Source organism: Glycomyces terrestris (genome assembly GCF_003933745.1).
GTDB classification, from domain to species: Bacteria; Actinomycetota; Actinomycetes; order Mycobacteriales; family Micromonosporaceae; genus Glycomyces; species Glycomyces terrestris.
The window spans coordinates 569,405-625,736 of record NZ_RSEB01000003.1; the positions used below are offsets into that span (position 1 = coordinate 569,405).

Annotated in this window: 48 protein-coding genes, 3 tRNA genes and 1 pseudogene (2 of these 52 cut by a window edge); 24 read left to right on the plus strand and 28 right to left on the minus strand. The window is 71.9% G+C overall.

The genetic code is table 11. The features are described 5' to 3' along the window. The 3 genes in view from EIW28_RS12615 to EIW28_RS12625 are tightly spaced (each overlapping or abutting the next) and all read right to left on the minus strand, a layout consistent with a single transcriptional unit that may run on beyond the window. Positions 1-203: the start of an FtsK/SpoIIIE domain-containing protein gene (locus EIW28_RS12615; RefSeq protein ID WP_125248050.1), read on the minus strand. The gene continues 4,816 nt to the left of window position 1, outside the view; the window shows 203 of its 5,019 coding nt (coding positions 1-203); its start codon is at positions 201-203; its stop codon lies off the left edge, out of view. Further along, positions 200-1,654 carry a hypothetical protein gene (locus EIW28_RS12620; RefSeq protein ID WP_125248051.1) on the minus strand — a complete coding sequence of 485 codons (1,455 nt, stop codon included), beginning with the start codon at positions 1,652-1,654 and terminating at the stop codon, positions 200-202. Before EIW28_RS12620 ends, EIW28_RS12615 begins: the two co-directional genes overlap by 4 nt. After that, positions 1,651-3,480, minus strand: a complete 1,830-nt coding sequence (locus EIW28_RS12625; protein ID WP_125248052.1) for a hypothetical protein — start codon at positions 3,478-3,480, stop codon at positions 1,651-1,653. The genes EIW28_RS12620 and EIW28_RS12625 overlap by 4 nt, the downstream gene beginning before the upstream one ends. A gap of 523 nt (positions 3,481-4,003) precedes the next feature. On the opposite strand from EIW28_RS12625, the gene EIW28_RS12630 reads away from it, so the two are divergent. The 3 genes from EIW28_RS12630 (at position 4,004) to EIW28_RS24225 (ending at position 5,884) form a co-directional block, all read left to right on the plus strand. Continuing rightward, on the plus strand, positions 4,004-5,059 hold the full coding sequence (locus tag EIW28_RS12630; RefSeq protein ID WP_125248053.1) for a DNA cytosine methyltransferase: 1,056 nt from the start codon (positions 4,004-4,006) through the stop codon (positions 5,057-5,059). Between the two features lie 42 nt (positions 5,060-5,101). Then, positions 5,102-5,647 carry a very short patch repair endonuclease gene (locus EIW28_RS12635; RefSeq protein ID WP_125248054.1) on the plus strand — a complete coding sequence of 182 codons (546 nt, stop codon included), beginning with the start codon at positions 5,102-5,104 and terminating at the stop codon, positions 5,645-5,647. A gap of 93 nt (positions 5,648-5,740) precedes the next feature. Further along, positions 5,741-5,884: a hypothetical protein gene (locus EIW28_RS24225; RefSeq protein ID WP_158630391.1), complete on the plus strand. Its 144-nt coding sequence runs from the start codon at positions 5,741-5,743 to the stop codon at positions 5,882-5,884. Positions 5,885-6,186: 302 nt separating this feature from the next. Here EIW28_RS24225 and EIW28_RS12640 read toward each other — a convergent pair. Then, a tRNA-Pro gene (locus EIW28_RS12640) sits at positions 6,187-6,263 on the minus strand. A gap of 125 nt (positions 6,264-6,388) precedes the next feature. Next, positions 6,389-7,285 carry a metallophosphoesterase gene (locus EIW28_RS12645; RefSeq protein WP_125248055.1) on the minus strand — a complete coding sequence of 299 codons (897 nt, stop codon included), beginning with the start codon at positions 7,283-7,285 and terminating at the stop codon, positions 6,389-6,391. A gap of 25 nt (positions 7,286-7,310) precedes the next feature. Here EIW28_RS12645 and EIW28_RS12650 point away from each other — a divergent pair, with 25 nt between their 5' ends. The 5 genes from EIW28_RS12650 to EIW28_RS12670 all read left to right on the plus strand — a co-directional run bounded on the left by EIW28_RS12650 (position 7,311) and on the right by EIW28_RS12670 (position 14,317). Next, positions 7,311-7,766, plus strand: a complete 456-nt coding sequence (locus EIW28_RS12650) for a GatB/YqeY domain-containing protein (RefSeq protein ID WP_125248056.1) — start codon at positions 7,311-7,313, stop codon at positions 7,764-7,766. Positions 7,767-7,891: 125 nt separating this feature from the next. Beyond that, positions 7,892-9,589 carry a peptide chain release factor 3 gene (locus EIW28_RS12655; protein ID WP_125248057.1) on the plus strand — a complete coding sequence of 566 codons (1,698 nt, stop codon included), beginning with the start codon at positions 7,892-7,894 and terminating at the stop codon, positions 9,587-9,589. Beyond that, a complete protein-coding gene (gene rsmA, locus EIW28_RS12660; protein WP_125248058.1) occupies positions 9,589-10,446 on the plus strand; it encodes a 16S rRNA (adenine(1518)-N(6)/adenine(1519)-N(6))-dimethyltransferase RsmA in 858 nt (285 codons plus the stop codon). The genes EIW28_RS12655 and rsmA overlap by 1 nt, the downstream gene beginning before the upstream one ends. Before the next feature lie 10 nt (positions 10,447-10,456). Then, a complete protein-coding gene (locus tag EIW28_RS12665) occupies positions 10,457-11,389 on the plus strand; it encodes a 4-(cytidine 5'-diphospho)-2-C-methyl-D-erythritol kinase (RefSeq protein ID WP_125248059.1) in 933 nt (310 codons plus the stop codon). Between the two features lie 153 nt (positions 11,390-11,542). Further along, the gene (locus tag EIW28_RS12670; RefSeq protein WP_125248060.1) at positions 11,543-14,317 is read left to right on the plus strand and encodes an AfsR/SARP family transcriptional regulator; all 2,775 of its coding nucleotides are present in this window, start codon (positions 11,543-11,545) and stop codon (positions 14,315-14,317) included. Between the two features lie 111 nt (positions 14,318-14,428). Here EIW28_RS12670 and EIW28_RS12675 read toward each other — a convergent pair whose 3' ends face one another. The 8 genes from EIW28_RS12675 to EIW28_RS12710 all read right to left on the minus strand — a co-directional run bounded on the left by EIW28_RS12675 (position 14,429) and on the right by EIW28_RS12710 (position 22,318). Then, a complete protein-coding gene (locus tag EIW28_RS12675) occupies positions 14,429-14,971 on the minus strand; it encodes a hypothetical protein (protein ID WP_125248061.1) in 543 nt (180 codons plus the stop codon). Positions 14,972-15,035: 64 nt separating this feature from the next. Then, positions 15,036-15,797, minus strand: a complete 762-nt coding sequence (locus EIW28_RS12680) for a type III pantothenate kinase (protein WP_125248062.1) — start codon at positions 15,795-15,797, stop codon at positions 15,036-15,038. A gap of 3 nt (positions 15,798-15,800) precedes the next feature. After that, positions 15,801-16,700, minus strand: coding sequence for a carboxylating nicotinate-nucleotide diphosphorylase (gene nadC, locus EIW28_RS12685; protein ID WP_125248063.1), 900 nt, complete (start codon positions 16,698-16,700; stop codon positions 15,801-15,803). Then, on the minus strand, positions 16,697-18,457 hold the full coding sequence (locus EIW28_RS12690; RefSeq protein WP_197717261.1) for an L-aspartate oxidase: 1,761 nt from the start codon (positions 18,455-18,457) through the stop codon (positions 16,697-16,699). Before EIW28_RS12690 ends, nadC begins: the two co-directional genes overlap by 4 nt. Before the next feature lie 225 nt (positions 18,458-18,682). Beyond that, positions 18,683-20,161, minus strand: coding sequence for a S10 family peptidase (locus EIW28_RS12695; RefSeq protein WP_125248064.1), 1,479 nt, complete (start codon positions 20,159-20,161; stop codon positions 18,683-18,685). Positions 20,162-20,172: 11 nt separating this feature from the next. After that, positions 20,173-20,595, minus strand: coding sequence for an aspartate 1-decarboxylase (panD, locus tag EIW28_RS12700; protein WP_125248065.1), 423 nt, complete (start codon positions 20,593-20,595; stop codon positions 20,173-20,175). Then, a complete protein-coding gene (gene panC / locus EIW28_RS12705; RefSeq protein WP_125248066.1) occupies positions 20,592-21,419 on the minus strand; it encodes a pantoate--beta-alanine ligase in 828 nt (275 codons plus the stop codon). The genes panD and panC overlap by 4 nt, the downstream gene beginning before the upstream one ends. Continuing rightward, the gene (locus EIW28_RS12710; RefSeq protein ID WP_125248067.1) at positions 21,416-22,318 is read right to left on the minus strand and encodes a Rossmann-like and DUF2520 domain-containing protein; all 903 of its coding nucleotides are present in this window, start codon (positions 22,316-22,318) and stop codon (positions 21,416-21,418) included. Before EIW28_RS12710 ends, panC begins: the two co-directional genes overlap by 4 nt. Positions 22,319-22,584: 266 nt before the next feature. Here EIW28_RS12710 and EIW28_RS12715 point away from each other — a divergent pair, with 266 nt between their 5' ends. Further along, the gene (locus EIW28_RS12715; RefSeq protein ID WP_125248068.1) at positions 22,585-23,511 is read left to right on the plus strand and encodes an SAM-dependent methyltransferase; all 927 of its coding nucleotides are present in this window, start codon (positions 22,585-22,587) and stop codon (positions 23,509-23,511) included. A 22-nt stretch (positions 23,512-23,533) separates the two neighbouring features. Here the strand turns inward: EIW28_RS12715 and EIW28_RS12720 are convergent, their stop codons facing one another. After that, positions 23,534-24,457 carry an AraC family transcriptional regulator gene (locus tag EIW28_RS12720; RefSeq protein WP_125248069.1) on the minus strand — a complete coding sequence of 308 codons (924 nt, stop codon included), beginning with the start codon at positions 24,455-24,457 and terminating at the stop codon, positions 23,534-23,536. Positions 24,458-24,578: 121 nt separating this feature from the next. Between EIW28_RS12720 and EIW28_RS12725 the strand changes: the two genes are divergently transcribed. Together EIW28_RS12725 and EIW28_RS12730 are read left to right on the plus strand one after the other, a co-directional pair. Then, positions 24,579-25,247: an NAD(P)H oxidoreductase gene (locus EIW28_RS12725; RefSeq protein WP_125248070.1), complete on the plus strand. Its 669-nt coding sequence runs from the start codon at positions 24,579-24,581 to the stop codon at positions 25,245-25,247. 32 nt (positions 25,248-25,279) lie between these two features. Continuing rightward, on the plus strand, positions 25,280-26,929 hold the full coding sequence (locus tag EIW28_RS12730; protein WP_125248071.1) for an ABC-F family ATP-binding cassette domain-containing protein: 1,650 nt from the start codon (positions 25,280-25,282) through the stop codon (positions 26,927-26,929). A 92-nt stretch (positions 26,930-27,021) separates the two neighbouring features. Here EIW28_RS12730 and EIW28_RS12735 read toward each other — a convergent pair whose 3' ends face one another. The 4 genes from EIW28_RS12735 to EIW28_RS12750 form a co-directional block, all read right to left on the minus strand. Further along, the gene (locus EIW28_RS12735; protein ID WP_125248072.1) at positions 27,022-27,210 is read right to left on the minus strand and encodes a ferredoxin; all 189 of its coding nucleotides are present in this window, start codon (positions 27,208-27,210) and stop codon (positions 27,022-27,024) included. A 121-nt stretch (positions 27,211-27,331) separates the two neighbouring features. After that, positions 27,332-28,534 carry a cytochrome P450 gene (locus EIW28_RS12740; RefSeq protein WP_125248073.1) on the minus strand — a complete coding sequence of 401 codons (1,203 nt, stop codon included), beginning with the start codon at positions 28,532-28,534 and terminating at the stop codon, positions 27,332-27,334. 133 nt (positions 28,535-28,667) lie between these two features. Next, on the minus strand, positions 28,668-29,495 hold the full coding sequence (locus tag EIW28_RS12745; protein ID WP_125248074.1) for an HAD family hydrolase: 828 nt from the start codon (positions 29,493-29,495) through the stop codon (positions 28,668-28,670). 62 nt (positions 29,496-29,557) lie between these two features. Next, the gene (locus EIW28_RS12750) at positions 29,558-30,400 is read right to left on the minus strand and encodes an HAD family hydrolase (RefSeq protein WP_125248075.1); all 843 of its coding nucleotides are present in this window, start codon (positions 30,398-30,400) and stop codon (positions 29,558-29,560) included. A gap of 129 nt (positions 30,401-30,529) precedes the next feature. On the opposite strand from EIW28_RS12750, the gene EIW28_RS12755 reads away from it, so the two are divergent. Next, complete coding sequence (locus EIW28_RS12755) at positions 30,530-30,895, plus strand: DUF488 domain-containing protein (RefSeq protein ID WP_125248076.1); 366 nt, start codon at positions 30,530-30,532, stop codon at positions 30,893-30,895. A gap of 339 nt (positions 30,896-31,234) precedes the next feature. Here the strand turns inward: EIW28_RS12755 and serS are convergent, their stop codons facing one another. Continuing rightward, positions 31,235-32,494: a serine--tRNA ligase gene (gene serS, locus EIW28_RS12760; RefSeq protein ID WP_125248077.1), complete on the minus strand. Its 1,260-nt coding sequence runs from the start codon at positions 32,492-32,494 to the stop codon at positions 31,235-31,237. Positions 32,495-32,559: 65 nt separating this feature from the next. On the opposite strand from serS, the gene EIW28_RS12765 reads away from it, so the two are divergent. The 5 genes from EIW28_RS12765 to EIW28_RS25395 all read left to right on the plus strand — a co-directional run bounded on the left by EIW28_RS12765 (position 32,560) and on the right by EIW28_RS25395 (position 36,219). After that, entirely contained in the window at positions 32,560-32,901 is a 342-nt protein-coding gene (locus EIW28_RS12765) for a metallopeptidase family protein (protein WP_125248352.1), read from the plus strand. Between the two features lie 246 nt (positions 32,902-33,147). Beyond that, the gene (locus EIW28_RS12770; RefSeq protein ID WP_125248078.1) at positions 33,148-33,531 is read left to right on the plus strand and encodes a TOBE domain-containing protein; all 384 of its coding nucleotides are present in this window, start codon (positions 33,148-33,150) and stop codon (positions 33,529-33,531) included. 21 nt (positions 33,532-33,552) lie between these two features. Beyond that, entirely contained in the window at positions 33,553-34,317 is a 765-nt protein-coding gene (gene modA, locus EIW28_RS12775; RefSeq protein WP_125248079.1) for a molybdate ABC transporter substrate-binding protein, read from the plus strand. Between the two features lie 28 nt (positions 34,318-34,345). Continuing rightward, on the plus strand, positions 34,346-35,149 hold the full coding sequence (locus tag EIW28_RS12780; protein ID WP_125248080.1) for an ABC transporter permease: 804 nt from the start codon (positions 34,346-34,348) through the stop codon (positions 35,147-35,149). Beyond that, positions 35,131-36,219: an ABC transporter ATP-binding protein gene (locus tag EIW28_RS25395; RefSeq protein ID WP_125248081.1), complete on the plus strand. Its 1,089-nt coding sequence runs from the start codon at positions 35,131-35,133 to the stop codon at positions 36,217-36,219. Before EIW28_RS12780 ends, EIW28_RS25395 begins: the two co-directional genes overlap by 19 nt. A 445-nt stretch (positions 36,220-36,664) precedes the next feature. Here the strand turns inward: EIW28_RS25395 and EIW28_RS12790 are convergent, their stop codons facing one another. From EIW28_RS12790 to pheA, 4 genes and pseudogenes are all read right to left on the minus strand, one after another. Next, a complete protein-coding gene (locus EIW28_RS12790) occupies positions 36,665-38,014 on the minus strand; it encodes an MFS transporter (RefSeq protein ID WP_125248082.1) in 1,350 nt (449 codons plus the stop codon). Between the two features lie 124 nt (positions 38,015-38,138). Beyond that, a complete protein-coding gene (locus tag EIW28_RS12795; protein ID WP_197717228.1) occupies positions 38,139-38,720 on the minus strand; it encodes a winged helix-turn-helix domain-containing protein in 582 nt (193 codons plus the stop codon). Between the two features lie 378 nt (positions 38,721-39,098). Beyond that, positions 39,099-39,683 (minus strand): annotated as a pseudogene (locus EIW28_RS12800) (GOLPH3/VPS74 family protein); the annotation flags it as partial. A 120-nt stretch (positions 39,684-39,803) separates the two neighbouring features. Then, positions 39,804-40,721: a prephenate dehydratase gene (gene pheA, locus EIW28_RS12805; protein ID WP_125248084.1), complete on the minus strand. Its 918-nt coding sequence runs from the start codon at positions 40,719-40,721 to the stop codon at positions 39,804-39,806. Positions 40,722-41,135: 414 nt separating this feature from the next. On the opposite strand from pheA, the gene EIW28_RS12810 reads away from it, so the two are divergent. Both EIW28_RS12810 and EIW28_RS12815 read left to right on the plus strand, forming a co-directional pair. After that, positions 41,136-41,208, plus strand: a tRNA-Glu gene (locus tag EIW28_RS12810). 88 nt (positions 41,209-41,296) lie between these two features. Next, a tRNA-Asp gene (locus tag EIW28_RS12815) sits at positions 41,297-41,371 on the plus strand. Between the two features lie 297 nt (positions 41,372-41,668). On the opposite strand, the gene EIW28_RS12820 is transcribed toward EIW28_RS12815, so the two are convergent. Continuing rightward, positions 41,669-42,010, minus strand: a complete 342-nt coding sequence (locus EIW28_RS12820; protein ID WP_125248085.1) for a hypothetical protein — start codon at positions 42,008-42,010, stop codon at positions 41,669-41,671. Between the two features lie 279 nt (positions 42,011-42,289). Between EIW28_RS12820 and EIW28_RS12825 the strand changes: the two genes are divergently transcribed. Together EIW28_RS12825 and EIW28_RS12830 are read left to right on the plus strand one after the other, a co-directional pair. Next, a complete protein-coding gene (locus EIW28_RS12825) occupies positions 42,290-44,338 on the plus strand; it encodes an RNA degradosome polyphosphate kinase (protein WP_125248086.1) in 2,049 nt (682 codons plus the stop codon). Beyond that, complete coding sequence (locus EIW28_RS12830) at positions 44,338-45,216, plus strand: NUDIX hydrolase (RefSeq protein ID WP_125248087.1); 879 nt, start codon at positions 44,338-44,340, stop codon at positions 45,214-45,216. The genes EIW28_RS12825 and EIW28_RS12830 overlap by 1 nt, the downstream gene beginning before the upstream one ends. 468 nt (positions 45,217-45,684) lie before the next feature. Here EIW28_RS12830 and EIW28_RS12835 read toward each other — a convergent pair whose 3' ends face one another. Beyond that, complete coding sequence (locus EIW28_RS12835; protein WP_125248088.1) at positions 45,685-48,753, minus strand: glycoside hydrolase family 3 protein; 3,069 nt, start codon at positions 48,751-48,753, stop codon at positions 45,685-45,687. A gap of 265 nt (positions 48,754-49,018) precedes the next feature. Between EIW28_RS12835 and EIW28_RS12840 the strand changes: the two genes are divergently transcribed. Together EIW28_RS12840 and EIW28_RS12845 are read left to right on the plus strand one after the other, a co-directional pair. Next, positions 49,019-51,487, plus strand: a complete 2,469-nt coding sequence (locus EIW28_RS12840) for an Hsp70 family protein (RefSeq protein WP_125248089.1) — start codon at positions 49,019-49,021, stop codon at positions 51,485-51,487. After that, complete coding sequence (locus tag EIW28_RS12845) at positions 51,484-51,993, plus strand: SRPBCC domain-containing protein (protein ID WP_197717229.1); 510 nt, start codon at positions 51,484-51,486, stop codon at positions 51,991-51,993. Before EIW28_RS12840 ends, EIW28_RS12845 begins: the two co-directional genes overlap by 4 nt. Before the next feature lie 111 nt (positions 51,994-52,104). Here EIW28_RS12845 and EIW28_RS12850 read toward each other — a convergent pair whose 3' ends face one another. The 3 genes from EIW28_RS12850 to EIW28_RS12860 all read right to left on the minus strand — a co-directional run bounded on the left by EIW28_RS12850 (position 52,105) and on the right by EIW28_RS12860 (position 55,019). Next, entirely contained in the window at positions 52,105-53,100 is a 996-nt protein-coding gene (locus EIW28_RS12850; RefSeq protein ID WP_158630392.1) for a chaplin family protein, read from the minus strand. A 309-nt stretch (positions 53,101-53,409) separates the two neighbouring features. Further along, complete coding sequence (locus EIW28_RS12855) at positions 53,410-53,832, minus strand: hypothetical protein (RefSeq protein WP_125248091.1); 423 nt, start codon at positions 53,830-53,832, stop codon at positions 53,410-53,412. Positions 53,833-54,266: 434 nt separating this feature from the next. Beyond that, on the minus strand, positions 54,267-55,019 hold the full coding sequence (locus EIW28_RS12860) for a DedA family protein (protein WP_197717230.1): 753 nt from the start codon (positions 55,017-55,019) through the stop codon (positions 54,267-54,269). 216 nt (positions 55,020-55,235) lie between these two features. Between EIW28_RS12860 and EIW28_RS12865 the strand changes: the two genes are divergently transcribed. Continuing rightward, positions 55,236-56,332, plus strand: partial view of a flagellar basal body-associated FliL family protein gene (locus tag EIW28_RS12865; RefSeq protein ID WP_125248092.1) — the 5' portion only. The gene runs 55 nt beyond the window's last position; 1,097 of the gene's 1,152 nt are visible here — the first part of the coding sequence; it begins with the start codon at positions 55,236-55,238; its stop codon lies off the right edge, out of view.

Sequence of the window (56,332 nt, forward strand, 5' to 3'; positions counted from 1 at the left end):
ATTGGCTCCGAGGTGCCAACCTTGACGACATAGCCGGGCAACTCCGCAAGCCTGTGTTCCATGTGACGAAGGGCTTCAGCCACGGTCGGCTGGTCGAATCCGCTGACGCGCAGGACGGCATGGGCCCCGCTGATAGCTTTGACTTTACGGAGTGCTTCGTCAGCGACGAAGCGGCCGAGCGCTCGGATGCTGCTGTCTGTCACCGGGGCTCCCCTCGAACCATGCTGGTGGCATCTGAATATTGAGTGAGCAGACCAATCGCGGCCAGCTTCTCCCGGAACGCCTTGCCGTTGTGGTCAAGGACCGACGAGTCAACTACTCGGGCCAACGGACTTACAGCCGCGACCTTGTTCTCCACAATCAGCCCGTACTTCTCACGGAGCAGCACGCAGAATTGGTCGAACTCCATCTCGGTCTCCTGCGAGACAGTGGCGGCAACCAAGCTCTCAAGCATCGGAGGCTTCATGGTGAAGTGCCGGCGCCCCGTAGTCGCGTTCAGTGCTCCCACCGCAGCGAGGGTCTCGGTGAAGAATAGTCGAGGGGATTCGGCCGCCTTGGTGCCTTCCTTGGCGAACTTCTCGTAGCGGCGCAGCCTTGCTTCGTTGCCTTCGGCTCGGATTGCGTCGATCATTTGCTGGGTCTGGAGACTGATGGCGTTGCCGATGTCGTTGCGAAAACTGGCAAGGGCCTTCTGCGACTCTCTGCGCAGAGTAGTCGGCTGGTTGCCGAAGTCCATCAGGATCGACTCAGCGTCCTCAGCCCCGAGCTTCCGACGCGCGAGTCGCAGCTGGTGGCGTGCCAGGCAGTAAGGCACCCAGTGCATGAGACTCTCGGTTCGTTTGGCCCTGGGTACCGTCGCCGTCCGAGCGACGATGTTCCGGACCCCTTCCCTCAGCAGTTCAGGCCAGGGGCTGAGATCGTCGTGCAGCTGGATCTCCGTGTCTGTGCTTTCCATGGGCACGTCGTCGTAGTCGAAGTCGTGCGCGCTAAGAGCCTTGGCAAGGTTGCCCAGTGGAGTATCGCTGTCCTGCACGAGGTCGTGCAGACCTTTCCTGGTCGCTTCCTTGCGTTCAAGGTCGGTGTCGGTGCGCAGTGCCTTGTAGGCCCAGATGCCGCCATCCCGGAAGAGGTAGCGCTCGATGCTCGGGGCCTTGATGCCAGCCGCGACCTTGGCCGCCTGCTTGCGCTTCTTGTCGGTGCTTCTGGATGAGGCATCGATCTTCAGGATAGGCCGTTCAACTGCGTCGTAGTGGATGAGCTCACCGATGAACGGATAGATGTGCACGCCGAACCAGCTGGGCTGCCCACGGCGCCCGGGAATCTCGACCAGCAGGGACGAGAACAGGGCGTGGAGAGTCTCCATCGTCTCAGGTGAATCCAGCTCGACGGCCTTGCCGAGTTCTTCATCCCCCTCGACGACAGGAGCTTTGGTCGCGATCCGTCGGACCAGGTCGTGCGAGGTTCGCTTGAAGGCGACCCTGGCTCCGTCGTCCAGGAGCTCTGCGAATCGCTCTGGGTCCGCTTGATGCGCCAGGTAGACGCCGCGGGCGATCGCGAGCATCTCGAGTGAGATGTAGAAGCCGCGACCCTGACGTTCGGTATTCACCCCGAAAAGCTTGAGGACCACCTCTGCCTTGGGACGGTCAACAATCATGCGCGCACCGACCTGATCCTGTCGCCTGTATCGATCGTGAGCTTCCTCATGACATCGCCTACGAGCACCTGAATATCGTTCTCCCTGCTCGAGGAATCTGTCAGCTCCGCCAAGGCCCCACTCAGGCCGCGGATCTCTGCCTCGTGCTGGACTTCGCTGCGTAGGCCTGCAGCCCACCGTGTCAGCAGCTCGAAGCGCAAAAGGTCCGCTTCCACCGAGACCGCGTCCTTGTCTGGCTCGACAGCCGGAATACGGATGTAGATCGCCCGGTTGAGCCACTCGACAGCGTCCTGCATCTCTGGAACGGCACCCGCGTTGCTTTCCCTCTGCCACTGGGTGACCTGGTCAACGACCTCAACACCCCTGCCGGACACTCGCCGGGAGATCACGGCCGCACGTGAGCGGTGGGTGAAGAAGGCGGGATCCAGGATGAAGAAGTCGGGGTTGCTTCCCGCCCGGTGGATGCCCTGGACGGCCTCGAGTCCCTTGAGGAAGCGGTCCCGCACCCTGGTATCTGCTGGGTCCCGGTTCATGTCCTGGGCAAGGATGAAATCGTCGCCGGCTTGCAGACCCATGCGAGCGAATCGGTCGGTCTTGTCCTCGCTGTTGAAGAAGTCAGCTCGTCGCAAGAACGTGTACAAGCTACGCAACTGTTCGGCCTGCTTCTGGGCGTCCCGATTCGTACGGACCTTCTGCAGATAGCTGTTGGCGTCCGCGGGAGGGAAGTCCCCGGCCGTGTCCGGGTCCAGTCGATCGTCGACCTGGCGGCGGGAGACCTTGCCCGGGTCCAGCTTTCGTAGGGCGAAAAAGGTGGGGACCCGATGACGATCTTGCTGGCCCAGCTGGTCGCCGAAGAGCGCCTGATGGTACAGGTGAGGAGCCTGCCAGAACCGGTTCGAGGGAGACCACCGGTACTTGGCATGGACGTCCTCGCAGGAAAGGCCGCCCGTGAGCATATAACTGGTCACCGAAAGTGCCTGACGGGTCGTGACTACGGCCCCAGTCTGCTCGGCCGCGGCGAACACGGCCCGGACCGCCTCCCGGCGATGAGGCCCGCGAGCAGGATCGCCTAGTGCTTCACGGTTGGCAAGGATCGGGCAGATCTTTCGTGCATCACAAGTGTCGCAGGACTTCCAACGCGAAGATTGCTGCGACGTCCACTGCTTCAAGATCCACGGAATGAGCCCACCGCTGCCGCTGTCGGCAGCTACCGACTGATAATTGAGGTTGATGACGACGACTGCGCCCTCGGGGTCGCTGACCTGACCTCGGGCCACCCCGTCAGTTAGGACTCTAACCAGGATCTTGGCGCGCCCGGTGCCTCCGCGATCAGGATTGTCGTCCTCGGCTACGCACTTCCGTAGTTGGCCCTCGTTCGCGCAGATGATCGCGATGCCGCCGTCGGGAGGATCGAGCAGCTCGACGAGCTTCCGGGCACCTTCCTGGGGATTCAGTTCGCTGAGGTCCTTGAGGATGTAAAGCTCGCGCCCGCTATGGGACCGTCCGATGGGGCGGCTGGCATCCCCGTACTCGGACAGATCACGGCGGACTCCCTTTCGGGCGTCTGCGTTCGACTCAGCCTCGGGCCGCAACTTGGCCAGGAGGTTGGCGCACAGGCTGGTCTTGCCGTGTCCGGCGTCGCCCGTGAGGACGATGGTCTTCGTGGCCGGCTTCTCGATGGCCCTAAGCAGGTACTCGAGCGTCGCCACGGGAAACTGCGGTCCCGACCAGTCGGCGTGCAGCTCGTAGACCATCTCAGCGGTGTCGGCATCGAACGGCTGATAACCACGTATCCGCTCGACGTGTTTGTTGACTTCTAGCGGCATGCTGCTGTCCTTCGTCAACCGGACTGGGGGTGTTCCGAGATTCTAGCTGCCAGCAACGCCTTCGTGGCGTCCGGGACTTGCGGAGCGTTAGGCTACGCGTGCGAACAGTAGATCACATCAGCGATTCTGTCGATGGTTCAGCGCGCCGCCAGGGAGGCGGAGACTCCTGTTGAAGTGAGGAACCGCCCTATCAGGGCCCGGAAGGCCAGCCTCTACCCGCAGTGGTCCACCAGGATCTGGCTGGGGCTCAGCCGGAAGAGTCGCATGTGGCCGTCAGTAGCGTTATCCTCGTGTCGCCCCTGCCGTCGCTTCCCATCAAGGCGAGCCTGGTCGCCAGGTGACACGGCCAGCCCTTGAGTCAACGGGGCCAGCAGCGAGGCCACTGCCACCTTGTTCTTGTGCAAGGCTCATATCACGATCCATAAGTGCCGCAACGACTCTGTCCAAGGTGACTTCGAGAACACCCACGAATTGTTGAGCCTGGACCGTCGACGAGCCGTGAGGAAGCCGATAAGATTAGACGATGCGGTCCCTTGAATCTCCCGTTGTTGCGGTCGACCTGTTCTGTGGCGCAGGAGGGCTCTCGCTTGGCCTTAAGCAAGCAGGCGTTCGCGTTGCCGCTGGTGTCGATCTGGATCCAGCATGCCGATACCCGTTCGAACGGAACTTGAAGGCGAAGTACCTTCTCAAAGATGTAGCCAAGCTGACAGGCGAGGACCTACAGCAACTATGGGGTGACGCTGAGTACCGGCTACTTGCTGGATGCGCACCATGCCAACCGTTCTCGAGTCACCGGCGCGGAGCTGATACAAGCAACGAGGAAAACTGGGACCTTCTGTCACATTTCGGTAGACTCATCAAAGACACAGTTCCTCACTTCGTCACCATGGAGAACGTCTCACGCCTCAAGCGCATGCCAGTGTTCACGAGGTTCGTCGAAACACTCATTGAGCTCGGCTACGAAGTCGACTTCGGAATTCTCTACGGACCCGAGTTCGGACTACCGCAAGAGCGCCGCAGGTTGGTACTTGTAGCCTCTCGCATCGGTTTCATCAGTCTCCCTCGAGGCTCGAAGAAGAAGTTCAGAACCGTCAGGGACACCATTGAGAAGCTGCCCCCTCTGCAGAGCGGAGAGTCAGATCCTAACGATGTCCTCCACACGGCGCGACAGCTCTCCCCCATCAATCTGCGGCGGATCAAGGCGTCCAAGCCTGGTGGGACGTGGCGCGACTGGCCGGAAGAGCTGGTTGCGCCTTGCCACAAGAAATCCAGCGGGTCAAGCTTCCAGGCGTTCTACGGGAGGATGTTGTGGGATGCTCCCTCTCCCACGATCACCACACAGGCCTACAACCTCGGAACAGGGCGATTCGGTCATCCGGCGCAAGATCGGTCGCTTACTCTTCGGGAGGCCGCGATGCTCCAAGGCTTTCCTCGTACCTACAGATTCGTGCCGCCGACGGAGCGCCCGAGCATGAACACCGTTGGTCGATTGATCGGCAACGCGGTACCTCCCGTCTTCGGCAAGGCCGTCGGACGAGAGTTTCTGGAGCTCGTGAGACTCCAAGAGGGTAAGGGGTAGAACGAGGACGAGGCAGTCAGAGGTGCCAAGTACGGTGGAGGCATGGAACGCCAGGTCGAATCGTGGGCTTCGAGCGAGGCCGCTCGCGCCAAGATGCGAGCGAATCGAGCCCGGGACACAAAGCCTGAGCTTCGGCTCAGACGCGCCGTCCATGCCCTCGGCCTGCGGTACCGGGTCTCCGCCCACCCCATCCCCAGCTTTCGTCGCACGGCAGATCTGGTCTTCAGCCGCGTCAGGCTTGCGGTGTTCCTCGACGGCTGCTTCTGGCACGGCTGCCCGGAGCACGGTTCACGACCGAAGACAAATCCTGCCTTTTGGCATGCCAAGATCGAGCGAAACATGGAAAGAGACGCTCAGACCACCGCGCGACTTCGCGAAGAAGGGTGGACAGTCCTCCGCATCTGGGAGCACCAGGACCTCACGGCGGCGGCGCAGGAAGTCGCCATGACATACCGAACGCTCCTTTCCCAACTGATCATCTGCGAAGCGACACCAACGCAAACCTCCAGCGATCTCGCGACTTGCCAAGTATCGAATCTTGGGGTGGGCGATGGCCCGTCGGCCGCACCGATCTGTCGGTCCACCTGAATCGAATAGACTTCGAAGCACCTGTTCATCAAGACGAGAGCGGACCGTGAGCGGGGACATCTACGTATCGAGAGGATCGACATCGAGCCGCCGGTGACCGAGGTCGAGGTCGAGACGATGATCTCCGCGGGGAAGTACCAGAAGGTCACGGGCCAGCAAGGGCGGATCGGCGACTGCTACTTCGTCAAAGTCGGCGATAGCGGCGTGATCGGCCTTGCGATGCCCCATGCGCGATAAAGATGGCGTTCTCCGCCGTCGAGGCATCTGCGTTCAGGGAAATCCCTGACAATGCTCAGCAAGACTCGGCTCTCGGGGACCAGCTCCGCAAGATCGTGGCCGACTTCGGCATTCGCGCCTGCCGGGACCTCCAGAACCTTCGACCAAGTTCTTTGCATCCAGGAAGGCGACGCCGAGTACATGCTCATCGTCGAGGGCGGCCGCGTAGTGAAAGTCCGGAACGTCAAGACAAGCGAAAGCCAAGCGGAGACTACGGTGACAGCACCGCAGGCCAGGAGTTAATACTCCTGACCTGCGAGTTTTGGTCGGGTTGACAGGATTTGAACCTGCGACCCCCTCGTCCCGAACGAGGTGCGCTACCAAGCTGCGCCACAACCCGATGTTCTGTTTTCGCGCGCACGCTGGGCGAACGCGTCGATTGGAAATGCTACCCGAACGCGGCGGGAGCCGTCGAACGGGGTCGGGGGCGCGGGGCCCGGTCACACCCGGGCCCCGCGCCCGCGGCTAGAAGGCCTTCGGGACGAAGGTCAGGAGGCTGGCCTCCGGGGCGCACGCGAAGCGCACCGGCGCGTACGGGCTCGTGCCCAGGCCGGCGGACACGTGCAGCCACATGTCCTCCCACGGGTGCAGGCCCTTGACGCGCTCGCGGTCGATGCCGCAGTTGGTGACCAGGGCCCCGTAGCCGGGGACGCAGACCTGGCCGCCGTGGGTGTGGCCGGCGGCGACGAAGTCGTAGCCGTCGGCCTCGAAGGCGTCGAGGACGCGCGGCTCGGGCGAGTGGGTGAGGCCGATCGACAGGTCGGCGCTGGAGGGGACGCGCCCGGCGATGAGGTCGTAGTCGTCGAGGTCGAAGTGCGGGTCGTCGACGCCGGCGAAGTGGACGTTCATGCCCGCGACCACCTTGTCGGCCGCGGCGTTGTTCAGGTCGAGCCAGCCGCCGTCGGTGAGGACCTTGCGCAGCTCCTCGGTGGGCAGCGGCTCGCCGTACTTGTGCTCGTGGTTCTTGTTGAAGTACGTGAGCGGGTTCTTGAACACCGGCGCGTAGTAGTCGTTCGAGCCGAACACGAACGCGCCCGGGGCCTTGAGGAGGGGCCGGAGCGTCTTGGCGACCAGGTCGACCGCGCCCGGATGGGCGAGGTTGTCGCCGGTGAGGAGCACCAGGTCCGGGTCGAGCGCCGACAGGGACGCGACCCAGTGGGCCTTGCGAACCTGCCCGGGCGTCATGTGCAGGTCCGAGATGTGCAGGACCCGGATAGGCTCGGCTCCCTCGGGAAGCGCCGGCACGGCGAAGTGCCTGAGCGTGTACTGGACGCGTTCGTAAAGGGACGCGTAGGCGAGCGCCAGCGCCCCCGCGCCGACCCCGATCCCGGCTGCTGCGGCAAGTCCACGGCTGATCTTCATACCCCCAACGGTAGATTGTCGAGATATGAGCGAGCTAAAGACCCAGTTGGAAACCGATATGCGAGCCGCCCTCAAGGCACAGGACAAGCTGACACTGGGCACGCTCCGCATGATCATCACCGCAATTCGGAACGAAGAGGTCGCCGGCAAGTCCGCGCGCGAACTCGACGACGCCGAAGTGGTGAAAGTGCTGGTCAAGCAGGCGAAGCAGCGGCGCGAGGCCGCGGAGGCGTTCCGCGCCGGAGGCCGCGAGGACGCGGCGGCGAACGAGCTCGCCGAGGAGGCCGTCATCAAGCGGTACCTGCCGAGCGAGCTCACTGAGGCGGAAGTCACTCAACTGGTGCGCGAGGCGATCACCGAGGGCGGGTTCTCGGGCCCGAAGGACATGGGCAAGGTCATGAAGGCGATCGGCCCGAAGACGGCCGGCCGCGCCGACGGAAAAGTCGTCGCGGGCATCGTCAAGGCCGAGCTCGCCGGGTAGCGGCCGCAGGCGCCGCCGGGCGGCGACGGCCGCGGGCCGGCCCCGCAGCGCGGGCGGGCCGTGTCGTTCGCCACGGCTATCGTTGAGGGTCGGGCCCGAAGCACATTCGAACTCTTGAGGAATCCATGTCCAGCCACATCTCGGCGGAGGCCGCGCGCCGCCGCACGTTCGCGGTGATCTCCCACCCCGACGCCGGCAAGTCGACGATCACCGAGGCGCTGGCGCTGCACGGCCGCGCCATCTCGGCGGCCGGCGCCGTCCACGGCAAGGGCGACCGCAAGGGCGTGGTCTCCGACTGGATGTCCATGGAGCAGGACCGCGGCATCTCGATCACGTCGGCGGCGCTCCAGTTCGAGTACCGCGGCTGCGTCGTCAACCTCCTCGACACGCCCGGCCACGCCGACTTCTCCGAGGACACCTACCGGGTGCTGACCGCGGTCGACGCCGCCGTCATGCTCCTGGACGCCGCGAAGGGCCTCGAGCCGCAGACGCTGAAGCTGTTCGAGGTGTGCCGGGCCCGGCGCATCCCGGTGATCACCTTCATCAACAAGTGGGACCGGCCCGCGAAGGACGCCCTCGAGCTCATCGAGGAGATCGAGACGCGCATCGGCATCAAGCCGACGCCGGTGACCTGGCCCGTGGGCGTCGGCGGCGAGTTCCGCGGCGTCATCGAGCGCATCGGGTTCGGCGAACGAAGTGAGCGGGACGGGCGGCGCAGCGGCGAACGAAGTGAGCCGGACGGGCGGCGCAGCGGGGAATGGAAAGAAGGCCGCCGCGAGGCCGGGCCGCAGGTGCCCGGCATGGTCCGGTACGAGCGGTCCCCCGGCGGGCAGCAGTCCGCGATCGCCGAGGTCCTCGGCGAGGACGAGGCCCTGGAGCGGTTCGGGCCCGACTACGAGCGCGCCCGCGAGGAGTCCGAACTCCTCAGCGAGGTCGACGCCGACTTCGACCAGAAGACGTTCGAGTCCGGGCAGACCACGCCGACGCTGTTCGGGGCCGCGCTCGTCCACTTCGGCGTCGGGCAGCTGCTCGACCTGCTGGTGGACATCGCGCCGTCGCCGTTCCCGCGCGAGGACGCCAAGGGCGAGCCGCGCGACCTCGAGTCCGGCTTCTCCGGGTTCGTGTTCAAGTCGCAGGCGAACATGAACGCCTCGCACCGCGACCAGCTCGCGTTCATCCGGGTCTGCTCGGGCCGGTTCGAGCGCGGCATGCAGGTGACGCAGGCCCAGGGCGGTCGCACCATGTCGACGAAGTACGCGCAGACCCTGTTCGGGTCGGCCCGCGACACCGTCGACGAGGCGTGGCCCGGCGACATCGTGGGCCTCGTGAACGCCACCGGCCTGTCCGTGGGCGACACGATCTACGCGGGCAAGGCCGTCGAGTACCCGCCGCTGCCGGCGTTCGCGCCCGAGCACTTCGGGGCGCTCCAGATGCACGACACGTCGAAGGCGAAGCGGTTCCGGCGCGGCATCGCGCAGCTCGACGCCGAGGGCGTCGTGCAGGTCCTCTACTCCGAGCGGCGCGGCGACGCCACGCCGGTGCTCGCCGCGGTCGGCCCGCTCCAGTTCGAGGTGACCACGGCGCGGCTCCAGGCCGAGTTCGACGTGCCCGCCACGATCGACCACCTCCCGTACCAGCTCGCGCGCCTCACGGACGCCGAAGGGGCGGCGCGGCTGCGCACCGCGCCCGGCGTCGAGGTGTTCTCGCGCCCGCGCGACGGCGCGTTCCTGGTGGCCCTGCCGAACAAGTACCGCATCCAGACCATCGAGAACGACTACCCGGGCATCGTCCTCGAACCGCTCCTCGCCGGGGGCCAGGGCTGATGGCGCGCCTGCTGACCTCGGGCGACATCCGGGCCCTCTCGCGGGGCCTCGGGATCACCCCCACCAAGAAGTGGGGCCAGAACTTCGTCGTCGACGCCAACACGGTCCGGCGCATCGCCGCCGCCGCGAAGCTCGACGCCGACGACGTCGTCATGGAGGTCGGCCCGGGCCTCGGCTCGCTCACCCTGGCGCTCATCGAGATCGCGCGGAAGGTCATCGCGGTCGAGATCGACCCGAAGCTCGCGCTCGCGCTGCCGACCACGGTCGCGCACCGCGCGCCGGAGGAGCACGAGCGGCTCGTCGTCGTCGAGACCGACGCCGCCCGCATCGACCCCGCGCAGCTCCCCGAGCCGCCCACGGCGCTCGTCGCGAACCTGCCCTACAACGTGGCCGTGCCAGTCGTCCTGCACGCCCTCGAGCACTTCCCGACCCTCCGCAAGGGACTCGTCATGGTCCAGGCCGAGGTCGGCGACCGGCTCACCGCCCAGCCCGGCTCCAAGATCTACGGCGCCCCCAGCGTGAAGATGGCCTGGTACGCGAAGGCCAAGCGCGCCGGGTCGGTGTCGGCGAACGTGTTCTGGCCCGTCCCGAACGTCGCCAGCGCCCTCGTCGCGTTCGAGCGCATCGAGAGCCCCGACGCGAACCGCGTCGAGGTCTTCGGCGCGGTGGACGCGGCGTTCGGTCAGCGGCGCAAGATGCTGCGCCAGTCCCTCAAGGCGTGGGCGGGCGAGGACGTCGACGCGGTGCTCGACCGGTCGGGGATCGAACCCACCAGGCGGGGTGAATCGTTGGACATAGCGGAGTTCATCGCCCTCGCCGACGCCAAGGAGGCGCTGGGCGGGACCAGTCGGACCTGAGGAGACCTGAATGACCGGACAGACCGCTCCCGCCGCACCGCCGGTCGGCGTTTCCGTGGACGTCCCCGCCAAGATCAACCCGCACCTGGGGGTGGGCGACGCCCGCGCCGACGGCTACCACGCCCTGTCCACGGTGTACCAGGCGATCTCGCTGCACGACACCGTCACCGCCGAGCCGCGCGAGGAGCCCGGGATCGAGATCACGATCTCCGGGGAGGGCGCCGGGGAGCTGCCGACGGACGAGGGGAACCTCGCGCACAAGGCCGCGAAGCTCGTCGCCCTCTACGCCGGGATCAAACCGGCCGTGAAGCTGCACCTGAACAAGCGCATCCCCGTCGCCGGGGGCCTCGCGGGGGGCTCCGCGGACGCGGCAGGCGCGCTCGTCGCGTGCGCGCGCCTGTGGGAGGTGGCGATCGGCGACGCCGAGCTGCACCGCCTCGCCGCGGGCCTCGGCTCCGACGTGCCGTTCTGCCTCAAGGGCGGCACCGCGATCGGCACCGGCCGCGGCGAGGAGCTGACCCCGGTGCAGGCCAAGGGGTCGTGGAACTGGGTGGTCGCCACGACGGACACGCAGATCTCGACCCCCGAGTGCTACAAGGAGGTCGACCGGCTCCGCGAGGACGGCATCGGGCGGTACTCCTCCGACGTCGGCCCGATCGTCACGGCGTTCGAGCAGGGCGCCGACGCGGACGCGCTGGCTCGGCTGCTGGTCAACGACATGGAGGCCGCGGCGGTGAGCCTGCGCCCGCAGCTCGCCTCGCTCATGCACGGCGGCCTCGAGGAGGGCGCGCTCGCCGCGCACGTCTCCGGGTCCGGGCCCACGGTCCTGTTCCTCGCCACCGACGTCAAGCACGCGGTGGCGCTGGCGCGGCGCATCCGGATGCGCGGCGGCGCCCGCAGCGTCCACCTCGCCCACGGGCCCGTGGCCGGCCCGGCCGCCTGAGACGCCGCGCGGACTGGTCACTGTGGCCGGGACTCGCTAGGGTGGGCGCCGGACGACCGGCCGGGGGGCCGGGGCACCGCGGGTGCGCCGTCCGGCGCGACCGGTCCCTCCACTGCGGACCGGCGCCTCTCCCGACCCTGCGAGTTGCCGCACATGACTGAGCCCGACGAGACCGTGCCGCCCGCCGCCGCGCCGCGCGCGGCCGGGCCGCTGCGGATCGGCCTGCTGGGCCCGTTCCAGGTCACCGCCGCCGGGGCGCCCGTGCCGGTCGCCGGGGGCCGGCAGCGCGCCGTCCTGGCCGCGCTCGCGCTCGCGGCGGGGCGGCCGGTGCGCAGCAGCGTGCTCGCCCGGCAGCTGTGGGGCGAGGACACGCCGTCCGCGCGGCACCGCCTCCACGCCGTCGTCAACCGGCTCCGCCAGGCGATCGGCGCCGGGGCCGTGCGCGCCGCGGCCGGGGAGTACGCCCTGAACGTGCCGCCCGAGGCGGTCGACGTGCACCGGTTCCGGGCCCTCGCGGCCGAACGCGGGGGCGGGGCCGCCGAACTCGAGCGGCTCGACGCGGCGCTCGCGCTGTGGCGCGGCGACCCGCTGGTCGACGTCGAGGCCGAGGCGCTCGCGCTCGCGCACGTCCCGGCGCTCGTCGAGGAGCGGCTGCGCGTCGTCGAGCGCCGCGCCGACCTGGTGCTGGAGACCGGCGGCCACGCCGAGCTGGTGGGCGAGCTGAGCGAGCTCACGGCCCGGCACCCGCTGCGGGAGTTCCTGTGGTCGCGGCTCATCCTCGCGCTCCACCGCTCCGGCCGCCAGGCGGAGGCGCTCGCCGCGTACCAGCGGATCAGGACGCTCCTGGCCGACCGGCTCGGCGTCGACCCCGGCGACGAGCTCCAGCGCGCCCACCTGGCCGTGCTCCGGGCCGCGCCCGCGCCCGCCGCGCCGGTCCCCGGCGCGGTCGCGGCGCCCGCGCCGCGGCAGCTCGCCGCGGACGTCGCCGCGTTCACCGGCCGCGCCGCCGTCCTCGCCGACCTCGACCGGTTCCTCGACGGCGCAGGGGAACCGGGCCGCCCGCCGGTCCCGGTCGCGGTCGTCTCCGGCCCGGCCGGGGTCGGGAAGACCACGCTCGCCGTCCACTGGGCGCACCGGGTCGCCGACCGGTTCCCGGACGGGCACCTGCACCTCAACCTCGGCGGGCACTGGCCGGGCGAGCCGTCGGCGGACGCGGCGCTCATGACCGTGCTGCTGTCGCTCGGCGTCCCGCCCGAGCGGATCCCGCCGGACACGGACGGCCGCTCGGCGACGCTGCGGACCGCGCTCGCGGGCCGGCGCGTCCTCATGCTCCTGGACGACGTGCGCGACGCCGCCCAGGTGCGCCCGCTCCTGCCCGGCGAGGGCAGCCTGGTCCTGGTCACCAGCCGCAACCGGCTGCGGAGCCTGCGCCGCCGCGAGGGCGCGCACCTGGTCGACCTCGAGCCGTTCACGCCCGAGGAGTCGGCCGCGCTCCTCGGCGGCGTCCTCGGCCCCGAGGCCGTCGCCGGGCACGCCGGGGCGATCGCCGAGCTCGCGGGGCTGTGCGGGCACCTGCCGCTCGCGGTCGCGCTCGCGGCCGAGCGGGTGCGCGACACCGGCGTGCCGCTCCCGGCGCTCGTGGAGGAGGCCCGGGACGGCGGCTCGCGGCTCGACGCGCTCGACGACGGCGCCGACGACGTGCGCAAGGTGTTCTCGTGGTCGTACCGGGCACTGCCGGACGCGGAGGCGGCGATGTTCCGGGCGCTGGGGACGGCGCCGGGCCCGTCGGTCGGGACCGCGGCCGCCGCGGCGCTCGCCGGGACCGACGCGCACGACGCCCAGCGCCTCCTGGAGTCCCTCGTGGACCAGAATCTGCTGCGGCGCCCGCGCCCGGGCCGGTACGAGCTCCACGACCTGCTGCGCGTGTACGCCGCCGAGCTAGCCGCCGCGGCCGGCACCGCCCCGAAGACCCTGGAGCGCCTACTCGACTGGTACACCGCCGCCGGGCTCGCGGCGCGGGCGCATCTCCAGCCGACCTCGGTCGACCCGTCCCTCGGCGCGCCCGGGGCGGGCGCGCCCGCGTTCGCGGACGCCCAGCAGGCCCTGGACTGGTTCGAGACCGAGCACGACAACCTCATCGCGGCCGTCGGGGCGGCTGCGGACGCGGGCCTCGACCGGCACTGCTGGCGGCTCGTCCACCTGCTGTGGGCCCACCTCGACCGGTGCCGGGCCTGGCCGGAGATCGCCGCGCTCGGCGCGGCGGGCCTCGCGGCGGCGCGGCGCGCGGGCGACCGGTTCGGCGAGGCCGAGATGCTCACCATGGCGGCGAGCCTGCGCCACCTCGGCCGCTTCGAGGAGTCCATCGCGTCCCAGCGGGAGGCCCTGGAGCTCTATCGGGAGCTGGGGAGCGCCGCGGGGCAGGCGACGGTGCTGAACAACCTCGGGATGGTCTTCCGCAGCATGGGCCGGCACGAGGAGGCGATCGACCACCTGCGCCGCTGCGCCGCGCTCGACGAGGCGTCCGGGGACGCGGGCGACCTGGCGGTGTCGCTGTTCAACCTGGCCCGGTCCTATATCGACGCCGGCCGCGCGGGCGAGGCGGTCGAGGCCGCGACCCGCTCGCTCGACCTGCTGCGCGGGCTCGGGCACCGCCGCGGCGAGGGCCGCGCGATGGAGGCGATCGGGTTCGCGCACGGGCTGCGCGGGGAGCACGAGGCCGCGGCGGCGTGGCTGCGCGACGCGTCGGCGGTGTTCGCCGAGATCGGCGACCGCTGGTACGAGTCGGTGAGCCTGACGGCGCTCGGCCGGTCGCTGCGCGCGCTCGGGCGCCGGGGCGAGGCCGCGGCGGCACTGGAGCGGGCGCTGGCGCTCGCGACGGCGCTCGGCGATCCGCGCGCGGCCGAGATCCGGGCCCTGCTCGCCGAGTAGTCCCCCGGGCGCGGCTCAGGGCGCCCGGCTCATCGCCGGGCGCCCTGGTTCCCGCGCCCCACCCTGGCGCGTGCGGAGATTCGGCCCCTCCGCGCGCGCCGCGGACGAGTCTTAGAAGTCCCGGTTGTCCGCGCCCGTGATGCGGACGCTCATGTCGCGGTTGTCGAGGCCGGCGTCCTTGGCCAGGAGGTCGCCGGTGATGCGGACGCTGAATTCCCGGTTGTCGGCGCCGGTGATCCGGACGCTGAACTCGCGGTTGTCGGTGTCGTCGCCGGTGATGCGCACGCTGTAGTCGCGGTTGTCCACTCCGTCGCCGGTGATCCGGACGCTGTACGGCGGGGTGAACTCCGGGTCGCCGGTGATGCGCACGCTCGCGTACGGCGGGGTGAAGTCGGGGTCGCCGGTGATGCGCACGCTGTACGGGGGGGTGAAGTCGGGGTCGTCGGTGATCCGCACGCTGTACGGCGGGGTGAAGTCGGGGTCGCCGGTGATCCGGACGCTGTCGGTGCCGTCGGCGAAGGTCCAGTCGGTGCTGGCCTGGGCGGGGACCGCGAAGGCGGCCACCGCGAGCGCCGCCAGCGAGCCGGCGGCGGCGGTGCGGGCGACCGCGGCGGCGATGCGCCGCAGCGGGGTCGGGTTCGTCTGCTGTGCCATGAGCCCAACCTACGGACCGGCGCTCACGCGGGGCGCATGCCGCGCTCACGCCGGCCGCACTCGCTCAGGCGTTCCGGTCCCAGATCATCCGCAGGCCGTGCAGGGTCAGGTTCGGCTCGTAGTGGGTGACGGTCTCGCACTGCTCGATGACGACCGGCGCGAGGCCCCCGGTGGCGACGACCGCGGTCGGGTCGGTGCCGAGCTCGGCGGTGATGCGCCGCACCAGGCCGTCCACTTGAGCCGCGGTGCCGTACACCATGCCGGACTGGAGGCATTCCACGGTGTTCTTGCCGATCACGCTGCGCGGCTTCACGAGCGGGATCTTGAGCAGGTTCGCGGCCCGGGAGGCGAGCGCGTCGATGGAGATCTCGATGCCGGGCGCGAACGCCCCGCCGAGGAAGTCGCCGGTCTCGGAGATCACGTCGATGTTCGTCGAGGTCCCGAAGTCGACGGTGATGCACGGGCCGCCGTACAGGTGGTAGGCCGCGTACGTGTTCGCGATGCGGTCGGGCCCGGCCTCGCGCGGGTTGTCGATGCTCAGGCGCACCCCGGTCTTCACGCCGGGCGCGATCTGGACGAGGACGGCGTGCGGGTAGTACCGCTGCACCATCTTCGCGACCTCCGCGCCCTGCTGGGGCACGGTGGAGGACAGGGCGATGCCCGAGAGGTCGACGCCGCCGCCGTCGAGGAGGGCCCGGAAGGTCAGGCCCAGCTCGTCGGCGGTGGCGTGCGGGTCGGTGCGGATGCGCCAGGAGTGCTTGAGGGTCTCGCCCTCGAACACCGCCAGCACCGTGTTCGTGTTCCCGATGTCGACGCACAGCAGCACGGTCTACTCCTCGAAGTCCAGGCCGATGTCGAGAATGGGCGAGGAGTGGGTGAGCGCCCCGACCGAGATGTAGTCGACGCCGGTGGCGGCGTACTCGACGGCGGTGTCGAGGGTGATCGTCCCGGTCGCCTCGAGCTCGGCGCGCTCGCCGACGGTCTCGACGACCTCGGCGAGCTCCTTGGGGCTCATGTTGTCGCACAGGAGGAACACGGCGCCGGCGGCGACCGCTTCGAGGGCCTCCTCGAGGGTCTCGACCTCGACCTGGATGTCGACGTCGGGCTCGGCGGAGCGGACGGCGGCGAACGCCTCGCTGATCGAGCCCGCGGCCTCCTTGTGGTTGTCCTTGATCATGGCGACGTCGTACAGGCCCATGCGCTTGTTGTCGCCGCCGCCGGCGCGCACCGCGTACTTCTCGAAGGCGCGCAGGCCGGGCGTGGTCTTGCGGGTGTCGAGGACGGTGGTGTGCCAGTCGGCGAGGACGTCGGCGAAGCGGCGGGTGTGGGTGGCGACCCCGCACATGCGGCACAGCAGGTTCAGGGCGGTGCGCTCGGCGGCGAGGAGGGACCTGGTGGGCCCGGTGACGCGGGCGAGGACCTGGCCGGCGCGGATGCGCGAGCCCTCCCGCGCGAGGTACTCGAAGCGCACGTCGCCGGGCATGGCGTGGAAGACCGCGTGGGCGACCGGGAGGCCGGCGAGGAGCCCGTCGGCGCGGGCGGTGACGGCCACGGTCGAGGTGTGCTCGGGCCCGAAGATCGACTCGGAGGTGACGTCGCGGCGCGCGTGCGAGAGGTCCTCGTCCAGGTAGTCCTGGACGGCGACGTACACGTCCTCGGGGTCGAGGCGGCAGGCGAGCAGGCGCTCGTCCAGTCCGGCGCCGCCGGGCGCTTCGGCGAATCTGCTCATGCGATGGGCTCCCAGGTGGTGTCGAGCTCCCCGTCGGAGCTGATGGAGAGGCACAGGTGGCCGAGCCAGGCGTCGGCGGCCTCGGGGTGGTCCTCGCGCCAGTGGCTGCCCCGGGTCTCGCGGCGCCGGTGCGCGGCGGCGGTGACGGCGGCCGCGACGGTGAGGAGGTTCGTGGCCTCCCATGTGGCCGGTCGAGGACGGCCGGACACATTGTCCCCCAAGGCCGTCAGCGACGCAGCGGTGGCCTCCAGCGACTCCTCGGAGCGGAGGACGCCCGCGCCGGCGGTCATGGCCTCCTGGAGGGGCGCGCGGGAGGTCGTGGAGCACACGGTGCCCTCGCCGCCAGGCAGCTCGGGCGGGCCGGGGCTCGGCTTGTGCTCGGCGAGGTCGTCGGCGATGCGCTGCGCGAACACGAGCGCCTCGAGGAGGGAGTTGGAGGCGAGCCGGTTCGCGCCGTGGAGGCCGGTGCACGCGGCCTCGCCGGCGGCGTACAGGCCCGGGACGCTGGTGCGGCCGTGGAGGTCGGTGCGCACGCCGCCGGAGGAGTAGTGGGCGGCGGGGGCGACGGGGATGAGGTCGGCGACGGGGTCGACGCCGAGGGCCCGGCAGGTCGCGGTGATCGTCGGGAACCGGTGCTCGAGCATGTCGCGGCCGAGGTGGCGGGCGTCGAGCCACATGTGCGGCCTCCCCTCGGCGATCATCCGGGTGGTGATGGCCTTGGCGACGACGTCGCGGGGCGCGAGCTCGGCGAGCTCGTGGAGGCCGACCATGAACCGGTCGCCGGAGAAGTCGCGCAGGTGGGCGCCTTCGCCGCGGAGGGCCTCGGAGATGAGCGGCTGCTGGTCGCCGCCGATCCGCACCGCGGCCGCCGTGGACTGTCGGTCCTCCCGGATACGGTCGGGGTCCAGTTCGGTGCCCCCGGTCGCGGAGCCGCCGCCGAGGCCGGGGGTCCCGGGCACGTACAGGGACGTCGGGTGGAACTGGACGAACTCGAGGTCGGTCACCGTCGCGCCGGCCCGCAGCGCGAGCGCCACCCCGTCGCCGATCGACACGGAGGGGTTGGTGGTCGACTGGAAGATCTGGCCGAGGCCGCCGGTGGCGAGCACGACCGCGCGGGCCTCGACGCCGCCCACGCCGTACTCGACGCCTTCGCCGAGGACGTGGAGGCTGACCCCGGCCGCGTGGCCGCGGGCGTCGGTGAGCAGGTCGAGGACCATGGCGTTCTCGATGATGCGGATCCACGGGTCGCGCAGGACCGCGCTGTGGAGGGCCCGCTGGATCTCGGCCCCGGTGGCGTCGCCGCCGGCGTGCACGATGCGGCGGGCGCGGTGGCCGCCTTCGCGGGTGAGCTGAAGCGACCCGTCGGGGTCGCGGTCGAACTCGGTGCCGAGGTGGATGAGGTCCGCGATGCGCTGGGGGCCTTCGGTGACGGTGACCTCGACCGCGGCGGGGTCGCAGAGGCCGACGCCGGCGATCTGGGTGTCGCGGGCGTGCGCGGCGGGGCTGTCGAGCGGGTCGAGCACGGCGGCGACGCCGCCCTGGGCCCACCGGGTGGAGCCGTCGTCGATGTGGACCTTGGTGACGACGGTGACGTGGAAGCCGGCGCGGCGCAGGTTGAGCGCGCAGGTGAGGCCGGCGACGCCGGAGCCGATGACGCACACGTCGGTGGTCTCGGTCCAGGAGGGGGCTTCGGCGCGCAGGCGCCGCGGCAGGCGCGGCAGGTGCGGGAGCGCCCCGGCCTCGGGTCCGGTGAACACGGGTGGCACGTGCGTCGCCCTTCTAGCGTCGCCCCGGTCGCCCGGGTGCCGGCTCGGTGTGCGCGCCGACCGGCGCGCGGTTCGGATCAACTGTGCCCGCTGCACGCGCCGCTGCGCCAGCGTTCGTGACGACCGCGTCACACGCCGGGGCGGCGGGCCGGACCCGGCCCGCGCCGCGGAGTGCGGTGCAGGCCGGGCCCGGGTTCGCGGCGGTCACGGGGGCGGTCAGCCCCGGGCCGAGGCGCGCTGGACGAAGTCGGCGAGGTCGGCCGACTGCTGGATCCGCGACTCCTCGTGGACGTACATCATGTGGCCGGCCGGGTACGTCTTCGTCTCGATGGCCGCGCGGGCCTCGAGCGGGATCTCGAGGTGGTCGAGCGTGTACTCGATGGCCTCGACGGGCACGCCGCCGTCGTAGCGGCCCATGGCGACGTGGACCTTCATGTGCGGGTTCAGGCGCATGGCGTTGCCGAGCTTGCCGATGACGTCGACGGCCTCGCCCTCGAACTCCTTGTACGACCACGGGTGCACTGCGCGGGAGAGCCGCTCGTACACGTGGTCGTTCTCGTACTCCAGCTCGGCGCGCAGGTAGTACTGGAGCGCGGCCGTGTACGGCCCGTCGGTGCCGACCAGGAACGGGTCGTACGGCATGCGCTCGTACGTGTAGTGGTCCGCGGGGCCGGTGAAGCGGGTGTCGAGGCGGCCGGTGACGAGGCGCTTGTGGCGCAGCAGCTCCGCGTAGAAGCGGGTGTGCTCCAGCCGCAGGTTGGCGCGGTCGACGTAGTCCTCGGAGACGCCGGTGAGCGAGGCGACCTTGGCGACGGCGGCGGCGCGGACCTCGGGGTCGAGGTTCTGGCCCTTGGCGAGGATCGCCCGGAACTCGTCGGCGTAGCCGCGGGCCTCGGCGACGAGGTCGTCGAGCTCGCGGTCGGGGTGGAGGCCGTGGTAGTGCGCGGTGGCGGCGTACAGCGGCAGGAACAGCGGGTCGGGCAGCTCGGAGCGGCTGGTGTGGTACAGCGTCTCCATGTTGAACGCCGGGGCGATGAACATGACGCCGTTGAGCGCCAGGCCGAACCGGGTGAGGAGGTACTCGGCGATGCCGGCGCCCCGGGTGCCGCCGTAGGACTCGCCGATGAGGAACTTCGGGGAGAGCCAGCGGTTGTTCCGGGTGGTCCACAGCCGGATGATCTCGCTGACGGACTCGATGTCCTTGGTGAAGCCGTGGTAGTCGCGGGGGTTGCCGCCCTCGACCGCGCGCGACCAGCCGGTGGAGATCGGGTCGATGAACACCAGGTCGGTGTGGCGCAGGAGGGTCTCGTCGTTGTCGAGCAGGCCGTAGGGGGGCGGGGTGAGGTTCCCGGCGTCGCCGGAGTCGACGCGGCGCGGGCCGAGCAGGCCCATGTGCAGCCAGATCGAGGACGATCCGGGGCCGCCGTTGAACGCGAAGGTGACCGGCCGCTGCGTCACGTCGGCGTCGTCGACGGTGTAGTAGGTGATGGAGACCTCGGCCTTGGGTTTGCGGCCGTTGAACTTGTCGTCCTCGGTGACCTCCTCGTGCAGGACGATGCGCCCGGTGGTGGCCGTGTACGCGAGGTCGCCGAGGGTGTGGTGGGTGGTCTTCAGGTCGTCGGCGGGCTCGGGCTTGTCGGCCTTGCCCTCGCCGTTGACCTTGTCCGCGGTCTCGTGCTTGGGTTCTTCGCTCATGAGTCTGTAACTTACCGCCCGGCTAGTGGCGACGCCACCACGTTGCCGGCGGTCCCGGGCGCGGGGTGCGCCTTGTCGGCGTTGACCTCGACGATCTCGTTGCGCTCGTTCACGTGGACGACCGTCGGCGTGAAGGCGCGCGCCTCGGCGTCCTCCATCTGCGCGTACGAGATGAGGATCACAAGGTCCCCGGGGGAGACGAGGCGGGCGGCGGCGCCGTTGATGCCGATGACGCCGGTGCCGCGCTCGCCGGCGATCGTGTACGTCTCGAGGCGGGCGCCGTTGGTGATGTCGACGATCGCGACCTGCTCGCCGTCGAGGATGTCGGCGGCGTCGAGCAGGTCCGCGTCCACGGTGACCGACCCGACGTAGTGCAGGTCGGCCTGGGTGACGGTGGCGCGGTGGATCTTCGACTTGAACATGGTGCGGATCATCGGGGGTCTCCAATGCTGACGGGCGCGTTGTCGATCAGGCGGGTGGTGCCCGCCTTCGCGGCGATGAGGAGCCTCGCCGGGCCCCGGTCGGGGGCCTCGCCGAGGTCGTTCGCCCGGACGGCGACGTAGTCGACGTCCAGGCCGGGCTCGGCCTCCAGGATCGCGCCGGCGGCGGCGAGCGGGTCGGGCGAGGCCTGGGCGGCCTCGATCGCGCGGGGGATGGCGAGCGCGGCGGCGCGCTCGGCCTCGGACAGGAACACGTTGCGGCTGGAGCGGGCCAGGCCGTCGTCCTCGCGGTCGGTCGGGACCGCTTCGACGTCGATGCCGAGGTCGAGGTCGCGCACCATCCGCCGCACCATGGCGAGCTGCTGGAAGTCCTTCTCCCCGAAGCAGGCCGCGTCGGGCCGCGTCAGGTGGAACAGCTTCGAGACGACGGTGAGGACGCCGGTGAAGAACCCGGGCCGGGAGGCGCCTTCGAGGATCTCCCCGTCGGGGCCGGCGTGCACGGTGGTCAGGCCCTCGCGCCCGTCCGGGTACATCTCGTTGACGCTCGGCGCGAACACCAGGTCGACGCCCTCGGCCTCGCACATCGCGAGGTCGGCGTCGAGGGTCCGCGGGTACTTGTCGAGGTCCTCGTTCGGGCGGAACTGGAGCGGGTTCACGAACACGGTGACGATCACCGAGTCGGCGATCTCCTTGGCGCGCTTGAAGTTCGCGCGGTGCCCGTCGTGGAGGGCGCCCATGGTGGGGACGACGGCGACGCGCCCGGGCAGGGCGGCGCGGGCCTTCGCCAGCTCGGTTTTCGTGTGGACGACGACCGTCACGGCGCCTCCTTCTCGTCGGGGTGGGCGAGCACGTCGAGCAGGCCCTCGGCGTCGGCGCTCTTCAGGCGGCCGGAGTCGAGGGCGCGCTCGGCGGTGCGCCGGGCCATGGCCCGGTACGTCTCGGCGATGCCGGTGCCCTCCAGCGCCGCGAGGTGCCGGGCGACCGTGCCCGCGTCGCCGCGCGACACCGGGCCGGTCAAGGCCGCGTCGCCGTGGCGCAGCGCGTTGTCGAGCGACGCGGACACCAGCGGTGCCATGAGCCGCTCGGGGTTCGCGACCCCGACGGCCCGCAGCTGGTCGGCGGCGTCGTTCACGAGGGTCATGAGGTGGTTCGCGGCGTACACGAGCGCGGCGTGGTAGCGGGCCCGGTCGGCCTCGTCGACGTGCTCGGGGTCGCCGCCCATCTCCAGGACCAGGGCCTCGCCCACGAAGCGGGCCTCGGCCTCGCCGGTGACCGCCCACGAGATCCCGTTCAGGCGCTCCAGGTCCTCGTCGCGGCCGGTGAACGTCATCGCGGGCGCGAGCGCGACCGTGAGCGCCCCGGCGTCGCGCGCGGGCCGCAGCGCCTCGACGCCGAGCGCGCCGGACGTGTGGACCCAGATCTGGCCGGGCCGCGCGGGGAGGGAGGCGACGAGCGGGACGATCGCGTCGTCGGGGACGGCCACGAGCACCAGCTCGGCGGCGGCCGCGACATCGGGGGGAGGGAGGATCTCGGCGCCGGGCAGGTGCCGGGCGGCGCGCGCGAGCGAGGCGTCGGATACGGCGGACGCGGCCACCACGCGGTGGCCGGCGCGGGTCAGGGCCGCCCCGACGACGGAGCCGACCCGGCCCGCGGAGACGACGCCGACGGCGAGCCGTGAGGCGGGCCGCTGCGGCGCGCCGCTGCGCTGCTGATCCATGTGGCAGATCCAGTCCTTCGGAAGGTACCGGTCGTTGCTTACGCGTTAATTGTGCGTCTCAGAAACGGGAGCGCCAGCCCGGGAGCCCCCGAGTGGCGATTCTCACTGGGACCCCGGGTCGGTGTCAGAGCCCGGGCGAGGCCGCATCCGGGTCCCAGTGTGCCTCGCAGAGCGCCGGGCGGCCCCGTGACCGGCTCATCCGGCAACGGAAGGGCGGGCCGGACGCGGGCCGTCCGGGTGATGAGTCGGGCCCTAAGGTCGGGGGCATGGGCGCGTACGAGCGGTGGGGGGCCGCGATGGCGCGCGCCCTCTACGGGCCCGGCGGCTTCTACCGGCGCGAACTCCCGGCCCACCATTTCGCGACCAGCGCGCAGACGCGCGCGTTCGCGGAAGCGGTCGCGGTCCTCGCGGACGCGGTGGACGCCCGCCTCGGCCGGCCCGCCGGGTTCGCGGTCGTGGACGTCGGCGCGGGCGGCGGCGACCTCCTCGCCCACCTCGCCGCGCTCCTCCCCGACCGGGTCGCGCTCACCGGCGTCGAACTGCGCCCGCGGCCCGCCGGCCTGCCCGAGCGGATCGCCTGGCTCCCCGAGCCGCCCGCCCGCGTGACGGGGCTCCTCGTCGCGTGCGAACTGCTCGACAACGTCCCCTGCGACGTCGCCGTCGTCGACGACGCCGGCGTCCGCCGCTACGAGGAGGTCGGGCCCGGCGGCGCGACCCGGCCCGGCGACCGGCTCGACCCCGCCGACGACGACTGGCTCGACCGGTGGTGGCCCGTCAGCGCGCCCGGGGAGCGCGCGGAGATCGGCCGCCCCCGCGACGCCGCCTGGCGCGGCCTCGCCGACCGGCTCGACCGCGGCACGCTCCTCGCGGTCGACTACGGGCACACCGCGGCCGACCGGCCCGCGGGCGGCACCCTCACCGGGTTCAAGGACGGCCGCGGAGCCGCGCCCGTCCCCGACGGCACCCGCGACCTCACCGCCCACGTCGCGGTCGACGCCCTCGGCGCCGACCGCCTCGAACGCCAGCGCGACGCCCTGCGGGCCCTCGGCGTCCGCGCCCACCGCCCGCCGCTCGACCTCGCCTACCGCGACCCCGTCGCGTACGCGGCGGCGCTCGTGAAGGCGGGCGAGGCCGCCCGCCTCACCGACCCGGCCGGACTCGGCGCCCACTGGTGGGCCCGCGCCGACCGCTGACCGGCCGCGCCGCCGCGGCGCTTCAGACCGCGGCCTTCGCCCGGTACGCGGTGGGGCTCGCGCCCTTGCGGCGCTTGAACGCGTTGCTGAACCCGAACTGGTCGGCGTAGCCCACGCTCCGGGCGACCTGCGCGACGGTGAGGTCGGGGTCGGCGAGGAGCTCCTCGGCGAGCTCCATGCGCCGCTTCGTCAGGTACGTCAGCGGCGGCTCGCCCATGATCTCGTTGAACCGCTTGGCGAGCAGCGCCCGCGACACCCCGGCCTCGGTCGCGAGCCCCGCCACCGTCCACGGCGCGGCGGGCCGGCTGTGGATGGCCTCCAGGGCGGGCCCGGCCACCGGGTCGGCGAAGCCCCGGTACCACGCCGGCGCCTGCTCCCCCTGCTGGTCGAACCAGGTGCGGAGCGTGCAGACGAGGCCCCAGTCGCAGAGGCGGTCGATGAACGCCTGCGTGCCGGGCTTGCGGGAGGCGAGGTCCATGGCGGACGCGTCGAGCCAGGCGCACACGTCGGAGCCGTCGTCGACGACGAGCGCGGGCGGCAGCGCCCGGGTGAGCCGCTCGTGGCGGCGGCCCGAGGCCCGGTAGGCGCCCACGAACAGGTCGGTCGCCTCGCCCTCGCCGCCGAAGGGGGCGCCGGGGGTCTCCGGCCCGCACGCCTGGAGGTCGAAGCAGGTGAGCCAGTAGTCGAGGTGCGGGCGCTCGACGGACGCGGCGCTGTCGGCCATGCGGAAGGGCTCGTCGCCGCGCACGACCGCGGTCTGGCCCTCCTTGACGGGCACTTCGCTGCCGTCGGCGAGGAGGAGCACGCCGCCGCCGCGCGCGACGGTGATCATGGTGAGCGGGGCCCGGTCGTCGAACCGGACCACCCAGGGGGCCTTGAGGATCGCGTCCCCGAGGATCGCGCCCTCGGCGCGGATGCCGCCGAGGAGTTCACTGAGCGGGTCCATGCCCCCATGGTAGACGCTCGCGCATCGATCGGAGCGCTTCGCCCATCGCGCGTCCACGCCCTGGGGGCTGTACTGGTTCCAACGCACCACTGCGAACCCACCACTTCACTTGGAGGCCAGCATGAACGCCGCTCCGACCGCCCTCGTCGTCGTCTCGCACCACCGGGCCGACTCCCTCACCGCGCACGTCGGCGACGTGGTCGCCGCCCGCCTCAAGGAGGCCGGGTACGAGGTCGACCTCCTCGACCTGCGCGCCGAGGGCTTCGACCCGCGCATGACCGAGGCCGACCAGCCCGACTGGGACGACCGCGACAAGGTGTACTCCGCGGAGGTGCGGGCGCACATGGCGCGCGTGCTCGCCGCGGACGTGATCGTCCCCGTGTTCCCCGTCTACTGGAACTCCGCGCCGGCGCTCCTCAAGGGCTGGGTGGACCGCGTGTGGAACTACGGCTTCGGGTACGGGCGCAGCAAGCCGCGGCTCGCCGGGAAGCGCATGCTGTGGCTCGGCCTGGCGGGCGCGGCCGAGGGCGACGAGTTCGCGGCGTGGATGCAGGAGACGCTCGAACGGGTGCTGCGGGAGGGGATCTCGTTCTACAACGGGATCACCGACGCGGCGGTCGCGGTCCTGTACGACACCGAGGGCGAGCCGCAGATCGTCGACGCCGACGGGAACTTCACGAAGGGCGAGGCCCTCACCGGCGACGCCCGCGCCGCGCACTACGCGGCCCTCGACCGCCGCGCCGAGGAGCACCTGGAGCGCTTCCTGGAGCTGGCGCCGCAAACGCTTTGACGGGCGCTCCCGGGCCCGTCCACAATCGCGGGATGGGATTCGTGGACCTGGCAGGCGTGCGGTACGTGCTCGGGGACGGGCGGACCCTGTTCTCGGACGTGTCGTTCCGCATCGGCGAGGGCGCCAAGGTGGCCCTCATCGGCGCGAACGGCACCGGGAAGACGACCCTACTGCGGATCGTCACCGGCGACCTCACCCCGGAGGCGGGAACCGTCTCGCATTCGGGCGGGCTCGGCGTCATGCGCCAGCTCGTGGGCATGCGCGAGGGCGAGCGGCCCCTGGGCGACCTCGCGGCCGAACTGGGGCCGCCGCGGCTGCGCGCGGTGTGGGAGCGGCGGCGCCGGGCCGAGGCCCGGATCGCGGCCGGCGGCGGCAGCGAGCGCGACCAGCTCGCGTACGCGCAGGCCCTCGCCGACTGGGGCGAGGCCGGCGGCTACGAGTTCGAGGTCGTGTGCGACACCGTCGCGGTCGCGGTCCTCGGGCGGCCGTGGACGGAGGTCGAGCAGCGGCCGCTGCGGACCCTCTCGGGCGGCGAGCAGAAGCGGTTCGCGCTCCACCTGCTGCTGCGCGGCCGCGACGAGGTCCTGGTCCTCGACGAGCCGGACAACTTCCTCGACGTCCCCGCCAAGCGCGAACTGGAGCAGGCGATCCGCGAGTCGGAGAAGTCGATCCTGTTCGTCTCGCACGACCGGGAGGTCCTCGCGAACGCCGCCGACCGGATCGTGACCCTGGAGGCGGGCACGGCGTGGACGCACGGCGGCGGGTTCGCGTCCTGGCACGAGGCGCGGTCCTCGCGGCACGAGCGGTTCGAGGAGCTGCGCCGCCGCTGGGACGAGGAGCACCAGAAGCTGCGCGAGCTCATGCTCATGTACAAGGCGAAGGCCGCGTACAACGACGGCATGGCCTCCCGGTACCGGGCCGCGCAGACGCGGCTGCGGAAGTTCGAGGAGGCCGGGCCGCCGCCGCTGCCCCCGCGCGAGCAGGACATCCGCGTGAAGCTGGAGGGCGGGCGCACCGGCCGGCGGGCCGTGGTGTGCGAGCGGCTGGAGCTGGAGGACCTGACGTTCCCGTTCGACCTGGAGGTCTGGTACGGCGACCGGGTCGCGGTCCTGGGCGCCAACGGCACCGGGAAGTCGCACTTCCTGCGGCTGCTCGCGCAGGGCGGCACCGACCCGGAGGCGGGCGTCGCCCCGGAGCGCCGACTCGACCCGGTGCGGCACGAGGGCACGGCCCGCCTGGGCGCCCGGGTGCGGCCGGGGCACTTCTCGCAGACGCACGAGCATCCGGAGTTCGCGGGCCGCTCGCTGCGGGAGATCCTGTGGGACGGCGACCGGGACCGGCCGTCGCTGGAGCGCTCGCGGGCGATGAGCGCCCTGTCGCGCTACGAGCTCGCGCTCCAGTCCGAGCAGGACTTCGCGACGCTGTCGGGCGGCCAGCAGGCCCGGTTCATGGTGCTGCTGCTGGAGCTGTCGGGCGCGACGTGCCTGCTGCTGGACGAGCCGACCGACAACCTGGACCTGGCGAGCGCGGAGGCGCTCGAGGAGGGCCTGAAGTCGTTCGAGGGCACGGTGATCGCGGTGACGCACGACCGGTGGTTCACGCGCGGCTTCGACCGGTTCGTGGTGTTCGGGCAGGACGGCGAGGTCGTGGAGTCGGACGAGCCGGTGTGGGACGTGCGCTAGGGGCGCGGGGGCGCGACCGGGACCGCTCTGGTGGCCGGCGGTCCCGGCCGCGCGTCTGGAGGGCCCGCCCGGGCGCGGTCGGGCGGGCCGGGTCAGCGGAGGGCGATGACGCCGGCGGGGCACAGCTCCGCGGCGGCGGTGACCGCCGGTTCGCCGTCGGGCGCTTCGGGTTCGGTGACGAGGACGCGGCCGTCGGCCTCGTCCTGGTCGAACCAGTCGGGGGCGGTGAGCGCGCACATGCCCGAGCTCGTGCACGCCTGCCGGTCGGCCTCGATCCTCACGGCGGCGCTCCGTGTCGGACCCCCGTGCTCTGCTTGGGGGACGGTCCGCGGGCGACGGCGCGGACCGCCGACGGGTCCGCCGCGGCGCGCCTCGCCGGGCGGTGGTGCGCCATGCGGCGGCTCACCACTCGACCGGGAGGGTGTGGACCCCGTAGACGGCCATGTCGCTGCGCATGGGGATCTGGTCGGAGGGCACGGCGAGCCGGAGCCCGGGGAACGCCTCCAGGAGCTTCGCGAAGCCGATGCGCATCTCGACGCGGGCGAGCTGCTGGCCGACGCACTGGTGGACGCCGTGCCCGAACGCCATGTGGCCCTGGGCGTCGCGGCCGAGGTCGAGCGCGTCCGGGCGCTCGTACCTGCCGGGGTCGCGGTTGGCGGCGTGGAGGGCGACGGTGACGTGCTGGCCGGCGGTGATGCGGTGCCCGTCGATCTCGGCGTCCTCCTTCGCGATCCGCATGACGCCGTTGTGGGCGACGGTGAGGTAGCGCAGGAGCTCCTCGACGGCGCCGGGCATGAGGCCGGGCTCGGCGCGGAGCCGTTCGAGCTGCGCCGGGTGCTCGAGGAGGGTCATGGTGCCGAGGGCGAGCATGTTCGCGGTGGTCTCGTGGCCGGCGACGAGGAGGATGAGCGCCATCCCGGCGGCCTCGACGTCGTGGAGGTCGGGGTCGGCGGCGAACGCGGAGACCATGTCGTCGCCGGGGTTCGCGCGCTTGGCGGGCACGAGGTCGATGAGGTACCCGAAGATCTCGGCCATCGCCTTGTTGCGGTCCTCGACGGACAGGGACAGGTCGAGCATGTTCGCCGAGTTCCCCTGGAACGCGGCGCGGTCGGCGTAGGGGACGCCGAGCATCTCGCAGATGACGAGCGAGGGCACGGGGAGCGCGAACTCCCTGACGAGGTCGGCGCCGGGCCCGGCGGCCCGGAGGGCGGCGATCCGCTCGTCGACGATGTCGGCGACGCGCGGTTCGAGCTCCTTCATGCGCTTGACGGTGAACACGCCGGTGACCTTGCGGCGCAGCCGGGTGTGCTCGGGCGGGTCGAAGAAGAGGAAGAACCCGGGCGGCACCTGGTCGGTGATGGACACGAACACGTGCGGGAGCTCGGTCGGGGAGCGGGTGAAGCGCTCGCCGGTGACGAACCGCGGGTCGGCGAGGACCTTGCGGCCGGCGGCGTGGCCGGTGACGAGCCACCCCTCGACGCCGTCGGGGTAGTACCTGATGGGCCGGATCGGCCGGTCCTGGAGCTCCAGGAGCGCGGCGGGCGGGTCGTAGCGGGTCTGGCGCTCGTAGGGCATCCCGTAGGGGAGGACTTCAGCATCGGACATGCGACATCTCCTGTGCGCGAACACGATTCGGCCATCGTGTGGTCCCCACCACAAAGGAGCCTAGGTCGGTTCGCGCTGGGGCGCAACGGCCGGGGACCGCCGTGTCCTAGATCCGACAGTCCCCGCCGCGCGCCTACTGGAGGTCGAGGAGCTCCTCGATGTACTGGGCGACGCCGTCGTCGTTGTTGCCGGCGGGCGCGATCTCGCTCGCGGCGGACTGCACCCACGGGTGCCCGTTCGGCATCGCCACGGAGTGCCCGGCGGCCTTGATCATCGACAGGTCGTTCGTGGCATCGCCGAAGACGAGCACGTCGGACCAGTCGATGCCGAACTTGTCGAGCACGACCTGGATCCCGGCGGCCTTGGTGACGCCGACGGGGCAGACCTCGAGCATGCCGACGCCAGACTCGGTGACGGTGACGAGGTCGGGGTCGACGACGTCCTGGGCGGCGACGAGGAGCTCGGGCCCGGTGAAGCTGTCGGACACGAAGTAGCCCTTGACCATCGGGCCGCTGAACGCGACGTCCCGGGGCGCGGTCTCGAGCCGCACGGCCGTCCACGGCCAGTCGGGCATCGGGTCGCCGGTGAGGGCCCGGTCGGGGTCGGCGGGCTCGGCGATCGCCCGCAGCGGCCCGACCTCGGCCTCGATGAGCCGCAGGGCCTCGCGGAGGACCGCGCCGTCCACGGACCGGTCGGCGAGCTCGACGACGGTGTCGTCGTACCGGCACTCGTACACGAACGCGCCCTGGGCCATGACGAGGAAGTCGGCGGACGGGACGTCGTTGCGGCACAGGTCGAGCAGGCGCGGGCCGCGGCCGGTGGCGCCGACGAGGATGACCCCGGAGGCGGCGAGGCGCTTGAGCGCGGCCATGGTCCGGGGGGACACGGTCTCGTCGGAGCGCACGACCGTCCCGTCGAGGTCCGTGGCGACGAGTCTGGGGAGCCGGGCCAGTTGGATCATGCGTCCTCCTCGGTAGTCTCGACCCGCTGCCGCGAATCTCGTTCGTCGTACGCCCGTCCGGCTCAGGGGAACCAGCGGGCCAGCACCTTCGCGACGCCGTCCTCCCACACCGAGGGCGCGACCTCGTCCGCGGCCGCGCGCACGTCGGGGTCGGCCTGTCCCATCGCGACGGCGTGTCCGGCCCACGCGAACATGGTCAGGTCGTTGTGGGCGTCGCCGAAGACCACGGTGTCGGCCGATGATACGCCGTAGCGCTCGGCGATGCGGGCGATGCCGGTGGCCTTGCTGACGCCGGGCGGGCCGATGTCGACCCAGCCGTTGTAGCCGACCTCCACGTGATACGCGAGCGGGTCGAGCCCGGCGCCCTGCGCGAGGCGCAGCGCGTGGGGGCAGCGGCTCGCGCTCCCGTACCGGTTGTCGGAGGCGACGCGGGCGACGATCCGGGCGGCGGGCCGCTCCAGGATGTCGTCGAGGTCGATGACCCCGGCCCATTTGGCGTGGAAGTCGCGTTTGAAGCCCTTGGTGTGCCACCAGCCGTCGAGGCCGTGCGCGACGGCGAACTCGACCGCGGGGTCGGCGGCGAGGAACGCCTCGATCGCGGCGCGCGTGTCGACGACCGCTTCGTGCGAGACCTCGCCGAGCGCCAGGTCGTACTCGGCGGCGCCGTGGTTCGCGGACGCGAACCCGTCGTCCAGGCCGAGGTCGGCGGCGGTGCGGACGGTGCCCCACAGGGCCCGGCCGGTGACGACCGCGACGGGCACGCCGGCCTCCCGGACCTTCGCGACCGCCGCGACGACGGCCGGGGAGGGCGTGGTGAGCTGCTCGTGGTGGTAGTCGACGACGGTGCCGTCCAGGTCGACGGCGACGAGCTTCGGGGGCTGCTCTCTCAACGCGGCGGGGGACACGCTTCAACGGTAGCCCTTCCGCGGTGAACGGCGGGGTGTCGAGCGGCTGAACTCACGTGGCCGGCCTCATGAAAGCTGCAATCGCACCAAACCCACCCATCGGGGGGCGCGGAGGCATACCGTGCGTACATGGCCGACATCACGATCGAACGCGTCTACGACTACCGCCGGGACCCGCAGCGGGCCGGGACGGTGTTCCTGGTCGACCGGCTGTGGCCGCGCGGCGTGAGCAAGGAGGACCTCGCGGGGGTCGAGTGGGCCCAGGACGCGGCGCCCTCCCACAACCTGCGCATCTGGTTCGGGCACATGGCCGACCGCTTCGAGGAGTTCACCGGCCGCTACCGCAGCGAACTCGACGGCCACCCCGAGCGCGCCGAACCCCTCCTCGCCGCCGCCCGCCAAGGCCCCGTCACGCTCCTGTACGCCGCCAAGGACACCGAGGTCAACCACGCCCACGTCCTGAAGGCCTGGCTCGAAGACCAGCTCGACGGGTAGCCGGCTCCGGAATGTCGGACCCCCGTGTCAGGTGTTGAACCGGGGGCCCGCGGAACGCCGCTCCCAGGCTCGGCCCCTGCCCGCGAACCGAAGCGAACCGCGAAGGCCGTGACCGCCGAATGTCGCACCCTCGTGTCAGGGTGTTGAACCGGGGGCCTAGTGCGCGGCTTCCCGCGGCTCCGCCCCTGCCCGAAAACCGGCCCCGGCCCCGAATGTCGGACCCCTGTGCCAAGGTTTGGAACCGGGGGCCCGCGACATGGCCCTCTGCGGCTCGACTCCTGCCTTCGAACCGCAAGCGGCCCGCCGGCGACAGACCGGCGGGCCGCTTCGCTTGCGGCGCTACTTCTTCGGCTCCAGGACTTCCTTGCCGAGGAACGGCTGGAGCGCCTTCGGCACCCGCACCGTCCCGTCCGGGAGCTGGTGGTTCTCCAGGATCGCCACGATCCACCGCGTCGTCGCCAGCGTCCCGTTCAGGGTCGCGGCGACCGCGTTGCGGCCCTGCTCGTCGCGGTACTTCACGTTCAGGCGGCGCGCCTGGAACGTCGTGCAGTTCGAGGTCGAGGTCAGCTCCCGGTACCGGCCCTGCGTCGGCACCCACGCCTCGCAGTCGAACTTCCGGGCCGCCGAGGTCCCCAGGTCGCCCGCGGCGACGTCGATGACCCGGTACGGCAGCTCCATCTTCTGAAGCATCTGCTCCTCATAGGACAGCAGCTGCTCGTGCTCGGCCTCCGCGTCCTCCGGCCGGCAGTACGAGAACATCTCGACCTTGTCGAACTGGTGCACCCGGATGATCCCCCGAGTGTCCTTCCCGTACGAGCCCGCCTCGCGGCGGAAGCACGACGACCAGCCCGCGTACCGGCGCGGCCGCGTCAGCTCGCCGAGGTTCTCGCCCGAGTGGTACGCCGCCAGCGGCACCTCCGAGGTCCCGACCAGGTACTGCTCGTCGCGCTCGAGGTAGTAGATCTCGTCGGCGTGCTCGCCGAGGAAACCGGTGCCCTCCATGGCGTCCGGGCGCACCAGGACCGGCGGAATCATCGGCATGAACCCGGTCTCGACCGCCTGCTGCATCGCGAGGTTGAGCATCGCGAGCTGGAGCAGCGCGCCGTCGCCGGTCAGGTAGTAGAAGCGCGAGCCGGAGACCTTCGCGCCCCGCTCGGTGTCGAGCAGGCCGAGCGCGGTCCCGAGCTCGAGGTGGTCCTTCGGGTCCTCGAACTCGGGGCGCTCGCCGACCTCGCGCAGCACGATGTAGTCGTCCTCGCCGCCGGCGGGCGCGCCCTCGGCGACCAGGTTCGGGATGGCCTTCCCGGCCGCGTCGAACGCCGCGGCCGTCGCGGTCACCCGCGCCTCGGCCTCCTTGACCTCGGCCGCGAGCGTCTTGGTGCGCTCGAGCAGGGCCTGCTTCTCGTCGGCTGCGGCGCCGGCGATCTTCTTGCCCAGCCCCTTCTGCTCGGCGCGGAGCGACTCGAAGGACTGGAGGGCACTGCGGTGGTCGGCGTCGGCGGAGAGGAGGGCGTCGACGGCGTCGGGGGACGCGCCCCTCTTGCGCTGGCTGTCGCGATAGGCGTCAGGGTGCTCTCGCAGTGCTCGCAGATCAATCACGTCCACAGATTACCGGCCGGGCCCGCGGGCTCCCCAGCGCATATTGTGGGCGTGTGGCGGTAGATATGGACGAGGCGGACTTCGAGGCGGCGGTCGCCGACGCGCTCGACTCGGTGCCGCAGGAGCTGATGGCGATGCTGGACAACGTCGTGATCCTGGTCGACGAGGAGCCCGAGGGCGCCGACCGGGAACTCCTCGGGCTGTACCAGGGCACGGCCCTGACCGACCGCGGCTGGGAGTACGGCGGGGTCCTGCCCGACACGATCACGATCTACCGCGGCCCGACCCTGCGCATGTGCTCGACGCCCGAAGAGGTCGTCGAGGAGGTCGCGGTGACGGTGGTCCACGAGATCGCCCACCACTTCGGCATCGAGGAGGAGCGCCTCCACGAACTCGGCTGGGGCTGACTGGTCAGGCGCCCGTCCGGCCAGACTGCCCAGGCGGGGCGACCCTTCGCCGGGCGTTTCGAGGGCACACCAAGCCGCTGTTTCGCCGGGCGTGCCGCCCAATCTGCGGGCCCCCGGTTCAACGACCGTGCCACAGGGGTCCGACATCGCATGTGCGCCGCAGACGCGAGGGATGCACGGGAATGACTTCGCAAATGCGAGCGATCATCGGTACTAGTGTCGCATTCGCAAGGCTATGCTTGACGGGTGACGACGTTTCGCATCGGGGAGGCCGCCGAGCTGCTCGGGGTCTCCGCGGACACGGTCCGCCGCTGGATCGACGCCGGGCGGCTCGCCGCTGAGCGCGACGGGCACGGGCACCGGGTGATCACCGGGGCCGACCTGGCGGCGTTCGCGCGCGACCGGGCCGCCGCGCCCGACGGCACCGGCAGCTCTTCGGCGCGCAACCGGCTGCGGGGCATCGTCACCGCGATCGTCAAGGACCAGGTCATGGCCCAGGTCGACCTCCAGGTGGGGCCGTTCCGGGTCGTCTCGCTCATGAGCCGCGAAGCCGTCGACGAGCTCGGCCTCGAAGTCGGCTCCCTCGCGACCGCGGTCGTCAAGTCCACCAACGTTGTCGTCGAACGGTAGCGCCGAACCACGGAGACCCTCATGCGCGCCAGACCCGCCCTCGCCCTCACCGCCGCAACGGCCCTCACCGCGCTCGCCACCCTCGCCGCCTGCGGCGGCAGCGGCGACGACGGCGCCGAGACGGCCACCCTCACCGTGTTCGCCGCCGCCTCCCTCACCGAGGCGTTCACCGAGATCGGCGACCGGTTCGAGGCCGAGCACGACGGCGTCACCGTCGAGTTCAACTTCGCCGCCTCCTCCGACCTCGCCGCCCAGATCACCGAAGGCGCCCCCGCCGACGTGTTCGCCTCCGCCGACCAGAAGCACATGGACAAGGTCATCGAAACCGGCGCCGCCGCAGATCCCCGGCCGTTCGCCCTCAACCAGCTCGTGATCGCCGTGCCCGAAGGCAACCCCGACGGCGTCACCGCCCTCCCCGACCTCGCCGGCCTCGACTTCGCCGCCTGCGCCCCCGAAGTCCCCTGCGGCGCCGCCGCCCAGACCGCCGTCGACGCCTCCGGCGCCGACCTCACCCCCGTCACCTACGAGGCCGACGTCAAGTCCACCCTCCAGAAGCTCACCCTCGGCGAAGTCGACGCCGCCCTCGTCTACCGCACCGACGCCATCGCCGCCCAGGACGAGGTCGACGCCGTCGAGTTCCCCGAATCCGCCACCGCCGTCAACACCTACCCCATCGCCGCCCTCGCCGACGCCCCCGAACCCGACCTCGCCGCCGCGTTCACCGCGTACGTCCTCGGCGACGACGCCTGGACCGTCCTCGAGACCGCCGGATTCCAGCGCCCCTGACCGGGACCGCCGTACGATGAGGAACGCCATGCCCGCCAAGCGAACCCGCCAGCGCCGCCGAGTCCCGGCCGCGCTCCTGGCGCCCGCGGTCGTCGGGCTCGCGTTCCTCATCCTCCCGCTCGCCGGCCTCCTCGCCCGCGCCCCCTGGACCGAGCTCCCCGCCCGCCTCGCCGAACCCGCGATGCTCGACGCGCTCCGCCTCTCCCTCGTCACCGCCACCCTCGCCACGGCCCTGTCGCTCCTGTTCGGCGTCCCGATCGCCTGGCTCCTCGCCCGCGGCGACTTCCCCGGCCGCAGCCTCCTGCGCGCGCTCGTGACGGTCCCGCTCGTGCTCCCGCCCGTCGTCGGCGGCGTCGCGCTCCTCCTCGTCTTCGGCCGCAGCGGCCTGATCGGCTCCTGGCTGCACGAGCGCTTCGACGTCACGATCCCGTTCTCCACCACCGCGGTCGTCCTCGCGATGACGTTCGTGTCCATGCCGTTCCTCATCGTCGCCGTCGAAGGCGCCCTCCGCGGCGCCGACGTGCGCTTCGAAGAGGCCGCCGCGACGCTCGGCGCCGGCCGCTGGACCGTGTTCACCCGCGTGACGCTCCCGATGATCGCCCCCGGCGTCCTCGCCGGCGCGGTCCTGTGCTGGGCGCGCGCCCTCGGCGAGTTCGGCGCGACCATCACGTTCGCGGGCAACTTCCCCGGCCGCACCCAGACCATGCCGCTCGCCGTCTACCTTGCGCTGCAATCCGATCTGGAGGCCGCGATCGTGCTCAGCCTGATCCTCCTGGCGGTCTCGGTGGCGGTCCTGGCGTCGCTGCGCGAACGATGGACGACCGTGGCATGAGCGCCCCGATCGCACACGGCCTGGACGCGCACCTGGTGGTCGACCGCGGCGCGTTCCGCCTCGACCTGCGCCTCCAGGTCGCCCCCGGCGAGACCGTGGCACTGCTGGGCCCCAACGGCGCCGGGAAGACCACGGCCCTGCGGGCCCTCGCGGGACTCGAGGACCTCACCGACGGGCACATCGCGCTCGACGGCGCCGTCCTCGACCGGCCGCGCGGCGGCGGCCGCTGGGTGCCGCCCGAGCACCGCCGCATCGGCGTCGTCTTCCAGGACTACCTGCTGTTCCCGCATCTGAGCGCGGTCGACAACGTCGCATTCGGCCCGCGCCGCCGCGGCCTCGGCCGGGCCGAGGCGCGCGCGCTCGCCGCGGACTGGCTCGGCCGCGTCGGCTTGGGGGACTTCGGGAAGCGGCGCCCGGGCCAGCTGTCGGGCGGGCAGGCGCAGCGGGTGGCGCTCGCGCGGGCGCTGGCCGCGGAGCCGGCGCTGCTGCTCCTGGACGAGCCGCTCGCGGCCCTCGACGCGCGGACCCGGCTGGACACGCGGGTGGAGCTGCACCGGCACCTCGCGGGGCTCGCGGGCCCGGCGGTGCTGGTGACGCACGATCCGGTGGACGCGCTCATGCTCGCCGACCGGCTCGTGGTCGTGGAGGAGGGCCGGGCGGTCCAGGAGGGCGACGGCGAGTCGGTGACGGCGCGGCCGCGCACGGACTACATCGCGCGCCTGGTCGGCTTGAACCTGTACCGGGGCACGGCTTCGGGGCGGACGGTGCGGCTGGCGTCGGGCGCGGTGCTGGCGACCTCGGAGGCGCTGGAGGGGGATTCGTTCGCGGCGTTCCCGCCGAGCGCGGTGGCGCTGTTCCGCAGCGAGCCGGACGGGAGCCCGCGGAACACGTGGCGGGCGGTCGTGGCCGGGGTGCACCGGCACGGGGACCACCTGCGGGTGCGGCTCGACGGCCCGATCCGGGCGGCGGCCGACGTCACCCCGGCCGCGGCGGCCCAGCTCGGGCTCGAACCGGGCCAAGAGGTGTGGGCGGCGGTGAAGGCCGCGGAGATCCGCGCCTACCCGGCCTGATCGGCGGTTCGAAGGGAGGCCGCGGGGCCCATGCCGAGGAGGGGCGGTCGCCGGATCGCCCTGTTTCACTTCCCGCAGTGGCCTCGGTCTGCCTCGCTTTCATTCCATAGTGGTCGCCGGATTGCCCGCTTGGCTTCCCGCAGTGGCCGTCGCCCCGCCCCGCCCCGCCCGCTTGCTACGTGATCACCTCGCTCACTCGGTCGGGTGAATTCCGGGCCGGGGCGGGTGCTGGGGCCGTGAACTGTCGGACCCTTCGGCAAACCTGGCGCCTACGGTCCCCTCATGGGTGGGTGGGGGTTTGGGATGGCCTCTACCCCTACTACGCGCGCGACGGCGAAGGCCGGAGGCGCACTGCGCCTCCGGCCTCGGTTTCCCGGTTGAAGAAGTTCTCTCCCGGCCTAAGGCTTCCCTCCAGGCCGCGGGCTTCGCCTCCCGCGGCCGGGGTTCACCAGCCGCGGGGCGGGCTCGGCGGTAACGCCGCCGCTCCGGCGAGCGTGCGCTTCGCGGCGGGAGCCGACGCGGCGGCGCCGGTGCCGCTCCCCGCAGTCCCGTTCCCGCCGGCGCCGCTCTCGTCTGCGCCGCTCTCATCAGCGCGGGCCGCGCGGCGGATGAGCGGGAGGCAGGCGAGGACGATCAGGATCGAGACGAGGCCGACCGCGAGGAACGCGGTCTGGACGTCCATGACCGCGGACATCGCGCCGCCGAGGAGGAACCCGAGGAGGGTCGCGCCGTTGACGCGGCCGTTCACCGCGGCGTTCGCGCGGCCCCGGAAGGCCTCCGGGACGCGCCGGGCGACCGCGATGCCGAGCGCCGAGTTCTCGCCGGCGTTGAAGATCCCGCCGATCAGGTTGAGCGGCACCATGAGCAGCACGGTGAACATCGGCAGGCCCTGCCCGAAGCACACCAGGCCGACCCCGGCGAGGCATGCCATGAGCAGCCACGCGAGCTGCACGTCGCGGTCGAGGCGGCGGATCACGGCGGCCGCGATCCAGGCGCCGGCGACCATGCCGAGCGTCCAGCAGGCCTTGATGAGGCCGTACATGCCCTCGCTCGCGCCGTACACCTCGCGGACGAGGAAGACGCTGAGGACGTTCACGGCGCACATCGCGGCGATCACGGCGCTGAGGCCGAAGACCATGGCGGTGAGCAGCCGGTCCCCGCGCAGCCGCCACGCGGTCCCGGCGGCCGCGGCCTTCGCGGCGAGGTCGCGGCGGATGCCGCCGCGGCGGGTGCGGATGTCGAGGCAGAACAGGACGCGCAGGAGGGCGCAGCCCGCGGCGAGCATGAGGGCCGCGGCGGCCGAGTGGGCGCCGATGACGAACCCGGCGGCGGCCGGGCCGGCCGCGAGGCCGACGAGGGTGCCGGTCTGGACCATCGCGACCGCGTGCGGGAGGTCCTCGCGGCGGGTCATGAGCGGCACGAGCGCGCTCACGACCGGCTGGTTGACCGCGGTCCCGCAGGCGTTCAGGATGACGAGGGCGTAGAGCGCGATCAGGTTGTCGGTGAACGCCATCGCGACGATCGACGCGGCCTGGAGGAGGCCGGAGGACGCCATGAGCGCGCGGCTGTCGAAGCGGTCGGCCATGCGGCCGGTGAGCGGGGAGAGCACGACCAGCGGAAGGGTCGCGCAGATGATGAGGGCGGCGATGGCGAAGCCGCCGTACCCGTCCGTCTGGAGGCGGAGGGTGAGGGCGAAGTCGGCCGTGAACATCGCGGTTCCGGCGAGGAACGCGCAGGTGGCGGCGGTGTAGACGTCGGACCAGCGGGTCCCGTCGGCGAAGGATGTGAAAGACATATTTCGAAGATACACTTTCACACTTGGATGCGAAAGAGGTTTTTCAGATTTTTTGAAGAAGTTCTTTCACGCTTCTGGAGCGGCGCCCCGGGACGGGCGGCGCCCGCCGCCCGTCCGACCCCCATCAGGTCTGCGGGAAGACCCGGAAGAGGTAGTTGAAGACGACCGTGCCGTCGTCCGCGTCGGGGCCCTTCTCCGAGCGCCCCCGGGACAGCTCGGCGTACTCGCCCTCGAGGTCGTGGAACCGCTGGATGAACTCCTTCGACTCCTCCAGGGTCAGCCGCAGCCGCCCCTGCGACGTCACCGCCGCGTCGCGAAGCTCGCGGCTCGCGTCGAGCCGCACGTCGAGCCAGCGCTCGTAGTTCTCCTCCTGCCGGTCGGTGAACATCTGACCCATCGTGCGCTCGATGACCCGGTCCGCCGGCGTGGCGTTCTCGTCCGCCGAGATCGAGAAGCTGTCGATCGCCAACCGCCACACCCGCTCCCGGGCGTCACCCCGGCTCGGGGCCTCCTCGATGAACCCCGCCCGCGCGAGGGTGCGCAGGTGGTAGCTCATCGCGCTCGGCGTCATGCCCGCGACCTCGGAGATCTCGGTCGCGGTCGCGCCGTCGAAGCCCTGCACGCGGCGGGTCCCCAGGAAGTCGAACACCGCCATGCGGGCCGGATGCGCCAGCGCCTTCATCCGCTCGGGGTCGCTGATCCTCACCTGGTTCGGGAACCGCTTCCCCCGGCGCTGGCCGGGCGCGTTCGGAGGCGGCGGGGGCTCCGGCTCCGGCGGAACCGGCGGCAGCGGCGGCTCCGGGACCGGCGGAGGCTCCTCGGCCGGATGCGAAGCAGATGTTTCAGACATGCCTCAAGCTAACCACGCCGCGGCCCGGGCCGCACCCAGGACCAAGCGAAGCCCGCCCGAGACCGCCCTGCACGCGACTCGCACGCGCCCGAACGGCGACCTCCACGTGCCCGCTCACGACCGCTCCACGTCTGCGAACGGCGGCCTGGGCAAGCTCGCCCGATACCGCCCGCGCACCTCGCACGCGCCAGAGGCGACCACCGCGCACCTCGCCGATTCGGCCCCGCGGCCCCGTCAGGACCCGCCGGAGGCTGCGGCGGCGTTCGCGCCCTCGCGGTTGCCGACCGCCTTGCGGGTCGCGGCCCCCACCCAATGGTCCTCGGCGAAGGCCTTGCGCTGCTTCCGATCCGGTCGCGTCTTCCGGTCCGGGAAGACGACCTTCTCAAGTCGCACGCCGCACACGAGCGCCAGCAGCGCCTTGGTGCGGTCGTCGAACGCGCGGCCGGTGCGCGCGGCCGAGGCCAGGCGGGTGCGGGCGTCGGCCAGCGCCTCCGGATGCTGCGGCAGGTACCGGTTGACGGGGAACAGCCCCATCACCTTGCCGCGCTCACGCCGCAGGACCCCGCGCGCGGTGAGGTCGTCGAGCACGACCTGCTTGAGCCCCTTCGCGGTCCGTTCGACCGCGGCCCGCGGTGAGCGCGGCTTGTCGGCCGCGAGCGCCGTGAGCCTGCCGTCGACGACCGGGTCGCCGGTCGGGCTCGGATCGAGCACGCGGACCTTCCGGCCGTCCTCGTCGATGCGCCCCGCGAGGGCGAGTTCGTAGAGGACCGCACCCGCGAGGCCCAGGTCGAGGTAGCCGCCGGTGCGGTCACGGCCGGTCGTTGGGCGAGCAGCGCGAGCGCTTCGACAAGAGAGGACATGCCCTCAGCGTAGGGCGGCGCGGCACCCCGCGGGTTCCACGCCGTCCCCCAGCGGTCTCACCCGCCCGGCCGCGGTCGTTCAGGCCGCTCCGCCGCTGCGGAGCCGCTCCAGCCAGGCCGCCGCGTCGGCGAAGTCGCCGTCGCTCAGCCCCTCCGGCGGCGGCACGGGCCGGTCGGAGTGGTCGCGCGGGTAGGACCCCAGGTAGCGGACGTCGGCGCAGATGCGGCGCAGGCCCGTCAGCGCCTCGCCCATGCGCGCGTCGGCCAGGTGCCCGGTGCAGTCGAGGAAGAACGCGTACCGGCCCAGGCCCTCGCCGGTCGGGCGGGACTCGATGCGGGTCAGGTTGATCCCGCGGATCGCGAGCTCGGTGAGGACGGCCAGGAGCGCGCCCACCCGGTCGTGGTCGATGTAGACGACGAGCGACGTGATGTCGTTCCCGCTCGGCTCCGGCGGAGCCGCCGGGCGCACCACGTGCACGAAGCGGGTCTCCGCGCCCGAGTTGTCGCCGATGTCAAACGCCTGCACCGGAAGTCCGACCGCCTCGGCGGTGAAGGGCGCGCACACGGCGGCGTCGAACTCGCCGTCGACCACGCGCTGGGCGGCCTGCGCGGTGGAGAGCGCCTGGTGGACGACGGCGTTCGGGAGTTCGCGGCGCAGGAACCCGCGGGTCTGCGCGATGGCGTGCGGGTGCGAGGCCACGGTGGCGATCTCGGCGGCGGGCTTCGCGGAGGCGAGCACGAACGTGACCGGGAGGACGACCTCTCCGGCGATGACGAGCGGGTCGCCGCCGACGAGCTCGTCCACGGTGAGCGTGACCGTGCCCTCCTGAGAGTTCTCGATCGGCACGAACCCGGCGTCGACCTCGCCGCGGCGGACCGCTTCGAGGACCTCCACGATCGAGGCCATCGGCACCGTGGTCGCGCCCTTTGCGGCGGGCAGCCGGCGGAGCGCGGCTTCGGTGAAGGTCCCGCGCGGTCCCAGATAGGCGAACTCCATGGACCAACGCTAGCAAGACCGCCCGCGCAGGGAGCGCGAGCGAAGCCGTCGTCCCGCGCGGGGCCGCGGGTGAAGCCGTCGACGCGGATCTTGCTCCTGGCCCAGCAAGGCCGCCCGCACGGGGGCCGCCGGCAGCGCGCGGCCGCCGGCCGGCGCCGACGTACGGTGCTCGCGCCGTCCAGCCCCGGCTGCCGACTGTTCTTCCCGCGCTCGACGTGCAGCGTTCGCCCCGTCCCGGCCGCCTGTCGACCGGCCGCGAACCGGCCGCACATGAGACGGCGGTCTCAACGGCCACCCGCCTGCTGCGGCGTCTCCGCTGTCGCGTATGCTTGTCGAGCCCAAGCGGAATTCCGCGGTGGTGAGCCGGAGAAAATGGAATGCGACAGTCCTTGTCGCCTGCCAGGATCAACGTGCGCCCCCATCGTCTAGTGGCCTAGGACGCCGCCCTTTCAAGGCGGTAACACGGGTTCGAATCCCGTTGGGGGTACGACCCAGACGCGGTGCCGGTCACACGGACCCGGCTGGTATAAATGAACAGGTCTTGCGACCTTGACGAACTCGATCGAGTTCACCGAGGTCCCGTGGAGCAGCTAGGAGTGCTCGCCGCCCTGTCAAGGCGGAGGTCGCGGGTTCAAATCCCGTCGGGACCGCAGCGAAAACCCCCAGGTTCACCTGGGGGTTCTTTCGTTTCACGGACTCCATGAGCGTCCAAATCGGCTCGGTCCCGCTTGCGCGGGGCCGAAAAGGGGGCCACGCGGCTTGGCGTGGCCCCCCTTTTCGGCTCTCAAGACTCCTCGGCGGTCCGCTCCTCGTAGGCCCGTTCAGGACCTCCCTCGCGAGGCTTCCGCTCTCACGAGGCTGCTCCCCGTCTCTCTCGCGAGGCTTTCCTCTCGTGAGGTTTCCTCGCTCATGGGCCGCCCGCTTTCACCAGGGACGGCCGTCGGGCGTCACCACGGCTGCGGCGGCGCCGGCTCGTCCGGGAGCGGGCGGTTCGGGTCGGGGTCGTTCGGTCCGACGGGGTCGAACGGGTCGGGCTCGTCGGGCACCGGGTCGCCCGGGCCCGGCTCGCGCGGGTCGCCCTGGTCCTCCGGGACCTCGGCGGCGAGCTGGTCGGCCAGGGGCGAGCCGCGGCGCTCCTCCTCCGGGGTCATCCCGAAGCGGTCGGCCTCCCGGTAGTCGCGCGCGTCGAGGATGTCCTCCTCGAGGCCCTCCTCGTTCTGCTCCTCGTCGTCGACCCACCCGAAGGTCTCCTGCTCACTGGCGTCGTATGTCGTGTTCCGGTCTGCCATCGCTCCCCCTTTGGCTCGGCGCGGCGCTTCCCTTGCTCAGCGGCCGGGGAATACCCCGCCCAGTGCGGAACATGCGCAGACGCCGACCGCCCCGCGCCACCTGGCGGACACCTTCGCGGCCGCGGCCCGGGCCCACCGGGACCGGTGGGGCGGCGGTGTGGCGGAGCGGCTCCAGGACCCCGGTGATCCTTTTTGGTCACCGTGTGTGATCCCGTGATCATGAGCGGATTTCAAAGCGCGTTCACCGTGGGTTCATTTTCTTCGTTAACCTTGTGATGTATGACGAATAGTGACCCTGTTCCCCTCGTTGACGCCGGTTTGCCACCCGACCGGTTCCTCGACCGCGAGGAGAGCTGGCTGCGGTTCAACGGCCGCGTGCTGCGCCTGGCGCAGTCGCCTGAGCTGCCCCTGCTCGAACGGGTCCGGTTCCTCTCGATCTTCTCGAACAACCTCGACGAGTTCTTCATGGTCCGCGTCGCCGGGCTCATGCGCCGCCTCGCGACCGGCCTGCCCGTGCGCACCTCCTCCGGCCGCTCCCCCGACGCGCTCCTGCACCGCATCGCGGGGCTCGCGCACCAGTTGAGCATCGAGCACGCCGAGTACTTCCGGGACGAGATCGCGCCGCTCCTCGCCAAGGAGGACATCGCGATCGTCCGCTGGGCCGACCTCGAGGACGTCGAGCGCGCCCGCATGCAGGAGCTGTTCCGCACCCGCGTCTACCCCGTGCTCACCCCGCTCGTCGTCGACCCCGCGCACCCCTTCCCGTACATCTCCGGGCAGTCCCTCAACCTCGCCGTCCAGGTCCGGGACCCCCGCAACGGCACCACCCGGTTCGCGCGCGTGAAGGTCCCGCCGCTGCTGCCCCGGTTCATCGCCGTCGCCCCCGGCCGCTTCGCGCCCCTCGAGGACGTCATCGCCGCGAACCTCGCGCAGCTGTTCCCCGGCATGGACGTCCTCGCCCACCACACGTTCCGCGTCACCCGCAACCAGGACCTCGAGATCGACGAGGACATCACCGAGAACCTCCTCCAGACCCTGGAGCGGGAGCTGCTGCGCCGCCGCTTCGGGCCCGTCGTGCGGCTCGAGGTCGAGGACACCATCGACCCGCGCGTCCTCGACCGGCTCACCGCCGAACTCGGCGTCGACGAGGAGGTCGTCTACCGGCTCCCCGGGCCGCTCGACCTCGCCGGGCTCGACGCGATCGCGAACATCGACCGGGCCGACCTGAAGTACCCGCGGTTCCGGCCCTCCGAGAAGGTCCTCCCGCCCGAGTCGGACCTGTTCGCGGTGATGCGCGACCGCGACGTCCTCGTCCACCACCCCTACGACTCGTTCACCGCCTCCGTCGAGCGCCTCATCGAGGAGGCCGCGGTCGACCCGAAGGTCCTGGCGATCAAGCAGACCCTCTACCGCACCTCCGGCAAGTCCCCGATCGTCGACGCGCTCATCAAGGCCGCCGACGCCGGCAAGCAGGTCGTCGTGGTCGTCGAGATCAAGGCCCGCTTCGACGAGCAGGCGAACATCGACTGGGCGCAGAAGCTCGAACAGGCCGGCTGCCACGTCATGTACGGCATCGTCGGGCTCAAGACCCACTGCAAGCTGTCGCTGGTGGTGCGGCAGGAGGCCGACGGGACCCTGCTGCGGTACACGCACGTCGGCACCGGGAACTACCACCCCACGACCGCCCGCCTCTACGAGGACTTCGGGCTCCTCACCACCGACCCCGAGGTCGGCGAGGACGTCAACGCCGTGTTCAACCACCTCACCGGGTACTCGCGCGACGAGGACTACCACCGGCTCCTCGCCGCCCCGCACTCGCTGCGGCCCGGCCTCCTCGAACGCATCCAGCGCGAGATCGACAACCACAAGGCGGGCCTGCCCGCGCGGCTGCGGTTCAAGTGCAACTCGCTCACCGACGAGGGCATCGTCGACGCGCTCTACCGGGCGTCCCAGGCCGGCGTCAAGGTCGACCTGCTCCTGCGCGGCATCTGCGTGCTGCGGCCGGGCGTGCCCGGGCTCTCGGAGAACATCCGGGTCCGCAGCGTGCTCGGCCGTTTCCTCGAACACTCCCGGGTGTACGTGTTCGAGAACGGCGGCGACCCGGAAGTATGGTTGGGCAGCGCAGACCTCATGCACCGCAACCTCGACCGACGCGTCGAGGTGCTGGTGCGGGTCCACGGCGATGCCCATCGCGCGCAGCTGACTTCGCTACTGGACCGCGGCATGGACGACGGCACCCGGACCTGGAAACTGGGCCCCCTCGGGCTCTGGTCCCGCCAGCGGGGCGGCGTGGACCTCCAGGAACAACTCATGCAGGAGCACCGTTGATGCAACCCGAGATCTTCGCCGCCGGCGCCGTGCTGTGGCGCCCGGGCGAGGACGGGCCCGAGCTGGCCCTCATCCACCGGCCCAAGTACGGCGACTGGACCTTCCCCAAGGGCAAGCTCAAGCGCGGCGAGCACCTGCTCGCCGCCGCCCAGCGGGAGGTCTTCGAGGAGACCGGCATCAAGCCCGTGCTCGGCCGGCCCCTCGCGCCCTCCTTCTACGACAAGGAGGGCAAGCTCAAGCGCGTCGACTACTGGTGCGCCACCCCGGCGGCCGAGGAGGCCGTCGACGAGGCCGTGGACCCCCGCGAGGTCGACGACCTCGAATGGATCCCGCTGGACCGGGTCTCCGAACGGCTCACCTACGAGCGCGACCAGCCCGTCCTGGAGGACTTCTCCCGGGAGATCGCCCGCGAGACGGTCCCGATCGTGTTCGTGCGCCACGCCATCGCCATGTCGAAGGCCGACTGGTTCGACCAGGACGAGCTCCGGCCCCTGAACCAGCGCGGCCGCGAACGCGCCCAGCAGCTCGAAGTGCTCCTGGCGGCGTTCCCGCCCGGGGTCGCGTACAGCTCCACGAGCGCCCGCTGCCTCGAGACGCTCCTGCCCTACTGCGCCGCCGAAGGCGTCGCGGTCACCGGGCTCCCCGAGTTCACCCTCGGCACGAGCAAGCCCGCCCAGGCCACGGCCCGCCTCGACGAGATCATCGAGTCGGGGAAGCCCGCGGTGATCTGCGGGCACGGCGAGCACATCGACGAGATGATCGCCTACACCAGCGGCCGCCTCGGCACCACGGTGCCGGTGGGGCCCTTGGAGAAGGGCGAGTTCGTGGTCTTCCACACCGCCGGCGGCCGGGTCGTGGCCACCGAGCACCACGACTGATCCGAAGCGCCGGAACCCGGCACGACGACTGAAGGAGTCGGTCCTCGGCCCGGGCCCGGCTGGTGTCGGGCCGCTCGGACCCGGTTCCGGGACTCGGTTGGAACTGAGCCCGGGGCCGTGCAGGTCAGGCCGAGGAACGAACTGCGGTCGGGCCGAGTGCCGGGCCCTCGATCGGTCGGTCGGCGTTGGACGGGGCGGGTTTCGGTGCTGGTTCTTGTGTTGTTGCGGGCGGCCGTCCTCGTCAGGGCGGCCGCCCGCATGCTCCGCGGAGCGGTGGTACCGGCGGGGACCCGGTGCGCGGGCGGCTTCCCGCGCTCGGGCCTCGGTATGGCGACGTTCGCGAATCCCCCTCTGTCGCCGCCATCCCGCCGATACCGGATGGCGTTTTTGCTATCCACTACAACAGAAGGGCCCAGCGAGTGTCGAATGTGAACATCGTACTTGTGGATAACTTCGCGGAATGCCTGGTCAGCGCGTAAGGCGGATCGTGTCGATGTAGACGCCTCCGGCGCGGAACACCAGGTACAGGTCCTGGACGCCCTCGGCCCCTTCGAGGTCGGCACCGGTGTCCGTGAAGGACTGAAGGCCGCCGGTCGCGGGGACCTGGACCTCGGCGAGGAGCTTGCCGTCGGGGGCAGCGGCGCGGACCTCGATGACCGGGTCGGCGAGGTCGGCCCAGTCGGCGGTGGTGGTCGCGGTGCGCAGCTCGATCCGCTTCGCGCCGTTCAGGTCCGTCCTCGTGAAGCCGACATGCGCACCCGGGCGGCGGGAGGCCGTCGAGTGGTAGCCGCCCTGGCGGGCCGCGGTGTGCAGCTTCGAGACCTCCCAGTAGGTGAGGTCGTGCGCGATGGTGGCCTTCTCCCACACGTTCGCGCCCGCGGACAGGTCGAGCGCCGCGATGGTCTCGCCCTCGATGCGGGCCTCGGCCCGCGGGCCCGCGGCGTCGCTCCCGGCCGTGAACACGTACGTGCCGGTCTCCACGATCCGCTTGCCGCTCACCACGTCCCACACGAACAGGTCCTGCGGGTCGACCTCGATCTCCACGCGGCGCGTCTCCCCCGGCGCGATCGCCTTCGCGCGCGTGAAGCCCGCGAGCTGCCGGGCGGGGACGCGGTCGCCGTACGCGGACTCGGTCGCGCTCGCGAAGAGGAGCACCACCTCGTCGGAGGCGCGGTCGCCCGCGTTGGTGACGTCGATCGCCGCGACGACCCGCTCGCCGGCCGCGAACGCGCTCGGGATCTCCAAGGGCCCGTACGTGAACTCGGTGTACGTCAGGCCGTGGCCGAACGGGAACACGGCGTCCGCCCGCGAGTACCGGTAGGTGAGGCCCGCGGCGATGACGTCGTACTCGAGCATGTCGATGTCGGCGACGCGGTACGGCTCGGAGCGCGGGCCGGCCTGCGGCAGCGACGAGGTGTCGGGCAGCCATGTCGAGGTCAGGCGCCCCGCGGGCGCGTAGTCGCCGACGAGGGCCTCCGCGATCGCGGTCCCGGCGGCCTGGCCGGCGTGGGAGGTGTAGAGGATCGCGGCGACGTTCGGGTCGTCGGCGATCGCGCCGATCGCGAGCGGGTAGGCGGAGACGACGACCACGACGGTGCGACCGGGCTTGGCGGCGGCGACCTCGCGCACGAGGTCGGCCTGGCGCGGCGCGAGGTCGAGGCCGGGGCGGTCGAAGCATTCGCGGGCGTTCACCAGCGGGTGGTTGCCGACGAAGACGACGGCCCAGTCGGCGTCGGCCGCGACCGCGGCGGCCGCCGCGGGGCCGTCCTCGACGAGCGTCTCGGTGAGCACGGGCGCGAAGGGGCCCTTGGCGAGCGGCAGCGAGCCGTCCTCGGCGAGGCGCACGTGGTACGGCCCGTCGGCGTCGCCCGCGACGTGGTTCACGCCGAACAGCCGCACGCCCTCCTCGCCGCGCACGTAGTGGAGGTTCTGGTGGGTGAACCAGGCGTTCGCGTCCTCCATCTCGGTGTCGTTCGCGACCAGGACCGGCCCGCCCGAACCGGAGGCACCGGCCTGGTTCGTGAAGGTCGCGGGGCCGTCGTTGCGCTCCAGCAGGTTCGCCATCGCGAACTTGCCGGTCGCCTTGTGGCGGAACATGTGCTGCTCGTGCGCCCAGTCCCACACCTCGAAGACCTCGGTGTCGCCGAGGTCCGCCGCGCGGGCGGCGAGCGCGCCGTCGTCGGCGAGGGTCACGTACTTGCCGCCGGCCTGCCACGCGATCGTGTCGTTGCCGCTGTGGAAGGCGACGTCGCCGAGGCGTTCGCGGATCGCCTGGAGGGGCGTGACGCGGCGTTCGGCGGGCACGAGCGGGCTGTAGTAGTCGCGCAGGTTGAGGTCGGCGAGCGGGCCGAGGACGGCGATCGTCGCGGTGTCGGCGAGCGGCAGGGCGGCGCCGTCGTTCTTGAGGAGCACGAGCTGCTCGCGGGCGGCCTGGAGGGCGAGCGCGGTCGCCTCGGGGCGGTCCTGGGGGTGCGGGTCGGCCTCGATGCGGTTCCAGGGGCAGGCGTCGCCGTCGAGTTTGCCGGTGCGGACGAGGAAGTCGAGCCAGTCGCGGACGGTGCGGTCGACGTGCTCCATGGTGACGCCGAGGACGCCGCGGCGGACGGCTTCGGCGGCGTTGGGCACGAACGGGAGGTCGGAGCCGTCGTGGAAGTTGGTCTGGCCGGCGAGGAGGAAGAGGGCGGAGGCGTAGACGCCGATCTCGTCGGTGTCGATGTCGCGGCCCTCTTCGGCGGCGAGGGCCTGCGGGTAGGGGTGGTCGCCGTGGGTCTCCCAGGTGTCCCAGGGGGTGGCCTTGGTGGTGTGGAGGTTGACGCCGTCCCAGCCGTCGGGGAGGAAGAAGAAGCGGCCGTCCTCGCGTTCGGCGCGGAGCTCGTCCATGATGGGGGCGACGATGGAGGGGACGCCGTTGACGAGGTTGTAGGAGGTCATGGCGCCGTGGACGGCGCCGGCGGCGACGGGCTTGCGGTAGGGGACCTCCTGGTACTCGCGGAGGGCGCGCACGCTCATGGAGGCGGAGCTCTGCGAGCGGTGCCATTCGTGGTTGTAGCCGAGGTAGTGCTTCATCTGGGTGAGGACGCGGACGTAGTGGGGGTGGCGTCCGCGAAGGCCCCAGGCGTAGGCGGTGACCATGGCGGCGGCGTGGAGGGGGTCCTCGCCGAAGCCTTCCTCGAAGCGGCCGGCGAGGGGGTTGGAGCGGATGTCGGCGACGGGGCCGAAGCCGGCGTAGACGTCGGTGTCGCGGGCGCGGGTCTCGTGGGAGACGACGTCGCCGATCTGCTCCATGAGCTCGGTGTCCCAGGTGGCGCCGAGGCCGATGGCCTGGGGGAAGAGGGTGGCGTCGGCGTGGTGGCCGGAGCCGTGGAGGACCTCGTTGAACTGGTTGCTCAGGGCCGGGAGGGTGTGGCCGTCGGCGAGGACGGTCTCGGGGATGCCGTTGAGGCAGGCGAGTTTCTGCTCGTCGGTCATGAGGGCGAGGATGGCGTCGACGCGTTCGGCGACGGGCCGGGTCGGGTCGAGGTAGGCGGGAGCGCTCATTCGGGTCCGATCGGTCGGTGGCTGGTCCCCCAGACATTACGACGGGCGACCAGACAAATTCAAGCGGGTTCCCGCGGGACGGGCGGAAAATGTGAGCGGAGCGTCCGGGACGAATCGGGCATTGGGTGGCCCCCCGTTTCAACGATGACACCGGGGTGCGACACGGCCGGGCCGCTGGGCGGGCGCGCCCGCTCGCCGCGGGGCCGGCCGCACTGGTGACCGCGCTGGACGATGCGTGTTCGTTCGGTTCGTTACGATTCTCGTCATGAGCCCCGGCCCCCAAGGAACGTCACTCGGCGTCGACTTCGGCACTTCGCACACCATCGCGGTGGTCCGCCGCGCCGACGGGAGCGTGCGCCCGCTGCTGTTCGACGGCGCGCCGCTGATGCCGTCGGCGGTGTGCGCCGACGCGGACGGGGGCCTGCTGGTGGGGCGCGACGCCCTGCACGCGGGCCGGCGGCACCCGGAGCGGTTCGAGCCGAACCCGAAGCGGCTCATCGACCTGCCGTCGACGCTGCTGGGCGAGCGCGAGTTCCCGGTGCCGGCCCTCATCGCGGCGGTCCTGGACGCGGTCGCCGAGGAGTGCCGGCGCGTGGTGGGCGTGCCGGGGCAGGTGACGCTCACCGTCCCGGCCGAGTGGGGCCCGGCCCGCCGCCAGGTGATGGAGGACGCGGCCGCGCGGTCGGGGCTGGGCCGGGTGCGGCTGGTGCCGGAGCCGGTGGCGGCGGCGACGTACTACGCGGAGGCGCTCAAGCACCGCACGGCGGTCGGCTCGTCGATCGTGGTGTACGACCTGGGCGCGGGCACGTTCGACGCGAGCGTGGTGCGCCGCACCGAGACCGGGTTCGAGACGGTGGCGCTGGACGGCCGGAGCGACCTGGGCGGCCTGGACATCGACGCGGCCCTCATCGAGCACCTGGGCGGCGTGTACGGGGACCGGGAGGGCTGGAAGCGGCTGCTGAACCCGGCGACGGTCGAGGAGCGCCGCTACTTCCGGGAGTTCCAGGAGGAGGTGCGCGGCGCGAAGGAGCGCCTGTCGCGCCACCAGCAGTCGGACATCGCGATCCCGCTGATCGACGTGGAGGCGCACCTGACGCGCACCGAGCTGGAGCAGATCGCGCGCCCGCACCTGGAGCAGACGATCCGGGTGACGCTCGCGGTGATCCGCGCGGCGGGCCTGAGCCTGGCCGACAGCGCGGGCCTGTTCCTGGTGGGCGGCGCGAGCCGCATGCCGCTGGTCGCGACGATGCTCCACCGCGAGCTCGGGGTGGCGCCGACGGTCCTGGACCAGCCGGAGGTCGTGGTCGCGGAGGGCTCGGTCCTGTGGATGGAGTCGGAGGCCGCGACGCTCCAGTTCGCGCGGGCGGTGACGCCCGCGGCGCCGGTGCCGACCGCGCCGGCCCCGGTGACGCCGCAGGCCGCGCCCGGTCTCGTGTTCTCGCCGCGCACCGAGCAGCACGCGCCGTACCGGGCCCCGCAGCAGGACACGCCGCCGCGGCAGGCGCTGCCGCCGCGCACGGCCCAGCCGGCCACGCCGCCGCTGTCGGTCTCCGGGGACGAGCCCGAGCCGCCCGAGACGGAAGCGGACCGGTTGCGCCGCAAGAAGACCGGCAGGCGCCTGCTGGCGGGGTTCATCGCCGTGGACCTGCTCATCGTCGCCGGGCTCGCCTGGTACTTCAACCGCGACGACGGTACGGGCGGGGAGGACGGGCCGAGCGGCGGCGACGTGGTGGCCGCGACGTCGTTCACGCCGAACTGGACGCCGGCCGAGGAGGGCACGCTCCTGGCCGAGATCGCGGACGCGCACGGCATCGACCGGGTCCGGACCCTGGTCGCGGCCGAGACGCCCGACCCGATGCTGTTCTCCGCGGGCGAGGACGGCGTGGTCCGCCAGTGGGACCTCACCTCCGGGAGCCTCGTGCAGGAGTGGGACGACCTCGACATCGGCGGCGTCCACGCGATGTGGGCGACGCCGTCGGAGGACGGCCTCGACTACATCGTCGTCGTCGGCGACGGGTACACCCCGTACCTGTGGACGCCCGCGACCCGGGACTTCGCGGACGTGGGCGCACCCGGGATGGTCCTGGAGGACCTCGTGCAGGGGCAGCGGGCCGGGTCCGTGGACGGCGTCCCCGTGTACGGGGTCTACAACAACGACGAGTTCGAGCTGTACGACCTCGAGGCCCAGGAGTCGCTGGGCCGGTGGCCGCTGCCGGACGGGTACGCGTTCCCGCGGTTGTTCTCCTCGGGCGACGGCCTGTCGATGCACGTCGCCACGGTGACCTCCGAGCAGCAGGTCGACGTGCTCGACGGCGCCACCGGCGAGCCGTGGGGGCTGGGGCTGACGGCCGAGGACATGGCCGGGGTGACGACGGAGGCGTTCGGCGTCGTCTACTACTGGGGCACGCCGTACGCGATGCTGTACGGCAGCGACCGGTACCTGCACTTCTGGGACCTGGACCAGCAGATGCAGACCACGGCGTCGGTCCCGTACGAGGACACCGACGACAACTACCACTTCGAGATGGTGGACACCGCCGACGAGACGGCGCTGCTGTGCCTGACCGACACCGACGAGGCCCGCGCGATCGGCCTCGCCACCGGTGAGGCGACCGAGTTCGTTCCGCCGGACGGCACGCCCACGAAGCTCGTGAGCGTCGTCGTCGGCGGCCTACAGTACGCCGTCACCGGCGACACCGACGGCGACATTCAATTCTGGAGTCTGGGACAGTGATCATCCTGGTCATCGCGGCCGCCATCGTGGCCGCCGCCACCGCGTACGCCATCTGGGCCGGGAGCAAGGAGCACCGGATCGAGACGACCGCGCACCTGGACGCGCGCGCGAACGAGGTGTGGGGCGTCCTCACCGACTTCCCGGCCTACGGGGAGTGGAACCCGTTCATCACCGCGGTCTCGGGCCTCCTCGCCGAGGACGAGCGCCTCGACGTGGTCCTCACGCAGGGCAGCGGGAAGCAGATGGCGTTCAGGCCGCGCGTGCTGCGCGTCTCGCCGGCCCGGCAGATCCGGTGGCTCGGGAAGCTCGGCCCCGGCGGCCTCCTCGACGGCGAGCACTACTTCGTGCTCGAACCGCAGCAGGACGGCTCGACCGTCCTCACCCACGGGGAGCGGTTCACCGGGATCCTGGTGCCGCTGCTGGGGGCGACGTTCGCCGACACCGAGCGCGGCTTCACCGCGATGAACGAGGCGCTCGAAGCCCGCCTGAAGACCGTCCTGGGCTGACCGCGGGCAGTGCTTCGCGCCGCGGCCCGAAGGCCGCGGCGCGAGTCGTGTGTTCGATTCGCTCGGGTTCCCGCACCGGGTGCGAGCGGCGCGGGTCCCGGACCGGGGTCCTTAGAGGACGCCCGCGCCGGCGAGCTCGGTCACGCCGGAGAGCGCGTCGGAGGCCGTGTCCGCAACACCTTCGGAGGTGGTGTTGCCGACCAGGCCGCCGGCGAGGCCGCCGACCACCGGGGCGCCGCTGACGACGCCGCCGACGGTGTCGAGGCCGGGGACGGGGAGGGCCTCTTCGTTGAGGTCCATGTCCGCGGCTTCGGCGGTGGCGAGCTCCTTGTGGCTGTCGTGCTTGTCGTGCTTGTCGTCGCCGGGGATCTCGGCCTCGGAGCCGCCGTCGCACGAGGCGGTGGCGACGCCGAGGATCGCGATGGCGTTGCCGCACACGTTGACCGGGGCCTGGATCGGCGCGAACACCTGGTTGCCGTTGCCGAGGCCCACGTTGTCCTGCGTGGTCAGGTGGCCGGCGCCGCTGTAGTCGGCGTCGGCGCCGCCGTCGCAGTGGGCGTCGGCCGAGCCGCCGACGGCGATCGCGTTGCCGCAGGCGTTGATCGGCGCCTGGATCGGCGCGAGCAGCTGGTTGCCCGACAGCGCGCCGAAGTTGCGCTGGGTCGTGGTGTTCCCGCCCGACTCGGCCACCCGGCCCGACTCGACCGTCGCGGTGGAGCCGCCGTCGGAGCCGGCCCAGGCGTGCCCGCCGACCGCGGCGGCGATGCCGCTCACGTCGACCGGGGCCTGGATGGGGGCGAACGCCTGGTTGCCGTTGCCCAGACCGGTGTTGTTCTGGCTGGTCAGGTTGCCCGCGCCGTCGAAGTCGGCCTCCGAGCCGCCCTCGCAGCCGGCGTCGGCGGTGCCGAGGACGGCCGCGGCGACGCCGCAGATGTTGACGGGAACCTGGATCGGCGCGACGACCTGGTTGCCGGAGACCGCTCCGACGTTGTCCTGGGAGGTCGTGTCAGGCCCGGTGGCGTGAGCGGTGCCGGCGCCGGCGACGAGGACCGCCCCGACTGCGACGAGTCCGGTCTGCGCGGTCTTGCGAGCCCATGAGTTGTGCACGAAGTTCACCTTTCAGGGAAATGGTTGTTGCTGTTCCATCACGTCCCCCGTGAAGCTCCGTGGCTCCAATGGCTTGTGCGCGTTCGTGGAAGGCGAGCTGGGTCTCGCCTGAGAACGGGGTGTCATTGAAACCGGGAGAGTTGTGCGGTCGGCGGTCCGTCCGGCAGGGCCTGGCGGCGGGCACGCTCGCGCGGACTCGGCGGTGCACCGCCTCGTCGCGTTCGCCTGTCCGCGTCCGGCCCTGGCCCGGACGGACCCGTCGTCCGTGTCGGCCGGGCGCGGCGGGCGCTCCGGCCGGGTTCGAGCGCCCTAGAAGGGCAGCGGGACCGGGAGGCCGCCGCCGAGGCCGCCGAGCAGGTCGCCGACGGGCAGGCCGTCGAGCGGGCCGCCCTGCGGCGCCTGGTCCTGGCCGCCCTTGTTCGGGTTCTCGGTCTTCGCCTCGGCGTCGGGGCCCGAGGGCACCAGCATGTTGAGGCCGGGGACCGCTTCGACGGCGCTGAGGCCGGGCACCTTGTCGGTGACGCCGCCGGCCACACCGGTGAGCGAGTCCGGGTTCACCGGGAGCGCCCCGAGGGCGTCCGGCGCCGCCGTGACGAGGTCGCCCGCGCCCTTCTCGGCGTTGTCGTCGACGTCGGCGGCCTGAGCGGCCGTCCCCGCGAGCAGCAGAGCCCCCGTGGCGAGGCCTCCGACGAGGCCCGCCGTACGCACAGTGCGCATCTTCATCTGCTTCATTTGCCTTTCTTCGTACCGTCCTGGACCGGTCGTCGGCTGGGGAAGCAGCGCGGACCGGACCGCCGGGCGGTACAAGATCGCTGAATTGTCCGTGGTCGACAAGCGGCTGATGGCGGCGCACGCCGAGGCAGCGCCTGCACATGCGACCCCCAGCCGCGACCGCACCGGCTGGATCGCCGGCGGATCGGGGACCGCGCTCGCTGTCCGATGGGCCGGTGACACTCCGGCCCGGCCGCATCGCGTGCGGCCACCCTGACTAACTGGAGAGGCGGGGGCGCGGTTACGCCCAGACGCGAAGAAATTCGAAAAAGATGCGACGTTGCGCCCCCGCAATGTGAGGATGACGCATATGCCCGAGTCTCACGGCGCCCCGGGCAGCGAAGCGGCCCTCCGCCGGAAGGCGAAGGGCCGCAACGGGAAAGCTGTGATCTCGGCTACCGGACGCGGGGCAGGATCATGGTGTCGGTGTGCCCGGCGCCGCCGTTCTGGTCCTCGCCGCCTCCGCGCTTCCTGCGGATGATCTTGACGATGCGGGCGACGACGAACCACACGAACAGGCCGCCGATGACGACGATGACGATGTTGCTGAGGAGCCCGGAGTACTCCTCGATGACGGGCCGGATCGTCGGACCGAACCCGTAGCCGAGCCCGATCCAGATGCCGTTCCAGATCACCGAGCCGACGAGGGTGTAGCCGGTGAACTTCCAGAACGGCATCTTCTCGATCCCGGCCGGGACCGAGATCGCGCTGCGCACCAGGGGAAGGCAGCGCCCGGCCAGGACCGCGATCCCGCCCCACCTGGCGAACACCTTCTCGGCGCGCTCGAAGTCCTTGAGCTCCAGGAGCGGCAGCTTCTCGAACAGCCACCGGGTGCGCTCGCGCCCGAACGCGTAGCCGACGTAGTAGAGGATGTACGCCCCGGCCATCGAACCCAGCGCGGCGAAGAACATCGCCAGCCAGAAGTTCATCTTGCCGTCGAAGGCGAGGTACCCGGCCACCGGCAGGATCAGCTCGGAGGGGATAGGGGGGAACACGGACTCGATCATCAAGGCGATGCCGACCCCGACCTCGCCGAGCTTGTCGATGAGTCCGATCACCCACTGCACGAGGTCGCCTTGGCCCTCGGCGTCGGGGATGTCGGTCGTGGCGGAGGCCGTCGCCAGGCCCTGGCTGAGGAAGTTCGTCACGCCGCCAGCGTATCCGGCTCGCGTTCGGGCCCGCCTCGGTCATCGGGCCGAGGCGGTTCGGCCGCGCGACCGGGACCGGCGGGCCGCGGCCGCGGCGGGGTTCGGACAGGTGTCGCGCGGGGTGCGGGCCCGGGCCATACTTAGTGGTAATTCCGCGCTTCTCACGGCTCGCAGGCCCGGACAGCGCACGGCGTATCGCAGGTTGAGGGGGCTTCGATGAGTCGCACGGTCGGGCCGTACAACGATGTCGCGACCATGCGCGTCGAAGGGGCCTACGAGCTGTGCGAGGGCCTGGACGACGGCGGCCGGCCCGTCCAGATCCTCACGCTCGGCGCCACCTCCTCCAAGGACCCGGCCCGCCGCGGCCTCCTCTCGGACACCGTGGCCTGGGCGTACGCGACGGCCGGCCCGGAGGACGCCCCGATCCTCGTGGCCGACCTCGAGGCCGAGCAGCCGTACGTGGTCGTCCTGCACGACCCGCGGCTGCGCGGCGCCGACCGGATCATGGACCGGCTCCTGACGCTCGGCCCGGCGACCGGGCCGCTCCCGGTCGGGCCCGCGGCCGCCGCCCAGCGCGCGGCCCACCAGCTGGCCGCCGCGCAGCGGTCGGCCGCCCCCGCCTCGCCGTCCGGTCCGATGTCGCCGCCCCCGCAGATGTCGCCGCCGGTGGTGATCATCGCGCCGCCGAAGAAGCGCTCGCAGCTGGTGCCGATCCTGGTCGGGATCGGCTCGGTCGTGGTCATCCTCGCGCTCGTCGTCGGCGTGTGGGCCCTCATGTCCGGCGGCGGGGACGAGCCGGACGGGTCGACCGCCGAGACCCCGGACTCGTCCGCGGTCGGCGACGTGACCGAGGCGCCCTCCGAGGGCGGCGAGGAGGAGCGGCCCGGCGACGAGATCCCGCAGTGGGAGGAGGACGCCGGGGAGGAGCGCGTCGGCGGGACCCTGTTCGCCGAGGACGCGCGCACCCAGACGATCGCGTTCGCGGGCTGGCCGTTCGCGTTCCGGGTGCCCGGGGGCTTCTCGTGCAGCGAGGACGCGCAGTCGGCGGTGTGCGTCGCCGACGACGGCGAGACGACGTTCACGGTGGGCTGGGAGGACTGCGGCGGGGGCTGCGCCGAGGCGACCCGGGAGGCGTTGCGGGAGGCGCTGCCGTACCAGCCGCTCCAGGCGTTCCAGAACGGGGACATCGGGGTCGCCGAGCGCACCCAGGAGTTCGGGCGCTGGCGCGGCTCGCTGAGCGTGTTCACGACGACCGAGGACGGCGCCTTCCACGCGTGGGCGACCGTGGACGCGCTGGACTTCCGCTCCGAGGA

Excerpts from the sequence above, each read along its gene's own strand:
- EIW28_RS12620 (WP_125248051.1), bottom strand. The coding sequence starts at position 1,654 with ATGATTGTTGACCGTCCCAAGGCAGAGGTGGTCCTCAAGCTTTTCGGG.
- EIW28_RS12625 (WP_125248052.1), bottom strand. The coding sequence starts at position 3,480 with ATGCCGCTAGAAGTCAACAAACACGTCGAGCGGATACGTGGTTATCAG.
- EIW28_RS12630 (WP_125248053.1), top strand. The coding sequence starts at position 4,004 with ATGCGGTCCCTTGAATCTCCCGTTGTTGCGGTCGACCTGTTCTGTGGC.
- EIW28_RS12635 (WP_125248054.1), top strand. The coding sequence starts at position 5,102 with ATGGAACGCCAGGTCGAATCGTGGGCTTCGAGCGAGGCCGCTCGCGCC.
- EIW28_RS12645 (WP_125248055.1), bottom strand. The coding sequence starts at position 7,285 with ATGAAGATCAGCCGTGGACTTGCCGCAGCAGCCGGGATCGGGGTCGGC.
- EIW28_RS12650 (WP_125248056.1), top strand. The coding sequence starts at position 7,311 with ATGAGCGAGCTAAAGACCCAGTTGGAAACCGATATGCGAGCCGCCCTC.
- EIW28_RS12655 (WP_125248057.1), top strand. The coding sequence starts at position 7,892 with ATGTCCAGCCACATCTCGGCGGAGGCCGCGCGCCGCCGCACGTTCGCG.
- rsmA (WP_125248058.1), top strand. The coding sequence starts at position 9,589 with ATGGCGCGCCTGCTGACCTCGGGCGACATCCGGGCCCTCTCGCGGGGC.
- EIW28_RS12665 (WP_125248059.1), top strand. The coding sequence starts at position 10,457 with ATGACCGGACAGACCGCTCCCGCCGCACCGCCGGTCGGCGTTTCCGTG.
- EIW28_RS12670 (WP_125248060.1), top strand. The coding sequence starts at position 11,543 with ATGACTGAGCCCGACGAGACCGTGCCGCCCGCCGCCGCGCCGCGCGCG.
- EIW28_RS12675 (WP_125248061.1), bottom strand. The coding sequence starts at position 14,971 with ATGGCACAGCAGACGAACCCGACCCCGCTGCGGCGCATCGCCGCCGCG.
- nadC (WP_125248063.1), bottom strand. The coding sequence starts at position 16,700 with ATGAGCAGATTCGCCGAAGCGCCCGGCGGCGCCGGACTGGACGAGCGC.
- EIW28_RS12695 (WP_125248064.1), bottom strand. The coding sequence starts at position 20,161 with ATGAGCGAAGAACCCAAGCACGAGACCGCGGACAAGGTCAACGGCGAG.
- panD (WP_125248065.1), bottom strand. The coding sequence starts at position 20,595 with ATGATCCGCACCATGTTCAAGTCGAAGATCCACCGCGCCACCGTCACC.
- EIW28_RS12710 (WP_125248067.1), bottom strand. The coding sequence starts at position 22,318 with ATGGATCAGCAGCGCAGCGGCGCGCCGCAGCGGCCCGCCTCACGGCTC.
- EIW28_RS12715 (WP_125248068.1), top strand. The coding sequence starts at position 22,585 with ATGGGCGCGTACGAGCGGTGGGGGGCCGCGATGGCGCGCGCCCTCTAC.
- EIW28_RS12720 (WP_125248069.1), bottom strand. The coding sequence starts at position 24,457 with ATGGACCCGCTCAGTGAACTCCTCGGCGGCATCCGCGCCGAGGGCGCG.
- EIW28_RS12725 (WP_125248070.1), top strand. The coding sequence starts at position 24,579 with ATGAACGCCGCTCCGACCGCCCTCGTCGTCGTCTCGCACCACCGGGCC.
- EIW28_RS12730 (WP_125248071.1), top strand. The coding sequence starts at position 25,280 with ATGGGATTCGTGGACCTGGCAGGCGTGCGGTACGTGCTCGGGGACGGG.
- EIW28_RS12740 (WP_125248073.1), bottom strand. The coding sequence starts at position 28,534 with ATGTCCGATGCTGAAGTCCTCCCCTACGGGATGCCCTACGAGCGCCAG.
- EIW28_RS12745 (WP_125248074.1), bottom strand. The coding sequence starts at position 29,495 with ATGATCCAACTGGCCCGGCTCCCCAGACTCGTCGCCACGGACCTCGAC.
- EIW28_RS12755 (WP_125248076.1), top strand. The coding sequence starts at position 30,530 with ATGGCCGACATCACGATCGAACGCGTCTACGACTACCGCCGGGACCCG.
- EIW28_RS12765 (WP_125248352.1), top strand. The coding sequence starts at position 32,560 with ATGGACGAGGCGGACTTCGAGGCGGCGGTCGCCGACGCGCTCGACTCG.
- modA (WP_125248079.1), top strand. The coding sequence starts at position 33,553 with ATGCGCGCCAGACCCGCCCTCGCCCTCACCGCCGCAACGGCCCTCACC.
- EIW28_RS12780 (WP_125248080.1), top strand. The coding sequence starts at position 34,346 with ATGCCCGCCAAGCGAACCCGCCAGCGCCGCCGAGTCCCGGCCGCGCTC.
- EIW28_RS25395 (WP_125248081.1), top strand. The coding sequence starts at position 35,131 with ATGGACGACCGTGGCATGAGCGCCCCGATCGCACACGGCCTGGACGCG.
- EIW28_RS12790 (WP_125248082.1), bottom strand. The coding sequence starts at position 38,014 with ATGTCTTTCACATCCTTCGCCGACGGGACCCGCTGGTCCGACGTCTAC.
- pheA (WP_125248084.1), bottom strand. The coding sequence starts at position 40,721 with ATGGAGTTCGCCTATCTGGGACCGCGCGGGACCTTCACCGAAGCCGCG.
- EIW28_RS12820 (WP_125248085.1), bottom strand. The coding sequence starts at position 42,010 with ATGGCAGACCGGAACACGACATACGACGCCAGTGAGCAGGAGACCTTC.
- EIW28_RS12825 (WP_125248086.1), top strand. The coding sequence starts at position 42,290 with ATGACGAATAGTGACCCTGTTCCCCTCGTTGACGCCGGTTTGCCACCC.
- EIW28_RS12830 (WP_125248087.1), top strand. The coding sequence starts at position 44,338 with ATGCAACCCGAGATCTTCGCCGCCGGCGCCGTGCTGTGGCGCCCGGGC.
- EIW28_RS12835 (WP_125248088.1), bottom strand. The coding sequence starts at position 48,753 with ATGAGCGCTCCCGCCTACCTCGACCCGACCCGGCCCGTCGCCGAACGC.
- EIW28_RS12840 (WP_125248089.1), top strand. The coding sequence starts at position 49,019 with ATGAGCCCCGGCCCCCAAGGAACGTCACTCGGCGTCGACTTCGGCACT.
- EIW28_RS12855 (WP_125248091.1), bottom strand. The coding sequence starts at position 53,832 with ATGAAGCAGATGAAGATGCGCACTGTGCGTACGGCGGGCCTCGTCGGA.